The organism is Funiculus sociatus GB2-C1, assembly GCF_039962115.1.
Lineage (GTDB): Bacteria > Cyanobacteriota > Cyanobacteriia > Cyanobacteriales > FACHB-T130 > Funiculus > Funiculus sociatus.
Map to the genome: position 1 here is coordinate 1 of NZ_JAMPKJ010000037.1, position 57,671 is coordinate 57,671.

Consider the following 57,671-nt stretch of genomic DNA (forward strand, 5'->3'; position numbering starts at 1 on the left):
CAAACCGTCCAGCACGCCGCTTTTCTTGCTCAATTACGCTCTTATCTTGTTCGAGGCTAGCTCGAACAAGATAGGTAATCTTCCCACTTGCCCCTGGTATGGATTCTTTTTTGCTCAAGTCCACAGGGAATTCTACAGCTTGGATATCAGTTAACCTGTGATATTTTAGTTTCTTCCCAAATCGTTGGGCTACCTCAATCGCCGCCAGTGGACAAGTAAATTCATCTTCACATAATCCTTGTAACTTCTTTTGTGCTTCTTTTTGGAACTTAGAGACAAGTTGTTCTAGCTTAAGTAGGTCGGCTTGCCGCCGCGCTTCGCTTTCTACCACTAACCACCTTTGTTCTATTCCGCCATAATTGCTTTTGTGTTGGGCATAGCGGTAGCCTTGTCTTGTGCTGTTGCTCAACTGCTGATCTGGGAGTTGAGATACGAGTTCTTTGGCTTCTTTTATTGTTAAAGGTACCCGACAAAGCCATTTCAAATTTTTCATCACCACTAAATTCGGAGCGCTGTATAAAGCGCTATCAGCCACCATGAGACTATCTATAGTCAACTGTTTCTTAAACTCACATAAGATTTGAGCAAACACTGCATTATCGGCTTCGTTGCCATCCGCTACTCTCAAGAATAAGGGGACATCCCCATCTCCACTACAAATCAAGTCTAAAATGAACTGTTTGAGGTCAGGTCTATGGTCACGCGAGTAACCGTAAGTAATCTCTATGGGATTAGGGACTATTGTCTCCCCAGCCTCTGACCCCTTTATATCATCTGGATTAAACTCCCCACTCATCAAAGCAACTTTTGGGAGCTTATTCTCATACTTCCCATGCACATGAAATGAGGATGAGTCTAGATGACTACTCTTGGTTGATACTCTATATTTTTTCGCCGCTGCCAAGGCAACTAATGTGAACACTTGCGACAGTCCCTTTGTGTAGAGTTTGTCCATGACTCTTCCCAAACGGTCGTCATTAAGATGCTCTGCTTTGACTCCTTCTCCAATTAAATGTTCTGTCGCTTTCCCTTTAAAAAAACTACAAAACAGATACAACGGAGCTGACACAAAACCCAACCCGTTAAGAATTATCGCTTTGACTACTTGCCCAGGACTGACTATTTCACCGGGTTGCTCACCTACCAGTTGATTAACCTGCTCTACCAATCCAATTTGATCGATGATTCCTGCCACTAGACCCAAGTGGTCTAGGTTTTGCACTTGAATTTCTTGAGGTTGGTTCATTGCACTTGCCTCTGATGGAGACTTCGCTCAGGGCGAAGTCTCCATCATTTTGCCATGTGACAGTTTAGGGTGCGGAATGTGGGTTCTACCTAAGCGCAATCGCACTACTCTTCGTGATTATGACAAGGACTTGTACAAAGCACGGCATCTCATTGAAAACTTCTTTGCCACACTCAAGCAATACCGGGCGATTGCGACACGCTACGATAAGCGGGCTAAGAATTTTCTGGGTGCAATTTATCTTGCTGCTTCCGTTATCTGGCTTAATTGATGACACGCCCTAGGACTTTCTGCTTTTGCTGCGATTCTGGCACGAAAAAGCCAAAAAATTGCGATGTGGCAAAAAATCCGGATTGTCGAGGCTTATTCAACGGAAATTTATATTTCTTTCCAGCTGATTTAATCTCCTATGGGTTTGCCGCAAGTGATCGCTGATGACGAGTCCGGATTTGGCGGTCGTGCGACTTGTGTTGTCATCGTGTCTGTCGCTAGATGTGGCTTTTGGCGTTACTCTCAGCTACAGGGGAGCGATCGCCTGCGTGACGATCTGCATTCGCGAATGCAAATGTGCAACAGAACGTCAACCAGGTTCGTCATCTCTGCAATAATCAACAAATTACTCACTTTCTCCAAAATCATCTAGCTTTGTGCAAATATATTTAACGTAGCGCAGGCTTCTACCCTGCTAAAAAAAAGGTGATTGTGCAATTATACCAATTCGCTTTTTTACCATTACACCCTTCTCCTTAGCCCCCCAATTTACCCTTGGGGTTAGGGGTATCTGAGGTGTATTATCACGAAAAAAATTGGTATTTGATGCACTAAAGAGTTTTTAGATAACATTGAAATCCGCAAACATCTTCTCAAAGCTGGAGATTAAATTTGACACCGCAAAATCTAAATTTTTATGATCCTGATGAGCGTCCCTGGCCCAATCCTCGTCTCAATTGTGCCACCATAATTGGACATACTACCACTACCAGCGTCCGTCTGTGGTTCCGAGCTTCTGAGCCTGGAAATTACTGGCTAGTTGTTTCTCCCCGTCCCATACCAACCAACGGCACCCTGCAAATAATCACCGATAAAAATTCACTCCGGTTGCAATTAACTACCCCACATCTTAGCCAAGACATTCCCACTGCTAACATTGTCTCACTTCAACTAGAACAAGAGCATGACTTAACGGGTGTAGTAGACCTAGAAAATCTCCAACCCGACACCCGCTATTACTACGCCTTAATTCACCCCAACCGAGACAAACCTTGGGAACTGGGAACTGAAGAAAAACTATCATTTCAAACCTTCCCAGAACATCCCACAGAAGTCAACTTTGGGATGTACAGTTGCCATATGCCCTACGACGAACATAAGCTGATAAATATGGAAATGTGGGAAACTTTTTCTAAAGAGTTATCTGATGCTAATGCTCGTTTTATTATCGGTACTGGCGACCAAGTATATGTAGATGGAGAAGGTGCTAAACAATTAAATGTATGGGATTGGCTGAAGAAAGTAAAACAGCACAAACCCTCTCGCAATGACATGATTTCCTGGTATCGAGACATTTACCGGGGTTACTGGGGAATACCCGAAGTCCAACAACTTTTTCAAAGTTTCCCCATGTACATGATTTGGGATGACCATGAAATCATGGATGGCTGGGGTTCTTATACACGCAACGAATTAGCAGCGCAGTTAGACACTTCATGGCAATTGCGAAATCCCAACGAACATCTGCGACTGGTGAATGAAATGTTTCAAGCTGCAAAGCAAGTTTATTACGAATACGAACATTCTCACAACCCGCCTACCGACACCAACATTGACCAATTCGATTATCAGTTTAACTGCGGTTTTTCTGCTTCTTATGTATTAGATATGAGGGCGCATCACGATTACAATCGTCAAGAATTTCGTCTTTTAGGTGTTGAACAATGGAATCGCTTTGAAACATGGGTAAATTCACAATATAGTTCTGAAGCACGCATCTTATTTATTGTGTCACCAGTGCCAGTAGTTCACTTTAATAGTTTTATAGTCAACAGCTTAGATATCCCTTATTGGAAATATACCGATGATTTTAGAGATCATTGGGAGCATGACTCTAACTGGACGGAACGAAATCTCCTTTTAGGGAAAGTGTTTGAATGGTCGCAAAAAACAAAGCAAATGGCGGTATTTTTAAGCGGTGATGTTCACATGGGCGCAGCTTTTAAGCTATCTCATGAACAATTTCCGGCTGCCAGAGTGTTTCAGCTTACCTCCAGTGGCATCGCCTATGCAGGTTTAGGCAAATTTGGTTTAAAAGTTTTAGAAAACCTGGTTAAAGATCAAGGTTGCCTTGGGGATAATAAAGACAATGTTCCCTATAAATTTCAGAATTTATATTTATGCCTAAGGAATAATTTCAGCATTATTCGCGTCAAACAAATGGCCGACGGTGAACTATCTGTTATCTACGATTTGTTTAGTAGTGATAAAGATAATGCAAAGATCGAAAACAAACGGATTGAGTTAATCTAAGTAGAATACATCAATCCTAAACAGGTAAAAATAGTCATCAATCTAAATCGATAATTCTTCAATGAAGCCGTATATCTGCTTAAATCTCCCTGCGCATCTGGTACCGGGGGAGGAGAATAAATTTTTTAGAAACCGTTTTTTAACTCTTTAAAAAGTCGGGAACACGTCTTTTATTTTTTACACTTTAGCGAAAATATCTTTATCTGCTACTTTCAAATCGCTAAGGCAAAGGTTAAACACCTATCAAGGCTAAGCTTGTATAGCTTTGGTGTGAGAGAGTTTAACCAGAATTGAGCAGTATCGCCAATCTGAAACGGCCTTTATAAACCAACTTGAAGACATTATGCAAAGCACAATTGCAAAACTGTTCGTGTGGTAAAAGCAGTCTCGCGGGGAATGTAGATACAGTCTATTGCAATTAAAAAGGCGCAAAGAAAATTAAATCAAGCGCATCAAAATAGCAATGCTATGAGTGCGTATAAATAAAATATTCCATAAGACAGATGAAGATTTGTTGGTTACAGCTTATATACGAGCGCAATCAAATCAGGTAGACACATACTTGCTTTTTAAGGTTAGCTGTGACATACTCCAATTTAAGTTAAATACAGTATCTTGACCGGATTACCGTAGATTATGCTAAAAGACTCTCAAGGGCTTGAAGTGACTACCAACTCCCCGGATGCGATCGCAGCCATCAATCACTTTGTGGATCAGTCACTCAGCTACGGCAATGATGCGGAAGCAATTCTACAAGGAATTGCCGCAGATCCAACCTGCGTTGTCGCCAATGCTCATGCAGCAGCGCATTACCTCTCGCTGGAAAGTGCAGAAGCTAAAAATCAAGCAGCACCCTATCTGCAAGCAGCTAAAAAGTACCTCTTGCAGGCGAATGAGCGTGAGAAGCTTTATGTTTATGGGATTTCGGCTTGGGCTAGCGGGGATATAGATCGAGCGATCGCTTACCATGAGGAAATTGCTGAAAAGTTTCCCCGCGACATTGCTTCTGTTCAGCGAGGACAGTATCACTACTTCTATTTGGGAGACAAAGAAGGGCTGCTAAATATCGCTGAAAAAGTTTTTTTTAGCAATCGCGAAAATCATTATTTATACGGGATGATTGCCTTCGGTTTAGAACAGTGCCATCGCCTGAAAGAAGCTGAAGAATGGGGGCGAAAGGCAACAGAAATGAACCGTCACGATCCTTGGGCGCATCATGCAGTAGCTCATGTGATGGAAACGCAGGGGCGACTGGATGAAGGAATTGCTTGGATGGAAAGCCTCTCTGATACCTGGGAGAACTGCAACTCACTTTTGTACACGCATAATTGGTGGCACATTGCCCTTTACTATCTAGAAAAAGAAGAAATAAAGAAAGTATTGAAACTCTACGATACTCACATTTGGGGCCGTGCCTGGAAAGAATCTTCAAAAGACCAAGTGGGTGCTATTTCGCTGCTGTTGCGGTTGGAATTAAGAGGAGTAGATGTGGGCGATCGCTGGCAAAATATTGCTCCTTACCTCGCCCCCAGAATTCACGAACACGCCTTACCTTTTCAAGATTTGCATTATGTTTACGCTTTAGCACGAGCAGGTCAAAATGACCAAGTGACCAAAATGCTCTTAAGTATGCAAGCTTACGCCAAAGCTGCTAAACCCTTTATAAAACGGACGTGGAATGAAGTAGTATTGCCAGCAGCGCGAGGCATGGTTGCTCATGCTAGAACAGATTGCCACAGAGCGATCGCGCAACTAGGATCAACTTTACCGCGCTTGTATGAAATTGGCGGCTCCCATGCTCAACGTGAACTATTTGAGCAAGTTTTTCTTGATGCGTGGCTGCGTACTGAGCAGAATCATGAGGCACTTCAGTTGGTGGAACAGCCTCTTGCAGCCTGTAATAATCTTCACTCAGATAAGCGTAAACTGACATTAAATGTTAACAATCTGGAGCTAACAATTAAGGTAGATCGCGCAGTACATCGCCCTGAAAAAGCATCACACTCCTATTAATCTCTATTGGTTAGCGCTGACACTAAGCTAATAGAAATGTTAATAAATCTGAGTTGCTTAATCACGTAATCAGAGTCTTGGCAATTACAAAATCTTTTCACTCTCTTGAGCCGATTATTTCGTAACCTGCGCGTACAGCAGCATCATAAATACTGCCAATTGGAGCATAATCTTCCGACTGCACAGCAACGTAGGACTGTATTTGCGCCCGATTCATGGCAGATTGCAATTCTGTATTTGGCTGTAGTAGCGCAGATTCTAGCTCATTTATCAAAGCTGTACTCAGCCGCTGCGATACAAGTACGGGAGGCATCGGACATGGCCCAATTGACTCGATTATCCGCAAATGATCGGACAATTCCGGCGAATCGCGCAGTTCTTGTTCTAACACAGTGCTGTCGATCGACGAACAATCAGCCAGTCCGTCAACAACTAATCGAATAGAACGTTGATGCGAACCAGATTGGATTACCTTGCCGAAAAAGCTACTATATCCACCCTGTAAAAGTCGATAGCGCAACAAGTTGTAACCGCTGTTTGAACCCGGCTCGTTGTAGCACAATATTTTTCCTGCCAGATCCTCAAAACTTTTCAGGTTACTCTCAGCATTGACGATGATATCCGAGAAGTAAACTGCCTGATTTTGATAGCGCCTACCCCCCATCACTGGCGCAACTAAAGCCTTGAGTTGACCGGGAACGATGCTGTCAAGCTGCACAAAAGGCAAACCACAAATAAAAGCAATGTCCAGTTTATCTTGCAGCATCACCGGATCTGCAAGCGGATCGTACTCGCTTTGCACAATCTGCGGTTCTACACCCAATACTCCCCCCAAATATGCCCCAACTGCTTCGTAGAACCAGAACATATTGGGAGCTAGGTAAGACACTAAGCTGAGTTTGTCTGGTTGGCTGGTTGATTTTGTGTCCAATTGAGGGATACTCCGGTTTTGGCTATTAAATCTACAGTTTGTCTATCGGAATATAGTATATTAGTAAAAATCTCTGAAATCCACCCCCACAACTCTCGGTTGGCTGTAATTTCAACATTGGATTACTCTAATGACCGCCTCTTTGCGTTTATTTTCTAGTCCTGCTCAACTCAAGCAACGAAAATTTGCTCGCCGCTCTCTACTGCCCTTAGAGCCGGATTATCTTTGGAAAATCGAGTCTGGGGTGGTTCGCACCTTAACCTGGCTCGAAGACGATACGCCCATCACTCTCGGTGTATGGGGGACAGGGGATATTGCTGGTAAGGTTTTATCAAAAGCTGAGGCTTATCAAATTGAATGTCTCACACTTGTAGAAGCAACCCTCTTGCCCGTTAAAGATTGGCAACAAACTGCCCAGTTGACAATCCAACACATCCAACAATTTCAAGAATTTATGGAAATTCTCCACAGTAAATCGGTGGATGCCGCACTTTTACGCCTTTTGAGTTGGCTGGCAAAAAAGTTTGGTCGTGAAATTGAGCAAGGACAACTGATCGATTTACGATTAACTCATCAGGAAATTGCTGAAATCATCGGTGCTACCAGAGTCACCGTGACGCGACTGCTGAATGAGTTTGAGAAGCGAGGTATTATTCAACGTTTGCCTCAGCACTTCATTCTTCTGCACGAGCAACAACCGTTCTGGCATTACGAAATCTAATCAGGAGCGTAGAAAAGGATTAAGCCATCTACCATGTTTACCTTTACAGCGGCTTGCAGTCGAATGAAGTACAGGCTATGTGGAGAGATACCCGACTTCTTGGAGAAGTCGGGTATCTGTGTAACTCAATCGTACTATCTCGCTTCTAGAATTTTAGATTTTGAAGCAATTTTTGGGGAGATTGATTATTTCCAGAAATTGTATGATTTTGAATGATAAATTTCAGTTAGATAAAAAGTTAGGGTGAGCAGTGACTAATACAACTGCAAATACACACAGCAAAGGGCGACAGAATTCCTCGCGGGTGCGGGATCATTTGGCAAATGAGCGCACATACCTAGCATGGATGCGGACAGCGATCGCGCTGATGGGTTTTGGTGTTGTTATCGTGCGGCTACGCTACTTCCAACCTCCCCAAATACCTCATCTCGGCACTGGTTGGAAGTTGGGTTTAATCTTCTCCCTCGTGGGTCTGATGACAGTGTTACTCTCAACTTGGCACTATTTCACTATCCGCGATGCCATTGATGATGACACCTACGAACCGACAGGCCGTTGGGTAGTTGTGTTCAGCCTGGCGATTACACTTTTGGGTGCTGGGGTTATATATTTCGTCTTCACAGTTCCCTTTAACCCAACGAATTCTTTTACGCTTGAGTAATGGCAACAATTAGCTTTTCGCTTTTTATATAGCAATTCTATTTGATTTGTGAAAACTACCTTTTTTTAACGAACTGCTGAGGACGCTCCAGAACACAGAAAAAAGAGAATTGCATAAATGGATTAAGATTGCTATAGTATTAAGCCTAGTTAATTTGGGAAAAATAATTTGTGGAGAATGGGTAATTGTTTGCAATTACCCATTTGCCGCGATCCAACCTAATTCACAACTCAAATCGGATTGCTATATTTCGAGTGGGCGCGATCGCTGTCAATTCATGATTCCGCTTTAACGAACAGAGGCAGCCTCCAAGTGTTCTAGTTCTTGGAATAATGGCGTACTTAGGTAACGTTCGCCATAACTCGGTTGCACCATTACAATCAAACGGCCTTCATTCTCTACACGTCTTCCAATCTGAATTGCCGCACTTAAAGCTGCTCCTGTAGAGATACCTGAGAGCAACCCCTCTTCTCTAGCCAGCCGCCGACTATAATACATCGCCTCCTCATCCGAGACGGTGACAATTTCATCAATCAGCTCTTTTCGCAGAACTTCCGGGATAAACCCAGCCCCAATTCCTTGAATCTTGTGACCTCCCGGCTTACCTCCAGAGAGAACGCGGCTGGTGATTGGTTCCACAGCAACGGCCTGAAAACTCGGTTTTCGCTGTTTAATTACCTCAGCAACACCAGTAATTGTGCCACCAGTACCAACCCCAGATACCAGAATATCCACTTCACCATCAGTATCAGCCCAAATTTCCTCGGCTGTTGTTTCGGCGTGGATTTGGGGATTGGCTGGGTTGCGAAACTGTTGCGGCATATAAGAATTAGGTGTTGTCGCTACAATTTCTTCAGCACGAGCGATCGCGCCCCTCATCCCTTCAGCTCCAGGTGTCAGTTCCAGTTTGGCACCATATGCTTTTAGCATTCTCTGCCGTTCCAGGCTCATCGTATCTGGCATTGCCAAAATCAAAGGGTAGCCTTTAGCCGCCGCCACCATCGCTAAGGCAATGCCAGTATTTCCTGAAGTTGGTTCAATTAAAACCGTTTTACCAGGCTGAATTAGCCCAGCTTCCTCAGCTTTTTGAATCATGCTCACACCGATGCGGTCTTTAACAGAACCTGCTGGGTTCATACTCTCCAGCTTCACGACGATTCTCGCTAGACACCCTTGTTCTTGGGGTAGTCGATTCAGCTGAACCAGAGGCGTATTCCCAACCAATTCCGTGACATTATTAGCAATTCGCATTTTCCACTCCTTAAAGCTTCATGTCCGATATCTGCTCTGAGTGCGATCGCAACCCCCGTAGTTTTCTGCACTACGATCTGCCAAAACTCGTGAGCCTATAAATAGCTTTTTTCCTTTACTACGGTTATCCGCTGTGCTTTATGTATTTTAACCTCAAAAATATCCGGTTTCTCGATAGATTTTTAGGTCTTTACATATTTTTTTGCTCTTTAACCCTTATCCTGCTGGAGCTATAGGCAAAAAGGAATAAACCCAAGTAATCCTACTAATTAACCGTAGATTGTAAATATTTGAGAAGGTAATAGTGCCAATACGGTTCGGTTAAGTATATTCATCCCTCGAAGATCCCCCCAACCGCCCCCTGTGTCTCGCCCGAAGATTTGGGAAATTCGCTACACCCATTCTTTCGGGGGTTGCACAATTAAGCAAAAAGGAAGCCAGTTCGCTCAATTGTGACAGTCTGCCAGATATAGAAGTTTAAGTTATTCGGGTTTTATTTGAGCGGGTTCAATCTCTAGAGCAAGAAATTGAGAATCTGAAAACGCCAAGAAGTGTATTCAGTAGCATACCCTTTAAAAAGAGAGGGTATGTCTTATCAAAAGCCTCTAATCGACTGATTGCGGATGTGTTATATCACAAGGTTGCCTGGTTATCTCAATAGCGATCGCTCTTGTTTCTTAAATGCTGCAAAAAGTTCCGCATTCTGGAGAATAACTCCAGCTTGATTATTAAATATTTGCATATATTTTTGATCGCTCTCGTCAAAACTAGCCTGGAAATAATCGGGCGCTTCCCCTCCATCCGCCGGGTCATATTCGGGAAAATCGCCCAGTTTCCTTTTATTAACTAATTGAGTCACACCAATCAAATCACCATCGGGACTGAAGACTGGCATACATAATAAGCTACAAGTGCGATAACCCGTCTGATGATCGGTCTTTTTTGCTGTATCCGAATCCGGGCGAGAATATAAATCGAAAGGAATATTCAAAGCCTCTCCGGATTCGGCAACTTTGCCAGCATAACCTTGTCCTACTTTTACTCGGAATTCCTTTACAGAACCATCGTCAAAAGGAATCTGCGTCCACAATTCACCAGCCTTTTGATCTAAAATCCACAAAGTACTACGGTCGGCATTCATCAGTTTCTTGGCTGCTTCCATCACCCGTTTGAGAATTTCTTCCAGCTCCAAACTACTTTGATTCACAGAACGAGCTGCGGCCATTAGTGCGGCTGCCACTCGTTGTCCTCTAGCTGTTTTATGATAAGAGCGGAAGCTTTCTAAAATCATTTGAATCATCGGGGCATTTTCCGCAAATCGTTCTTCATCTACTTCCGTAAAGCCCTGTTGATCGATTCTTTCTGCTAAGGATGCAGTCCGGTCGCCAAACCGCTTTAATTTGTTGAGTAACTGAATAACTGCGACTAAATTACCCTGCTCATTTAAGAGCGGCAACGCTAACATTGTATAAGTACGATAGCCATTTTTTTTGTCTTGCTCTTTTGCTGCATCAGAGCGAGGATCGTCATAGAAATCAAAGGGAATATTGATAACTTCTTTACGGGCTGCTACCTCGCCCACAATTCCTTTATTGGCAGGTATCCGAATTTCTAAAGAGCCATCTCCATCTGCTTCAGCGATAATTGACCAGAATTCATTTTTATCTTCATCTAATAAAAAGATACTCGTGCGATCGGCACTCAAAGATTTGCCTGTTTTTAGAGTAATCGAACGCAAGGTGCTATCCAAAATATCATCAAAACCCTGGTTATCCATGACACTATTGAGCATCGCCAGAGTCTGACTTACCACATTTTTTTGCTGAGATTCTGCCTCTTTTTTGACGCTGGCAAATTTCTGGGCGTTTTGCAGAGCAACCCCCGCTTGAGAGTTAAAAATCTGCATATATTTTTCACTATTTCCGTCAAAACTAGCTTTGAAGCATTCGGGGGCTTCAGGCCAATTATCTGGGTTATATTCTGGAAACACACCTAGTTTCTTTTTATTCACTAATTGGGTGACACCTAGTAATTCCCCATCAGGACTGAAAACGGGCATACAGAGTAAACTACAAGTGCGATAACCCGTCTTTTGATCCGTTTTTTTGGCTGTCTCCGAATCAGGGTGATCGTACAGATCGAAGGGAAGATTTAAAGTTTCTCCGGATGCGGCAACTTTGCCAGCAAAACCTTGTCCTACTTTGACTCGCAATTCTTGAAAAGAACCGTCCTCAAAAAGAATTTTTGTCCATAGTTCATTTGCCTCTCGATCTATTAGCCAAAGTGTGCTGCGGTCGGCATTCATCAGTTTTTTTGCCGCATCCATAACTCGACCCAGGACTTCTTCAGAATCGAGGCTGCTTTGAGATAGCGATCGCGTTGCTTCTGTGAGTGCTTCTGAGGCTTGTAGCCTTTGGGCTAATTTGTAACAATACTGGCATCTTTCCAAAATTCGTCGAATTGCCGGAGCATAGTCAGCAAACTGTTTTTGATCGGCTTGTGTGAAGCCGTATTTATCAATTCTTTCTGCTAAGCGAGCTTGCGGATTATTCGGCTGCTTTAACTTATTCAATAATTGGACTACTGCAACTAAATCTCCCTGCTCATTTAATAATGGTAAAATTAACTCGTTGTAGGTGCGATATCCCTTATTGTTGTCTGGATCGTCCGCTTCCAAATCAGCCGGCTCGTCGCAAAAGCTAAAGGGAGTGCTGACAAATTTTTTGAAATAAGTTAACCGTCCTTTCGTTTCTTTATTTGACAAAATTTGAAGCTCGGGATGATTTCCGTCTTCATGTCTAGCGATAATTGACCAAAGTTCACTTTTTTCTTCATCTATAAAGAAAATTGTCGTGCGATCTACGCTCAGTAGTTCGCCCATTTTAAAGGTAATAGAACCTAATATTTCTGAAAGAATATCATTAAATGTCTTGCCTTCCATCACGCTAAGCATAGATAGAAGTTTTTGTTCTTGCGTGGCAACAATTTGCATAAAGTCGGCGTGCATATCCGCTAACGCCTTGTTCACCCATCTCTCGTTAAATACAGAGGCATAAATGCGATTACAAACCTTTAGTTTCCCTTGCCGCTTGACAATTGCTCCTGAGAGTAGCAATTCGATTTGTTCTGGACTTTGGTCAAATGCTAATTCATCTCGTTGTAAAATTAACTGATAGATATCCAGTAGCGCACGGCTTCGCTGTCCAATTCGGAGAATGCGATCGCGTATCGTCTTTAGATGCGGTGGTTCATCCATCGCTTCCCAACTCTCGATGATCCGCGATCGCACTAATTTCTCAACCCAGTCTGGAATTTCGTTAATGGGTAATAAACTTTGCTCTGCTTGTTGAAGGACTAATTTGCAAAGTTTTTGGGTAAGAAACGGCTGTCCTCCCGTCCAATCTAATACAGCTTTTAGCATTTCTTGAGGATTGCTAATTTTCCCTGCTAAACCCTCCGCTAAAAGCTGCGCTTCGTGTAATTGAAAACCATATAATTCAATCCCACGACCAATATTGAAAGGAGTACGATTTTTGTCTTGCATCAAATCAGAGGGACTTGCCACCCCCAGCAAGGCAAAAGTTAGACGTTCGTATTCATTGCAGGCGCGGATAAACGCAAAAAAGTCATCAGTCTTAAAATTTAAGCTGAGGACGTTATCAATTTCGTCGATAAAAATAACAATTTTCTGGCTGACTGATGTTAGCAGCACTTGTTCAATAAATTCACTCAAGCGCTGCACGGGAGGTAGAAAAGCGCGATCGCGCAACCAACTCTGTAAGTTAATCTTGTCTGAAAGCTGGAAACTCGTCACCAAACGCCGCATTACCCCTGCATACCACTGATCCGGCGTAATATCTTGGCTACCAATTTTCGTCAAGTCTATCGCTGCACAGGCAAATCCTTCTGCTTGCAGCTTGTGCATCGTTCGCACCCGCAAGCTAGTTTTTCCCATCTGCCGACAATTCAGCACATAACAAAACTCCCCCGTCTTCAACCCTTCATAAAGGTCAAAATCTGCCTGTCGCACTACATAAGTAGGAGCATCAAGCGGTAAATGTCCACCTACTTTATAGTTATAAGTTGAGTTTTGTTGTTGAAGCATGAATAGCTATAGCTGTGTAGAAACACCGTATAATTGATAAGTTTCGAGTTTAACAAAATAGATTATGAAGATAATTTCTTTATTTTCGTAGACATTTGTTCAATAATATCTTCATAACTCCACGCTGGATTTATTATAGGTATACTTTCGATTTCTTTAAATTTGCCTTCCTGAATAGTAGTTTTGCATCTCTGGTTAAATTTTTCTAAGTCTTGGGCTAGTATTGCAACAATATCAGTATATTCAAATTCTAAATCTCCGTTAACGCGCCATTCTCTTTCCCAGGTAAAATCATAGTTATCCCCTATTTTATTAATTAAGGAGAAGTAGTAAATCTTTTTCTTATAATATTTTTTTTCAAGGTCTGTAAATTCCTTTCCTTTTTTTTCTTGATTGATTTTATCAACATCTTTAAAAAAGTTATCAAACTCTTCTATTAAAAAAATATCTAAACCATGAAAATTGCTACTTATATAAATTGCCGGATTAGCAGCTTTTTGCAAAAGTCTATCTTTTAGAAAAACTAATCCATAGGGTTGCAACTTCACTTCTCGTTTAATGTCTGATGTCAATATTCGGATTTGATGTAATGGAGTTTCTGTTAAACATACGGTATGAAAATATTTCTTAAAGTCATCATCATAGTCAAGCTTTTCAATTTGATGCTTAAAAAGACAATGTATATTACGAGCCTCAATTTTTTTATGCTTAAGTATATTTACTAGATTATCTAGGGCTTCAATTTTTTCATATTCTCTAGTTAAGTGTGTTAAAAATCTTGAAATATCTTCTCTATTTTTAGTATGCTCAATCATTATTAATGCCCCAAATACTATGCTAAAACAATATCGAGTAAGAACTTTATCTCAAGCGATCGCTCACCATCTCCTCCTCACCGCAATCCTTTTTCTCGCAACAAATCATCAGCCCAAGCAGCATCCTCTCCCTTCAAAGGTGGTATCGCAGGCTGAGTATAATCCACTGTTAAATCAAATCCCGCTTGGTCATACACCTCACTTAACAAAGCTTGTAATTCCACTTGCACTTCTGCATCCCCTGGTTGTAAAGGTAAAGGGAAGGAGGGAATTTCTTCTCGTACAGTAAAAGCATACAAATGAGCTGCTGGACGGCGAACGCTTCGACTTACTAAAATTCGATAATCCGCCTGAATCTCCCTCTCGACTGGCATTGGTTTTCCGCCTCTGAGTAAGTCAATTTCTACTAGGTGGGTGGCGCTTGTTAGAACTTGTTGTCGCTTAGTTTCATACAAGTTTCGTCCAACTCCGGCGCGTTTATTTTTAGGAGAAAGGATTTCTATAACAGTAATCACCTCACCCGTTCCTACTTCTCTAATTTCTAAGTAACCTTCCCTGGTTTCTTCAGGGATTGGTAGTTTTACTGTTATCGGTTCGCGGGGGGAGGTAAGCGTTGCGGTTGATTGAGATTGATTGTTGGATGAAGGCTTGGAGAATACCGTTACATCGGGAATCATTACCAAGTCGCTATCTTTTACATCACTTAAATAAATCCGCTTTTCAATTGCTACGCGATATTTAGGACGAAGAGAGGGTGCTATGGCAATGGCGATCGCGGTAATTAACCGATGATGTACCTCAGCCCACAATTCAGGATTTTCTAAGTATGGATCTACCCCTGGAAATGGAGAAGGCATTTTCTGACCTCTAGCAACAATTGTGTCAAATTTTCTCTACTATCTAAAATTTTCCCAAGCGCTCGCTAAAATATTGCCGATATAAATCGAAGCGTGGCGTGACATAGTTACCCTGCAACTGTACTAGCCCCATACTGTGCAACTTAAATGCTGTCACTGACTCCAATTCTACGGGTACATCAGCTGTCACTACCTTAGCGAAAGCAGCAGCTAACTCTCGATGTTGTTGTAAATTCCACAAATGTCTTCGCAAATGGTCATCATAAAGTCCCGCCTCTGTGGGAGCAGTTTCTAACAATTGCTCCATCGTAATCGTCTGCTGTGCGATATGATAAAGAGCCAGCCGCACCAGATAGGGATGTCCGCCCACCAGCGCCATCAATTGTTTAATCTGGCTTGCATTCCCATTCAGTCCATGACGCTGAGTTAAATCTTGCACCTGTTCCGGGCTAAAATCTGGCAACTCAATTGGCAATCCTACATTAAACGGCGATTGATTGACATTCAGAGGGATATAAACTTCCGTTGAGTGTACTACAACTAGGCGCAATTGTTGCCAGCGATCGCTATCGCCACCACCATATCCAGCTTCCTCATACCAAGCACGTAGCAACCCAAAAAAATCATCGGCAATTTTCGGATATTGAAAAACCCGATCCACCTCATCCAAACCTAACACCAGGGGACTCTCGGTTCCTGACAACAAACAATCTTCAAAATAAGCAGTACAATTATCCTTACTGCCATAAGTATCAGACCAATAATCATCAACTTGGTGCGGTAGCCGCAGCTTTCGAGAAATTCGCGCGCAAAACCACTTTAATAGTTGATTCAAGTTTGTAAAAACTGCTGTATCTGCGTGTTGAAAACTCAACGGAACTGTGCGATATCCCTGCTCTTTTGCCTGATACAAAATCCTCGCCATCAGGGAAGTTTTCCCCATCTGTCTCGGTGCTTTAATCCTAATCAGCGCCCCTGGTTGAAAAATTTCCTTGTAACATTGAGCTTCATAGGGAACTCGTTCCACATAAAAAGCCGAAGCCAAACGTACTTGACCGCTTGGTAACTCTGGTTCTGCTACTGGTAAAGGGGAGGGGATTTTGGATTTTAAAGCGATTTTTGGGGAGATTGATTCTTCCCAAAACATCGCGTGATTTTGGATTGTAGAGACGTTGTATGCAATGTCTTTATACTTTGCCTTCCCATCCCCCCAATCTTTCATTCCCCATTCCCCCTTACTTGCTAACAGGTTCAGGACTTCTTGCACAATTGCAGTATCAGCCGGGGATTCCCACTCAAGTTGCCCAATTCCCTGCAAATAGCCGCGTAAATCGTGGTTTAAAGACAAATTTAAGGGACAATTAACGCGAATAGGTAGCACAATTGGCTTATGGTGAATAAAACGCAACTCTTTAGCCCGTCGTAACTCTTCGAGTGCCATTTCACTAACCGCAGCTTGGGGAGAAAGTAGCAACAAAAAATAGTCGCAGTGCTGCAATTCCGTATCAATGCGATCTAGCGAATTTTCTGGTAAATCAGAGGGCTTAGACAAATCATTTGCGTCTACAGTAGCCATAAATGCTGTGTGTCCAGCAGCATTTATAGCTTCATAAAACTGAGCCGCCAGACTCCGATCAGGCTCAACAGCCGAATAGGAAATAAAGACTCTTAAATTAGGCGGTGCTTCTTGTAGGGGTGATTTTTGGTTAATAATTACTGGCGCTTCTGTAGATTGTCGCTGCTGCTTAATGGCGCGTTCTATTGCTCCTTTAAAGTTTTTTTTTGTAACCTTTTCATTTAAGGCATTTGATAGCTTTTTCCATAACTTATAGCCAACATCTTTTTCTATATACTGAGGGTGAATAGGGTAAATATCTTCATAAGTTTTACCTTCCCAAGACCCTGTAAATACTTGCCGTTCGAGGTCATTTAGATATTTTCCCGTAGTAGCACAAATTAAGCTATCTGTAAACTCTAATGCCTCTTTAACGTCCATAGGTCGTGTAAATTTTTGTTTGAAAAAATCAAGTATTTTTTCAAAGTTTAACTAAGTAGTAGCCTATATTATACAAAATGCAACTGTTCCAGTCCGCAGATGTTCCGTCTGGGAAGACAGGCAAAATGCTTGCCATGATTAAGATAGCAGGCAAGAGTATCGCTCCCCAGCCAGGAAGAAAAATATCTTTTCTTCCTCTCTCCCTGTCTTTCTGTTTCCCCTGTATCCTATGTATCATACATTTCCGATAGAAGAGAGTTTTTACGGAGTTTTTCTGAGCTTTCCTGAGGTGTTCGGCAGCTGGAAGGGCATATTAGAGAGCGATCGCGTACTTTGCACACAAGAATAAGCGATCGCGCATGGTTACTTGTGGTCAGCTCAACCTAGAAAAAATACTCAAAATTTATGAGCTTTCCTGGTTGCTATCTAATGAAACATAAGTGAAACTACTGATATAAGTTTCTTATTCACCCGGTTTTACTTTTAGAAATAATACATAATTAATATAATGTATTTATCCAAATAATTATGATTGTCAAATTAGAATTGTCACAACTGACTTGATTAATTTAATTTATTACTTCGCAGAATTTTTGTCAGGGGAATAGAGATGTTTAATCCCACCACAGTGATGATTGATACCTTCGTTGAATGCCTGCGGGCTGGCTACCGCCGTACTTACGGCGGGCTCAAACCAGACTACGCCGACATCATCGCTTGGGCTGGAAACATGGCGCTGGAAAACATTGCCAACAGCGATGCCCTTTATCACAACGTCGAACACACAATTTACGTCACATTAGTGGGACAGGAAGTTTTGCGGGGGAAGCAAATTCGCGAAGGTAGAGTCTACTGCGAAGATTGGTTGCACGCCATCATTTCTTTGTTGTGCCACGATATCGGGTACGTTAAAGGCGTTTGTCTGGCTGACCGAAACAGTGAAAGACTGTATGCCACAGGTGTAAACGGCACAATGGTTTCCCTACCTCCAGGTTTAACCGATGCCAGCCTGACACCTTACCATGTGGATCGGGGAAAACAGTTTATTGAAGAGCGCTTTGGCGGTCACAAACTAATTGATGCCGAAGTGATTAAGCGCAATATCGAATTAACCCGTTTTCCTGTGCCAGCAGACGAAGATCATCAAGACACAACAAACTTTCCCGGATTAATTCGCGCCGCCGATTTAATTGGGCAAATGAGCGATCCGCGCTACTTGCAAAAAATTAGTGCCTTGTTCTACGAATTTGAAGAAACAGGAGTCAACAAAGACTTAGGCTACCGCAACCCAGGCGACTTGCGGAGAAACTACCCAAAGTTTTATTGGAATGTTGTTTTTCCCTACATTCAAACAGGGTTGGATTTCTTGGACGTGACGCAAGAGGGAAAGCAGATTTTGGCGAACCTCTACGCGAACGTGTTTCGGGTCGAGTACGAATCCCCCGTAGCTCACAAGCGTTAAGCGATCGCTCATCCTACCATTTCTCGTTCCCAGGTCAGAGAAGGGAATGCTATATAAGTGAGGTGGTCGTCTTCACTTCTATAAAAAATCAGTTTGATGCACTACTCCCTGACTCCTCCACGCCAGTCACCACAAGGGTTAGGAAAATACGCAAGGCGCTGGCTTTCTAACCCACCAAGTGCAAACGAAGCGGCTGGCGGTTAAGTTCTGTGGGGAAACAGAAAAGAAAAGATGTCAACAGATGTCTCTATAAGGCAGAATCATCATTGAGATGACAGCACCTGCGACTTAATATTCGGCTACCGCAATTAGTAAACATCCTTTAAAGAATAAAGCTATGCCAACTGCACAGGCACCCAACGATACAGATAATCTCGACGAAAGACAACTCCTCAAAACCCTAGCAGCTGTAAAAAAAGGTGACTTTTCTGTTCGGATGCCTATCGACCAGACTGGCATAGCCGGGAAAATAGCCGATACCCTCAACGATGTGATTGAGCTGAACCAGAGGATGGCAGCCGAATTAGAGCGAATTAGCACCATTGTTGGGAAAGAAGGCAAAATCTCCGAACGTGCCTCCTTGGGAAACGCAGGCGGTTCCTGGGAGAAGAGTGTTGAATCGGTCAATACACTGATTACAGATTTAGTTCAACCTACAGCTGAAACTGCTCGTGTGATCCGGGCAGTTGCCAATGGCGACCTATCTCAGAGAATAGCGACGGAAATTGAAAATAGACCCCTCAAGGGTGAATTTCTCCAAACCGCCGAAGTCGTCAACACGATGGTAGATCAGCTTTCGTCCTTCGCCTCGGAAGTAACGCGGGTGGCGCGTGAGGTGGGGACAGAAGGTAAGCTGGGCGTTCAAGCAGAAGTTAAGGGCGTTGCCGGAACTTGGAAGGATTTAACCGACAACGTAAACTTAATGGCGGGTAACTTGACAGCGCAGGTGCGGAATATTGCCGAAGTTACCACAGCTGTTGCTAACGGCGACCTTTCCAAGAAAATCACCGTAGATGTGAAAGGGGAAATTTTAGAACTGAAAAACACCGTCAACGTCATGGTGGATCAGCTAAACTCCTTTGCTAGTGAAGTGACACGGGTGGCGCGAGAAGTAGGAACGGAAGGTAAATTAGGCGGTCAGGCACAAGTTAGAGGTGTAGCCGGAACCTGGAAGGATCTGACGGACTCGGTGAACTTAATGGCGGGTAACTTGACAGCGCAGGTGCGGAACATTGCCGAAGTTACCACGGCTGTTGCTAATGGAGACTTGTCGAAGAAAATTACCGTAGATGTCAAAGGCGAGATTTTAGATTTGAAAGATACCATCAACGTGATGGTGGATCAGTTGAATTCCTTTGCTAGTGAAGTAACACGGGTGGCGCGTGAGGTAGGTGCAGACGGGAAACTAGGCGGTCAGGCAGAAGTGCGCGGGGTGGCGGGAACTTGGAAGGACTTGACCGACAGCGTGAACTTCATGGCGGGAAGTTTGACAGCGCAGGTGCGGAACATTGCCGAAGTTACTACAGCTGTTGCTAATGGCGACTTGTCGAAGAAAATCACCGTAGATGTCAAAGGCGAAATTTTGGAGTTGAAAAACACCGTTAATACGATGGTGGATCAACTCAATTCCTTTGCTTCGGAAGTAACGCGGGTGGCGCGAGAGGTGGGAACTGAAGGTAAGTTAGGCGTACAAGCCGAAGTCGGTGGAGTCGCTGGCACCTGGAAGGATCTTACCGACTCTGTAAACTTGATGGCGGGTAACTTGACAGCGCAGGTGCGGAATATTGCCGAAGTTACCACAGCTGTTGCTAATGGCGACCTTTCTAAGAAAATTACTGTAGATGTCAAAGGTGAAATTTTAGAGCTGAAAAACACCGTTAACATCATGGTGGATCAGCTTTCGTCCTTTGCCTCGGAAGTAACGCGGGTGGCGCGAGAGGTAGGCGCAGACGGGAAGCTGGGAGGTCAAGCTGAAGTCAAGGGCGTAGCAGGAACTTGGAAGGACTTGACCGACAGCGTGAACTTCATGGCGGGAAGTTTGACAGCGCAGGTGCGAAATATTGCCGAAGTTACTACAGCTGTTGCTAATGGCGACTTGTCTAAGAAAATTACCGTCGATGTGCGCGGGGAAATTCTGGAGTTGAAAAATACCGTCAATACGATGGTGGATCAACTCAATTCCTTTGCTTCGGAAGTGACGCGGGTGGCGCGAGAGGTGGGAACTGAAGGTAAGTTAGGCGTACAAGCCGAAGTGCGCGGTGTGGCGGGAACTTGGAAGGACTTGACCGACAGTGTTAACTCGATGGCGGGGAACTTGACGGCGCAGGTGCGGAATATTGCGGAAGTTACCACAGCTGTTGCGAATGGGGACTTGTCCAAAAAAATTACTGTAGATGTCAAAGGCGAAATTTTAGAGCTGAAAAACACCATTAATATCATGGTGGATCAGCTTTCGTCATTTGCCTCGGAAGTAACCAGAGTGGCGCGAGAGGTGGGTTCGGAAGGTAAGCTGGGCGTACAAGCAGAAGTGCGCGGGGTGGCGGGAACTTGGAAAGACTTGACCGACAGCGTGAACTCGATGGCGGGGAACCTGACGGAACAAGTGCGAAATATTGCGGAAGTGGCGACGGCGATCGCTAACGGCGACCTCTCTAAAAAAATCACTGTTCAAGTTAAAGGCGAAATTCTAGAACTGAAAAACACCATTAATATCATGGTGGATCAGCTTTCGTCTTTTGCCTCGGAAGTCACTAGGGTGGCGCGAGAGGTGGGTTCGGAAGGTAAACTGGGTGTCCAAGCTGATGTCCGAGGTGTAGCGGGAACCTGGAAAGATTTAACCGACAGCGTGAACTTCATGGCGGGAAGTTTGACAGCGCAAGTGCGGAACATCGCCGCCGTCACGACGGCGGTAGCTAACGGCGACCTGTCGAAGAAAATCACCGTAGATGTCAAAGGTGAAATTTTAGAACTGAAAAACACCGTCAACACGATGGTGGATCAACTCAATTCCTTCGCCTCGGAAGTAACCAGAGTGGCGCGAGAGGTGGGAACTGAAGGTAAGTTAGGCGTACAAGCCGAAGTGCGCGGGGTGGCGGGAACTTGGAAGGATCTCACCGACAGTGTGAACTTCATGGCGGGAAGTTTGACAGCGCAGGTGCGAAATATTGCCGAAGTTACTACAGCTGTTGCTAATGGCGACCTTTCCAAAAAAATTACCGTAGATGTCAAAGGCGAAATTTTAGAGTTGAAAAACACTATTAATACAATGGTGGATCAACTCAACTCTTTTGCTAGTGAAGTGACGCGGGTTGCCCGCGAAGTTGGTTCGGAAGGTAAATTAGGAGTACAAGCTTACGTCCGAGGTGTTGCTGGAACTTGGAAAGATTTAACCGACAACGTAAACTCAATGGCGGGTAACTTAACTGCACAAGTACGAAATATTGCCGAAGTTACCAAAGCTGTTGCTAACGGCGACCTTTCCAAGAAAATCACTGTTGATGTCAAAGGCGAGATTTTGGATCTCAAAGACACGATCAACGTGATGGTGGATCAGCTTTCGTCCTTCGCCTCAGAAGTGACCAGAGTGGCGCGTGAGGTGGGAACGGAAGGGAAATTAGGCGGTCAAGCAGAGGTGCGCGGCGTTGCTGGAACCTGGAAAGACTTAACCGACAACGTAAACTCAATGGCGGGTAACTTAACTGCACAGGTGCGCGGTATTGCCAAAGTCGTGACGGCGGTAGCCAATGGCGACTTGAAGCGAAAACTGATGCTGGAGGCGAAGGGAGAAATTGAAACCTTAGCTGATACGATCAACGAGATGATCGACACCCTAGCAACCTTTGCTGAGCAAGTTACCACCGTGGCGCGTGAGGTGGGAATCGAAGGTAAACTGGGAGGTCAGGCGAAGGTTCCAGGGGCTGCTGGCACTTGGCGGGCGCTGACAGACAACGTGAACGAACTAGCGGCGAATCTGACAACCCAGATCCGGACAATTGCTGAAATTGCTACCGCCGTGACTAAGGGAGATTTGACCCGCACGATTAACGTCCAAGCGGAAGGCGAGGTAGCAGTCCTCAAAGATAATATCAACCAGATGATCGCTAACCTGCGGGAGACTACGCAGAAAAATACTGAGCAAGATTGGTTGAAGACCAACTTAGCCAAGTTTACCCGCATGTTACAAGGTCAGCGAGATTTGGAGACAGTCTCCAAACTGATTTTGTCGGAACTCGCACCTCTGGTTTCCGCGCAACACGGCGTATTTTACTTGATGGAAGGATCTATCGACCATCAGATATATCTAAAACTCCTGAGTACCTACGCCTACCGGGAACGCAAGCATCTAGCAAATCGTTTCCATCTGGGTGAAGGTTTGGTGGGACAATGCGCCATAGAAAAAGAACGGATTCTGCTCACCGAAGTACCAGACAATTACATCAAGATTAGCTCTGGCTTAGGGGAATCTACTCCGATTAATGTCGTCGTTTTACCAGTTTTGTTTGAAGGACAAGTTACAGCAGTTATTGAACTTGCCTCTTTCCGAAGATTTAGCGAAATTCACCTGACTTTCTTCGATCAACTCACCGAAAGTATTGCCATTGTGTTGAACACGATCGCTGCTTCGATGAGAACAGAAGAATTGCTCAAACAATCGCAATCTCTGGCAGAAGAACTGCAAACTCAGCAAAAAGAACTAACTGATACTAATAAGCGACTGGAACAACAAGCGAAATCGCTGCAAGCATCGGAAGAACTGCTGAAAAGACAGCAGGAACAGTTGCAACAAACTAATGAGGAGTTGGAAGAGCGATCGCGCTTGTTGGCACGCCAAAACCGAGAAGTTGAGCGCAAAAATCAGGAAATTGAACAAGCAAGGCAGTCTGTGGAGGAGAAAGCTGAACAACTGGCCCTTACTTCCAAATATAAATCAGAGTTTCTGGCAAATATGTCCCACGAACTGCGGACACCGCTCAATAGTTTGTTGATATTAGCCAGACTGCTTTCTGATAACAGTGACGGCAACTTGACAGGCAAGCAAGTCGAATACAGCCGGACAATTCATTCAGCAGGTACTGATTTATTAGGTCTGATTAATGACATTCTGGATCTGGCAAAAATTGAATCTGGAACTATGTCAGTTGATGTTGACCAGATGTTATTTGCCGAATTGCGAAGCCAGATGGAACGCACATTCGGGCAAGTAGCCCACGACAAAGGACTCAATTTTGTCTTAGACTTTGAGTCAGCTCTGCCAAGGGCGATGTATACCGACGCGAAACGGTTACAACAAGTCCTGAAAAATCTGCTTTCCAATGCGTTTAAATTTACCGACAGAGGGGAAGTACGATTGCAAGTCCATCTGGCGACAGGTGGATGGAGTAAAGACCAAGTAGAATTAAACCGCGCTCAAGCTGTGATCGCTTTTGCAGTCAGGGATACGGGCATTGGCATTGAGCCGGGTAAGCAGAAAATAATTTTTGAGGCGTTTCAGCAAGCTGATGGCACGACCAGCCGCAAATACGGCGGTACGGGACTAGGCTTATCTATCAGCCGAGAAATCGCCCGACTGCTGGGCGGAGAAATTCGCCTGGTAAGCAGTCCTGGTCAGGGAAGCACGTTTACTCTATATTTACCCCAAACTTACCACGGCAACGCAGAAGACAGCAGCAGTACGAGTGGGCAGACGACAGCTATTATGCCTCCAGCGCCAAGTCGGGTTTCTGTGCCTGCCATACCAGCCAGCCTGGTTCCCCCAGCCTCGTCTCAACAAGACGGTTCTAGAATTGTCTCTAACCCGATGCCTATTGACGAAGGCAGGACTTATGTGCCATCGCCGTCAGCGATCGCTGATGACCGAGAGAATATTGAACAAGGCGATCGCATCCTGCTAATCATCGAAGATGACGTCAACTTTGCGCGGATCATGTTAGATATGGCACGAGAGCAAGGTTTCAAAGGTCTGGTGGCCTTGCGAAGCGATACAGGTCTGGCAATGGTGCGACACTATCAGCCAGACGCGATTATGCTGGATATCCGGTTGCCAATCATGGATGGCTGGACGGTGCTAGACCGTTTGAAGCACGATCCGGCAACTCGGCACATCCCGGTACATATCCTCTCCGTTGAGGAAGGACAACAGCGCAGTTTGCAACAGGGAGCGATCGCTTATCTGAAAAAACCTGTGTCCAGCGAAGCCATAACGAAGGCACTGACTGAAATTAAAGGTTTTGTTGAGCGTCCAGTTAAGAACTTGCTCGTCGTAGAAGACGACGAAAATCAACGCCACAGCATTGTAGAGCTAATCGGCAACAGCGATGTTGTTACAACTGCTGTGGGTACGGGTGAGGAAGCGTTGGAAACCTTGAGAAACGGACACTTTGACTGTCTGGTTCTGGATTTGGGATTGCCCGACATGACTGGCTTTGAACTGATTGAACGGATTAAGCAGGAGCCAAACATGAATCGGCTGCCAATCATTGTTTATACAGGGAGAGAGCTTACCAGGGCGCAAGAAACCGAACTCAAGCGCATCGCAGATACAATTATCATCAAAGACGTGCGATCGCCGGAACGTCTCCTTAATGAAACTGCTTTGTTCTTGCACCGAGTCCAGGCAAACTTGCCTCAAACCAAGCGCCAAATGCTCGAACAGTTGCATCAGAACGATCCCGTACTTGCTGGCAAAAAAGTCCTGATTGTAGACGACGATGTGCGTAACATCTTCGCTTTGACAAGTATGCTAGAGCAGCAGCAAATGCAGGTTTTGTATGCTGAAAACGGCAGAGATGGTATTGCTAAGTTGCAAGAAACCCCCGACATTGATATCGTTCTCATGGACGTGATGATGCCGGAAATGGACGGTTACGAGACGATGAAAGCCATTCGCGAGATCGCCCAATTCGCATCGCTACCCATGATCGCCCTCACCGCCAAAGCCATGAAAGGCGATCGCGAGAAGTGTATCGAAGCAGGGGCCTCTGACTACATCACCAAACCTGTCGATACGGAGCAATTGCTTTCCCTGCTGCGAGTTTGGCTCTATCGCTAAGGGACTAGCAATTAGATTATGTTTGCCCACTCATATCCACCAATTCCCGAACGGTGGATATAAGTGGGCAAACTACTATTGCTAAGGGATTAGGGATTAGGGAAGATCCCTATTTTCTAGGAGTCTGCCATACTTACTTTAATAATTTCGAGAAAGTTGTCTTAACAACAACTTTCTCGAATTCCTGGCATTTATAAAAATAAAGGAGGTGGAATACTAGCCTTATGCAACTTGCTGATCGCCTTGTTTCCATGAAAAAAACTGAACTCGAAGACATAGAAATTCAGTTGCTATTAGAAGGTGTATATCTGTATTACGGTTTTGATTTTAGAAATTATGCTCCAGCCTCACTCAAACGCCGTATTTGGAACACCATTCAAGAGGAGGAGTTAACTAGCGTATCCGCACTTCAGGAAAAGGTACTCCACGATCCAGAATGTATGGAGAGATTTCTGCTCAATCTCTCCGTCAATGTTACAGCTATGTTTCGCGACCCCACCTTTTATCTAGCATTTAGACACAAAGTTGTACCGCTATTGCGAACCTATCCATTTATTCGGATTTGGTGTGCAGGATGTTCCACTGGCGAAGAAGTCTATTCTATGGCAATTCTGCTGCAAGAAGAAGGTCTTTATCATCGGTGTCGAATCTACGCTACCGACATGAACGAAATGGTATTAAGAAAAGCTAAAGTTGGGATTTTCCCGCTGCAAATGATGCAAGAATATACTCAGCAATATATTAATGCTGGCGGTAAGAAGTCTTTTTCTGAGTATTACACTGCCGCTTATGAGAGCGCTATTTTTAGCTCCTCTCTGAAGGAAAATGTCATCTTTTCCCAACATAATCTGGCTATTGATAGTTCTTTCAATGAATTTAATGTTATATTGTGCCGAAATGTTCTAATTTATTTTAATCAATTGCTTCAAGAGCGGGTTCACAATCTTTTGTATGAAAGCCTCGGTAGATTTGGAATCTTGGGATTAGGACGGCAAGAATCACTCAAAGCAACTCCTCACGAAAAACACTATGAAGAGTTGGAAGGCAATGAGAAACTTTACAGACGGATACGGTAAAAAGGCAAAAGTAATTTCTCGTTCCCAGTCTCTGGCTGGGAATGAAACTATAGGAGGTTCTGCCTCCCTCTGCGGACAGAAATTATAGTATAAAGAAAAGTTGCGGCAACTGCCGCAACTTTAACATTCCCAGTTAGAAAACTGGAACTCAGAGACGAGAAAAGAGTTATGGCAGTTGAAATTGTCGTCATCGGTACGTCGTTGGGTGGCTTAGATGCCCTCAGCTGCCTTCTAGCAGGTCTGCCAAAAAATTTCCCCTGTGCTGTAGTTGTGGCACAACACCGCCACAAAGACCCCAACAACGCCTTGTGCAGCATTTTACAGCAATATAGTCCTCTGCCGCTTACAGAGGCGGAAGATAAACAAGAAATTCAGCCAAGAAGGGTATATTTGGCTCCCGCCGATTATCATTTGCTGGTGGAAGCAGGTCACTTTGCTCTCTCCACTGAGGCTCCTGTCACCCATGCAAGACCGTCTATTGATGTATTGTTCGAGTCAGCAGCTGATGCTTATAGCGATCGCGTTATCGGGGTGATTTTGACGGGGGCGAGTCGGGATGGTGTTTGGGGACTGCTGAAAATCAAAGCACACGGCGGATTAGCTATAGTTCAAGATCCGGAAACAGCAGAAAGTCGTATTATGCCAGAAGCAGCGATCGCATCTGTAGAGGTAGACTGGATTTTGCAGATACACGACATTGCCCCGTGTTTAATCAAACTTTGTCAACCAGCAGTCCAGTGAATAGCAGGCTTGCTACACCTAAAGTATTAGGGCGTTGCATTTAAAAATGTAGAACTATAAAACTCTTATTTCTACATTCTGGATTCCTGTGCCTGAAGTTTGTAACCTTGGATAGTGGTATCCAATGCTAAATACTGCCAGTCTCAGAAGAACCACGATTTGCTCAATTCCGCCTTTGTTTAAAGCACCGCTATAAAATGCAGCCCAAAGATAAAGTTAATGTCCTTTTAGTGGACGATCATCCAGAAAATCTGTTGGCTTTAGAGGCAATACTGGGCAGCCTCGGTCAAAATTTGGTAAGAGCCACATCGGGCGAACAAGCCTTGAGGTGTCTGCTAAATCAAGATTTTGCTGTGATTTTGCTTGATGTCCAGATGCCAGGAATGGATGGATTTGAGACAGCGACGTTGATTAGACAACGCCCATCGTCGCGCTACACCCCCATTATTTTCCTGACAGCATTCAGCACCAGCGACAATTTTGTGTTTAAAGGTTATTCACTGGGTGCGGTGGACTACCTGCTGAAGCCTCTAGAGCCGGAAATATTATTATCCAAGGTGGCGGTGTTTGTTGACCTGTTCAAAAAGACAGAGGAGGTAAAACGACAAGCTACACAACTTGCAGCCGTCAATGCAAACCTGAGACAAAGTGAAGAGCAATTTCGTTCTTTGAGTGCTTGCTCACCTGTTGGTATTTTCTTAACAGATATCGAAGGTAACTGTACCTACACCAACCCACGCTACCAAGCTATTTATGGCATCACCCTTGAAGAGAGTTTAGGAGAAGGTTGGGCTACCGCAATTCATCCCGATGACCGCGAGGTGGTCTTTAGCAGTTGGTATGCCTGCGCCAATGAAGGCAGGGAATACTCGAACGAGTTTCGCGTACAAACGCCTCATGACGGCATAGTGCGTTGGGTTAATGCCCGCTCATCCCCAATGCTCTCCGCTCAAGGCGAACTTATCGGTTATGTTGGCACAGTAGAAGACATCACCGAGCGCAAAGCCGCAGAAGAAGCACGCGCTCAAATTATTCGCGAACAGGTGGCACGACAGGAAGCAGAGGCGGCAAACCGGGTAAAAGACGAGTTCTTAGCAACCCTTTCCCACGAACTCCGCACCCCCCTGAACTCAATGCTGGGCTGGACGCAACTGCTCCGGAGTCGGAAATTTGATGAAAAGACTACGGCTCGTGCTTTGGAAACGATTGAGCGCAACGCGAAGTTGCAGGCGCAACTCATCGAGGATATTTTGGATGTCTCGCGGATTATTCGAGGCAAACTGAATCTCAATATTTGCCAAATCAACCTGATACCAATTATTGAGGCGGCGATAGATACGTTGCGTCTGGCAGCTGTTGATAAGGAGATTCAACTAGATTTTGAAATGGATTGCTCTTTAAAGGAGGGGGACAATTTATCGAGAACACCCCTGATTGTCTCCGGCGATCCCAGCCGCTTGCAGCAAGTTGTCTGGAATCTTCTCTCAAATGCGATTAAGTTCACACCTGCGGGAGGACGTGTCGAAGTTCAACTGTCAGTCGTCAGGAAATTGTCAAGTTGGAATGTGGAAACGCCAACAGACAGCTATGCCCAAATCAAAGTAAGCGACACCGGCGTTGGCATTAGCGCAGACTTTCTGCCGTATATTTTCGATCGCTTCCGTCAGGCTGATAGCACAACAACAAGGCGATATGGCGGTCTGGGGCTTGGGTTGGCGATTGTCCGTCACTTGGTGGAACTGCAAGGCGGTACTGTCTTTGCCCAGAGTGAAGGAGAGGATCAGGGGGCGACGTTTATTGTAAATCTGCCACTCCCTGGAAGCAGGGAAGTTGTTTCGGAAGATAAGGGAGACTTGGGACAGGAAGTTACCTTGTCCCCTACCCCTCATTCCGAGCATCCGATAACCCCATCGTCCCATCACTCCCTCACAGGGTTGCAGGTACTGGTGGTGGATGACGATACTGATACTCGCGATTTTCTGACTACAGTGCTAGAAGAATATCAGGTGCAAGTGACGGCTGTGGCATCGGTGCAGGAGGCACTCCAGGCACTTGAACATTTGAAACCAGATGTACTGGTGAGCGATATTGGGATGCCGATGGAGGACGGTTATGGGTTGATCCGCAAAGTCAGATCCTTGGAGGCAGAGCATGGGGAGACGATTCCAGCGATCGCTCTGTCTGGGTATGCTAAGGGTGAAGAGCGATCGCGATCGCTAGAAGCTGGCTTTCAGACGCATCTACCTAAACCAGTGCAGCCAGCTGAATTAATCGCAATGGTTGCCCAACTTGCCCAAAGAGAAAATATCTCGGATTTGGAGCGTTCGGAGACTAATACTTAATTAGGTTTTTTGCTAATAGCTAATGGCTTTTAATAATTAGCCATTAGCTTTTAACAATTAGCCATTAGCCATTAGCCATTAGCCATTAGCCATTAGCTATTAGCTATTAGCTAATTGCCTTTTTAAAACCTTCCGCTTCTGTTGAAATAAACCCGCTCTAGTTCATTCAAGTCTCGGCGCAACATTGCCCAGTCGCTTTCCGCCTGACCGCCCAAACGTCGGCGCTGCATGAAAGTATTTATTTGATATGCGCTAGTTAGCACTTGCTGGACATCAGAGGTAGCAGCTTGACGATCGTTGTAGCGATCGCGCAGCCGATTTGTCGCACTTTCAAAATTTTTGGCATACTGGTTAATTTGGTCTTCGCGGTTGGAACCATCCAGACGAGTGCGGTCTAGTGCTTGGTCGAGGCTACTGCGAAACCGATTGGCGTTTCTTTCTATGTTGTTTACCAGTTGCTGCACTTGCCCATTGTAGGATCGACGATCGCCTCCTGGTGTGGTCGTTCCTGGGGCGATGCGATCTAGTTGCGCCAAGTCTCGACGCAGGCTCGCCCACTCGCGTTCAGCTTCACCTCCCAAACGTCTGCGCTGCATAAATTCATCTATTCTAGCTGCCCTATTTAGCACTTCCCGAACATCACTGGAAGCAACTTGTCGTCTGTTGTAGCGATCGCGCAGCCGATTTGTCGCTTCTTCAAAATTTCTGATGTACTCGTTGATGTTATCTTCTCTGCTGGAACCATCCATACGGCTGCGATCTAGCGCTTGGTCGATGAGATTGCGAAAACTATCTGTTCTCGTTTCTATCCGCTCTAAAAGTTGCTCAATTTGCCCGTAGTAGCGGCGATCCAGGCTTTGCGCCTGTACCTGTTGGGGAATTATAGTAGGGCTGGCAACGGCAACGAGGAGCGCTGTTAAAAGAACTGGTTTGAATCTGTTGAGCATTTCTCTTTACCTCGAAGTTTAAAATTTGCTGCTTTACTTTTCAAAGAGCCTAATAAAAGCAAAACTTTCCCCTAAGGGGATACCTACGAAAGGAGATTTACTCACATCAGTTCGCCATGCCTTCTCTCCTGTTGGAGGTACTGTACCCGTTAGCGCTTTAATTTTTGCTTCCGATTGGCGCTGCTGTTGGAGAATTCCTTTTGCTTGCAGTTCTGCCAAATTCTGAGACGCTTTTGTAGAGCAGTATGTTCCTTCAGATAGATAGAGGATCGCCCAATTCCTTTAATCTAATACTCGCCATTCCCCAGGCAAATCCGGCAAAAAATCACGACAAATTTGTGCTGGTGTAAAACTTGGGCGCTTTCGGTTCAAGCGATGCCTTCAGGAAGGTACTCGGCTGGAATTGGGCGATCGCTGCGCTCCTCGTCCCATAATAGGGAGATAACCAACCAGCGATCGCCATTTTTGAGCAGTTGAATACTATTGATGCCACGCGCCAGGGGTGTCGGATCGTCTGCCTTGTAGCGGGCATCAAATGTGCTAAAAACATGGGCAATATTTCCAAACAATTCCAGACGACGGGAAATTTCTACTTCGTAAAATCCCCGCAACTTTCCTGTTTGAATTTGTTCAGCCATTCGGGAAATAAAAGTTTCAACCGACATTGCCTCGACGCTATTTATCTTCACATGAATCATTTGTCCAGCTGGAGCAAATAGCGATCGCAGGAGGTTCCAGTTTGGTTCTCCCTCAACAAAAGAAATTGCCGCATACAACTCTTTGACAGTTGCATCAATTGCCGCTACATCAGTGAGAGTAGCTAGGGGAATAGGCGGCTGTGCTTCATTCATATCTTTTACCTTGTGCATATTTGTCTTAATTTTACTCAGGGTGCAGTATCTCTCAATACAAATTTCTGATTGCAACTTTGATTTACTAAAATTCAAAGTTATTTGATTCGTTTATGTAGGGGTGTACAGCCGTGCGCCCCTATATCTGTATGCAGAACAATGCTAAATGTAATTTATGCAATTTCAAACATCAGGACGGGAATACTGATAATACCCAGGTGACAACCTGAGAATTAGAACAATATATCAACTGCTAAAATTTGAAAATGAAATCTAAACCGCCACTTATTGGAATCACGACCGCCGGACAGTTGGGAACGAGTCTGTTCTGCGTGCGGGGCGAATATGTAGACGCAGTGAGACTAGCAGGTGGCTTACCCATCTTATTACCGCCGGGAGAACCTGATCCAGGTGCCATTTTAGAACGAGTGGATGGTTTAATTTTATCTGGCGGGGGTGATATTGAGCCGACCCTTTACAATGGTTCATCGCATCCGACAGTTTATAACGTAGATCAGCAACGCGATCGCTTTGAGTTAGCTTTAGCAAAATTGGTGCTGGCTACAGATATCCCAGTTTTGGGTATTTGTCGCGGTTTAGAAGTGCTGGTGGTAGCAACTGGCGGTAATTTGGTGCCACATTTGCCAGATGAATTTGGAGAAGCGATCGCGCACCGTTCTCATCAGTCTCGCCATTCTGAGCATACTGTAAAAATTTGCCCAAAAAGTCGCCTCGCATCTACAATTGGCATCACAGAGGCACATATAGTATCTTGGCATCATCAAGCTGTGCGAACAGTTCCGGCGGGGTGGCGCGTCACGGCAAAAGCTGGTGATGGTGTTATTGAAGCATTAGAGCATGAAACGCATCCTTGGGCGATCGCTCTCCAATGGCATCCAGAAATGGCACCCCACGATCCGCATCAGCAACGCATCTTCCAGTCGCTAGTCGAAGCGGCACGCGATCGCATGATCTAATTTTAAAGAAGTAGAAGATGCGATCGCCTGAAGGATATCTAGTTGCAGTTCGCTACAGATAAAAGTTTTGATTGGAGCTTCTTCAGACAGCAGTCAAATGGACAAGATTTGACAGTAAGGTGGCGAGCGTTTTGCCCGATTTAGACTGATGATACTAATTCGACGACCATCGCCACTACGACCTCTGGCTCAATGGGTTTTGCAACGTGACGTTGAAAGCCTGCCGCCTCCGCTTGCTGTCGATCGACTTCTCCGGCATAGGCAGTCAGAGCGATCGCAGGAATTTGTTTCCCCTCCGGAAGTGTGCGAATTTGACGCATCAGCATATAGCCATCCATCACTGGCATTCCAATATCGCTGACGATGATGTTAGGAACGGATTGGGAGAAAGCCCTTAGTGCGTCAATTCCAGAAGCAACGGTGGTAACGATCGCACCAGCTTGTTCTAAAACAAAAGCCACAAACTCTCGTGAGTCCGTTTCGTCATCGACGACTAAGATGTGAATACCGCTCAAATCACTATCTCTAACGGGTGATGGATCTAAGGTTGGTGATTCAATTAACTGAGGTGCCAAGGGAATTTGAACTGTGAATGTCGCACCTAGCCCAATACCTGGACTGTCTACTGTAACCGTACCGCCGTGCATCTCGACAACTTGCCGTGCGATCGCCAGTCCCAATCCCAAACCCCCAAATTTACGAGTTGTGGCTCCATCCTCTTGCCGAAAATGCTCAAACACATAAGGCAGAAAGTCAGGATTGATGCCTTTTCCAGTATCGGTGACTTGAATCTGGGCATGAGTTTCAGTTTGGGTTAACTTAACGGTAATTTGCCCGCCTTGAGGGGTGAATTTTACCGCATTGGATAAAAGATTCCAGATTACTTGCTGCAAACGCCCGGCATCGCCAATTACCATTCCCTGAGAGGGTGAAAAGGTGGTTTGAATTTGCAGTAACTTGGCTTCGGCGGCTAGTCGAACGGTTTCTAACGCGGCCGAGATCACCATATTCAAGTCAACAGACATCGCATTCAAACTCAGTTTGCCGCTCAGAATGCGGGAGATGTCGAGCAGGTCATCAATCAGTTGTGCCTGGAGTCGGGCGTTGCGTTCGATCGTGGCAAGGGCGGTAGCCGTTTTTGTAGCGTCCAGATTCCCTCGCTGTAACAAGCTCGACCAGCCGAGAATCGGATTGAGCGGCGATCGCAACTCATGAGACAGCACTGCCAGAAACTCGTCTTTAATGCGGTTGGCACGTTCGGCGGCTTCTCGTGCAGTTTGTTCGCGTTGCAGGAGTTGTTCGCGTTCAGCTTCGATGCGCTTGCGATCGCTAATATCTTTGAACACGATGGCAACTTTTCGGGCTTCTGGCTGCCCGGTGCGGCAAGCATAAACGTCAAACCAACGGTTCATTACTTCGGAGCCATTTTCAAAGCGAACGGATTTACCCGTCAGAGCGACTTGTCCGTAAATCTTAATCCAGTGGTCTTCAATATCTGGAACTAACTGACGCATCGTTTTACCAACGGCTTGTTGAAGTGCTGTTTGTTGCTCGAAGACAGGATTGATTTCTAAGAAGCGGTAGTCAATCGGCGTGTCATTGGCATCAAACAGCACTTCAATGATGCAAAAGCCTTCATCGATCGACTCAAACAGCGTTCGATAGCGTTCCTCCGATTGCCGCAGGGCTGCTTCCGCTTGAATTTGATCGGTGACATTCTTAAAATAAACGGTGATTCCCTGTGCGGCAGGGTAGCTGCGGACTTCGTACCAACGATCGTGGTCGGGATAAAACGCCGTCAGTGAGGCAGGCACGCGATCGCGCATTGCGCTCCAATAGATCGGCTCAAACTCGTTGCCAATCAGCCCTGGGTATTCTTCCCATAAATTCTTGCCAATCAAATCACCCGGAATGCGATCGACCAGTTTTTCGGCAAATTGATTGACGTAGGTGAACCGCCAGTTCTCATCCAGGGCAAAGAATGCTTCACCAATGCTCTCTAGAATATTCCGGCTTTGCTCCTCGGTTTCACGCAAGGCTGCTTCCGCCCGTTTGCGATCGGTGATATCCATCACTATTCCTAACAACCGAGTCGGCGTACCACTGGAGTCACAATAAACGCTGCTGCGTACCCAAATCCAATACACGCTTTGATCGGCGTGGATGATTCGACATTCAAAGTTCCAGTTGGTATTGGCTGAAAGGGTTTCTTGAAACTTCTCATTCACAGAGGCGCGATCGTCGGGATGAACGTGGGTTAAGAAAATGTCGTAGCTCCATTCCGGCAGCAGCGACTCATAGCCAAAGATTTGATCGTGTCTGAGCGATCGATGAGCAGTGTAAGGCTGCGTCGTGAGATCGAGATCCCAATCGCCAATTTGGGAGGCATCTAACATAAATCGCAGCCGCGCCTCACTCTCGCGCAGTGTCGCCTCAGCCTGCTTACGATCGGTGATGTCAACGGCAGCGCCGTAAACCACTTGTTCTTCTGGGTACGACTGGGCGTTCCAGAGCAACCAGCGATAGGAGCCGTCTTTGTGTCGATAACGGTTTTCAAACGTAAAGGTTTCGTTGCCGGAGAACAGACTGTCGGCTTCTGAAACCGAGGCGCTGAGGTCTTCTGGGTGGACAAACTCAGCCCAGGGGCGGGATGTCATTTCGTCCGATGTCCAGCCGAGGATTCGTTCAAAGGTTGGGCTGACCCAGTGGAAATAGCCGTTTATGCCCGTAATCACTTGCAAATCTGAACCGAGGGCAAGAAAACGTTCTCGTTCCTGCTCAACTTTTTTGCGATCGTTGATATCCCGAAAGAAGACAGACAATCCAGTCGGTGAAGGATAAGCGTGAACCTCTACCCACAAATCAAACGGAGGATAATATTCCTCAAATTCCACCGCCACCTGCTCGCTCAACGCTCTGCGATACTGGAATTCAAACTGATTGCCGATCGTGGCTGGGAAGGCTTCCCACATCGTTTTGCCCAGCAGTGCTTCTAAGGGAGTTCGTGACACTCGTTGTGCGGCAACGTTTGCGTAGGTAAAGCGAAAGTCGAGATCCAATGCCATAAACGCATCAGTCACGCGCTCCAGAAGGGTTCGCTCTCGCACAGTTGCTTCCTGTCGTAGGCGTGCCAGCTTCAAACTTGCTTCTACCTTTACCAGCAGTTCACGCGCCGAGAACGGTTTAATCAGATAGTCGTTGGCTCCAGCTTCGAGTCCTTCAACGCGGGATTCTTCGCCGGCGCGGGCTGATAAGAGAATGATCGGAATGTCTTGGGTTGCGGGATTAGAACGCAGCGATCGCAACAACTCAAACCCATCCATCCCCGGCATCATCACATCGCTTAACACTAAATCAGGTGGATTGTTCTCAATGGCGGTCAAAGCAGCAACGCCATCGGCGACGGTTTGAACGGTATAAGAACCGCTTAGGAGTCGCCGAATATAGTCGCGCATATCAGCGTTGTCATCTGCCAATAAGATTTTCGATTGAGCTGCCCGATTGGCTGGTGCCAGATTTAAGTTAGTAGGATTATTGTCTAATTCAAAATCCAAAATCGGCAATCTAAAATCGCCATTCTCAGGCAACCACCGTTGAGCTTCTTCGACATAGGGTATTGCCCCTAACGCCGTTGATGCTAACGTGCGATCGGCTCCAATGCGCTCTGGCGGCAGATGAGCAGTTCCGGCGGGAATCGTCACCGTAAAGCAACTTCCCTGCCCGAAGGTGCTGGAAACCGCGATCGCTCCCCCATGTAGTTTGACGAGTTCTTGCACCAGCGATAGCCCGATGCCAGAGCCTTCAAAACTCCGTCCTTGAGAATTTTTGACCCGATGAAATCGCTCAAATAAATGCGGTAATTCTTCAGGCGGAATGCCGACTCCTGTATCCGCAACCGATAATTTAACGTGAGAGTCTACCCACTGCAATCGAACAGTAATTGAGCCAGATAACGTAAACTTAAAAGCATTTGATAATAGATTGAGAACGATTTTTTCCCACATTTCGCGATCGATATAAATCGCTTCGGGCAAGGGTGGACAGTCAACAATCAGCGACATTCCGGCTCGTTCAATCAGCGAGCGAAACGTACTGGCAAGTTCCGCCGTATAAGTTGGCAAATCTACAGGTTCAAAAGCTGCTTGGACTCGACCTGCTTCGATGCGTGAAAAATCGAGCAAGCTATTGACGAGTTTGAGCAGCCGCATTCCGTTCCGCTGCACCAGTAGTAATTGTTCGCGTTCTTGAGGTGGAATTGTTCCATTCAAATTCGCGATCGTTTCTTCCAACGGCGACAGCATTAAGGTCAGCGGCGTGCGGAATTCGTGGGAAACATTGCTAAAAAAGGTGGTTTTGGCGCGATCGAGTTCTGCCAGTGCTTCGGCGCGTTTGCGTTCTGCTTCATAGGCTTGGGCGTTCGCGATTTCTGTGGCAATATTGCTGGCTACCAGGTCAAAGAAGCTCCGGTATTCATCATCAAACGCACGTCTAGGGCTAATTCCAAGAACTAGAAATCCTGCTAATAGCTGCTTTTGACCCGCCATCGCGATCGGCAAGACGATCGCCTGCTTCGACGGTTCATCCCAGGCTCCACCAGAGAGCATCCCAAACCGGGTGATTAATTCATCAATAATCTCAGCATCCCCAGTCTTTTTAACCTGTGCAAACTTCCAGCAATCACCTTCAGTAGCCAAGTTAACAAGCTTGGGCCCCGCGGGTGTCCCAGCGTTTATCCTGACCGTTCCCACCAGCCGAGCTTGTTGCCCCTCCTGTTCGACCAGGTACAGCAAACCAAAGGAAATGTCGTAAGGATTGTTCGCAAGGGTGGCGCAGGCCATGCGACAGGTTTCCTCAACGGACTTGGCTTCTCCGGTACTAGCAGCGAGTTCCCGTAACGTTCTGAGCCGCCGTTCACCAATCACCCGTCGGGTCGTTTCAGTCACAGCCGTAAACGCCCCTCCCACCTCGCCTGTTTCTAGAAAAATTGGGCTGTAGGAGTAGGTGAAAAAAGCTTCCTCGGTGTATCCGTAGCGATCAACTAGCAGCAGCATATCGTCAGACCAAGTTGCCTGTGCTGTTTCCAGTACGCTCTCTAGCTGCACCCCAATAATGTCCCAAATTTCTAACCAAACTTCTTGTCCGGGTCGTCCTAGTGCCTTTGGGTGTTTAGTCCCCAGGATGGGTTGCCAAGCATCGTTGTAGAGCAATACTAATTCTTTCCCCCACCAAATGACCATCGGGAAGCGGGAGTTCAAGACTAAAGGCACAATGGTGCGTAAGCTTTGAGGCCAGGTTTCGACAGCCCCCAAGGGCGTTTGCGACCAATCGCGCGATCGCATCAGCGCACCCATCTCGCTACCACCCACAAACAAATTCTCAGATAATGTGCTAACTTCACCCATGACACGCCTATCCTTCGTGTGAGAAGTGCTGCGTTAGCAGCCGTTGGATTCCGGATCGAAGCGTTTCTGAAGAAAACTGGCTAAGTTGATCAATTAGTGCTAATGCGCGAAACTGTTTTATTGCCAGAGGTGAAGGCTGAATATGCCCGTTTTCCCACCGATTGATAGTCGCGTAAGCAACACCCAGTGTCTCTACAAGCTGCGCCTGAGTCAGGTTGGTCAATTGCCCCAGTTCATCAATTAATTTGCCAACTTCAGGCTGATCCAGCACAGATGTGGTGTTAACTGCTGCATTTTTAGGAAAGCCCATAAAAGTGGTATGCGTAACAAATATTATAGTTCTTATCCATCATAGGGTAGAAAAAAGCAATGTTCTGCCCTTATAGATAAATGTGGAGTTATATGGCAAAGACTAAGCTTAAAAGTCTTACTCCTGAACAAGAAGCACTGATTCCGGTAATCCGTGAAAAATGGATAGCAATTGTTTTCTCCAAAGGACTAATTAATCGCTCAAAAGCTAAAGAAGCGGTTCAATTTGCTTACTCCGCAATTGGCAAAAAAGACCCTGAAATTATTTTTTTTGATAGCCCTTATGCAGCTTTAAACAGCCCGATTCTAAATAGAAAAGGGAGATTTTTAGGGAATTTATTTGACTTTGAGCTGAAATGGAAATTAGAGCAGCAACTGATGAGTCACAAGGCAAGACAATTTCAGTATCTAGCGTACCAACTATATAGCAGTCCTAAATGATTCGTGAAGGAGAGATCCCGCACTTCTGTAAGAAGTGCGGGATCTGAAGGGCTGGTATCTCACAACTCTGGCGAGGATTGCTATAGAAAAGCAATTCGCTGGGTGAATTGGGGAATCGATCCTGAAGAATTTTCCGTGCAAACATGAAAATACTCCCTCAAAACCAATTTTCCTCCTTCCCAGTCCGCAGCCTGGGAAGGAGAAATTTAGCTAAACAGCGCGATCGCGTGGTGGCGGATGTGATCTTCAATGAAAGTGGCGATAAAATAGTAACTGTGGTTGTACCCTTCTTGGTAGCGCAAAGTTAGCGGTTGTCCCGCTTCTGCACACGCTTTTTCAAACGCCTCTGGAAGCAGTTGTTCGGCGAGAAACTGATCCGCTGTGCCTTGGTCGATGAGAATGGGACGGTTAAATTTGGCACTCAGTACCAATTCGCTTGCATCGTAGTTGCGCCAGCTTTCCTTATCTGCGCCAAGGTAATTACTGAAAGCTTTCTGACCCCAAGGACAGCGCATCGGCGCGGCAATGGGTGCAAAAGCTGAAACCGATTTATAAAGCTCAGGGTTTCTTAAAGCACATACTAAAGCTCCGTGTCCGCCCATCGAATGCCCGAAAATTCCCATTTTTTCAGGTTGTACCGGGAAATTATCGGCAATTAGAGCAGGTAATTCGCGGACAACATAGCTGTACATTTGATAATGCGATCGCCACTTTTGCTGAGTAGCATCAACGTAAAATCCCGCACCAGTACCAAAATCCCAATCTTTATCTTCACCTTCAATTCCCCTATTACGAGGGCTGGTATCTGGTACAACGAGCATTATCCCGTACTTAGCAGCAAATTGTTGTGCGCCAGACTTACCCATAAAGTTCTCTTCAGTGCAAGTCAAACCTGAGAGGAAATAAAGAACTGGTACTGGTGCTGATTTTGCTTGCGGTGGCTGATAGACAGAAAATCGCATTTCGCCGTTACAAGTATCAGAAACATGGCTGTAAAAACCAATTTTACCGCCAAAACAAAGATGCTCAGAAACCAGTTTGGGAAACGCTGACATAAGGGTTCATCCAATAGTATGCCCACACTCCTGTTGCGGTCGATGCTCCGCAAACGAAGCCGTAGCGTTGGCAGGCTTAATTATACAGGCTTTGTTTCTGTAACGCCAGACTAAAGTCTTGAGCGGCTCGCTCGATAACCAAGCTGAGCTAATCCAATTTTGGATTAGAAACTATTGCATATGTAGCACAATACGGTTCAGTTAAGAATAATTGTAGTACCCCGTCTATCATAAAATGTTTGGTTAATTGTAGGAAATGGTTGAGGTGCGCGTTACCCAACTTTATCAGGATTTTGTTGGGTTGCATCGCTTAACTATTCCCTACTATTAATAACTAGAGTGATCGCTGTGTCTCCCCCACACATGAGGCACCTCAGTAATAGCATTCCCAGGCTGAGCCTTTTAACGAGGAAAATTAAGTACCAGCAGCCCGCTTCGTGCGAAAACTCACATTTACCCCATCGCTTAATTGCTCTAGCACCAACAGAGGTGTTGGCTTTGCCTTCTGATCCCAATTTAGTTTTACAATGCGCCCCTGAATTGTTGGTTGCCAAGTATCGTGATCGTCTGCTGGAGAGAGGAATGTTTCGATACAGTCTATAATTTGGCTAATCGTAGCAGAAGTAGCCTGAGTAGGTAATTTCATTAACTTAATTTGGATGCGGAAAAGCACCCGCTTAGAGCGCCTTGTGCCTTCTCCCGTCTCATAAATAACATCAAAGATTTCATCCACTTGACGAGCTTGCGTACTAGCAATTCCAACCGCTGCTTGCGATGCTTGAGTCGGACGGAGAGCTAAGGTGATTAGTTCTTTAACTCTAACTTTAATTTGATTGACGACCGCAAAGTGAAACACCTCCTCATCCATTCGCATTCTCAGGTAGTCTAAGTTAAACTCCCGCGAGTTAACCAAGTCAGGATTGCTTTCCATTCTATGAATAGAATCAAGCGCCAACTTTAACTTTTTCTGGAGGTCTTTGATTTTAAAATCTTGTAACTTGGCTCTCTTTGCTATCTCATTAGATTTGATCTTGACAAATACTCCCCCAGCAATCAGCAGTAAAGCCAATCCTCCGGTGGTGAACATCCAGATTGACGGTGGTTGAGGGTTAGCAGCTGCGGCTGCTTGTTGTGCGGTTTGAGTTTTTTTGGCTGGGAGTTGAGTCTTCTTAGCAGGGGTTTGAGCTAAAAGAGAGTCTACAAAAATCATGGGAGTGGACATATAGGCTACGGCTAGAAATTGATGTCTATTATCAGGATTCCCAAAGTAAAAGTTAAAAATGAAAAATAATTTAATTTTCCATTTTTATTGATTTAGTTTTGCCACCGTGTGCGGTGACATCGCGCATCAATATGGCATAGGTTTGGAAATCGGGTGTAGCGGCCCAAGCCACCAGACCACCAAGGGTCGAGGAACCAATAAAGTTGAGTGCCAGAAAGCCCTTCGCAGGTGAAGTCTATTGCATCCCCAACAATATGACGGCTGTATAATGCGCCACCAAGCGCTCGATTAATGGCTGGTGGTCGATACCAGCTGGCGACTAAAATTGGCCGTCCAATGCGATCGCGTGCTTTCTGTGCCATTTTAGCAATCCGGACGATCGCATCTAAAGTCTCTTGATTGGGTGGCATCCAGATACCTCCAGAGGTAGCTTCTGCCCAGGTAAAGTTGCCATCCGGCACGATTGCAGCCGACAGCTGAATATTTTCTAGCGTCCAGTGTTCGGGACGCTCTTTAAAGATAACTGGCATTGGCTTGGGTGGAGAATCCGGGGAATCTTTCCGCGCCTTATATATGCGTTTGAGATCGTCGAACAGGGAACGGATGGCTTGATCTCTAGTCACATTGCGCCAAAGTTGAACCAGACGAATTAAAGCTTCCCGTTGGTAATCCAGTTCTTTATATTCAATAGGCAAACGGCGGATAAACTCTAGTAATTCATTGTCCAACTGGACGGCAAGATGAGAGAAGGTAGTGCGATCTGCGGTACTGCTACCCAACATTTGGGGATCGATGCCCAAAGCCGCCAGCGCCGCCGCACGCGAGTCTAATTTCCGCCAGAGTCGCAACAACTCGGTGAGGGCATGGCGTTGGGTTCCGGTTCCTTGATAATACTGGGGGATAAACTGCACAAAGGCAATCAGTGCGGGATCGATTATTTTAATTCCAGTTTCGGCGGAGGTGTTGTTTTTCAAAGATGCGATCGCATCTTCCCGCGACTGGAGTTGTCGCCACAGCTGAGTTAGGCGCAGCAGTGCTTCCCGTTGATACGGATAACCAGAGTAATTTTGGGCAACTTGCTGGATAAATTGCTTCAGGGGAATATCTAGCGCAGATTCATCGAAGTTGTCTTCAGCTAAGGCTTGATCCCCCCTAGCCCCCCTTGGAAAGGGGGGAGAAAAGTCCCCATTTTCAAGGGGGGTTGGGGGGATCTTCTGCAAAGAGGCTACGAAAAGCTTTGCGATCGCATCTTCCCTGGTATCCAAGTGATGCCATATCCGCACCGCTTCCAGCACCGCATCCCGTTGCTGAGGCAAGCCTATATAGTAATCAGCAACACGTTCCACCAAACTTACTAACGCCTGATCCAGATAAGCAAGATTTTCTGGCAAGCCTGCCACCGAAAAATCTATAGCCATGTCTTTCAGGTAAGCTTGCAGTAGCGCATCAGCGTTACTTGCTTCCAAAAGCGCCGCCGTGGGTTCGCTGGCAGATGGTACATAACCAGCAGCGACAGATTGAAGGAAGCGATCGCTATAACGACCTTTTTCCACATCCCACATTTCGGCACCTTTCCACCCCTGAACAACTAAACTGTTGCACAGACTTCCAATAGTATTAGCCGCATATTGCACCTGTTTCGGAAAAGAATCTACCTCTTCCAAAGGAATCCGGTTAGCCGGAGAGATGCCCAGCCCCTTTTCTGTGTCCGATAGCGACGGTGAAGAGTGTACTTGATAAAGCGCCGCCAAAATCGGCTTGTGGATGCCCGTCCGTTCCGCTTCTAAAAGATAGTAGTAATTGCGCTGGTTTGGTGTCAGTGTTGGCATAGCCATTTTTTTTTCCCACTAAAACCACTTTATGATCACTTTCCTACCGCTTCATCAAGCTAATATGAAGAATTACTTGAAAAATGTTCGTCTAGTTGCAACCGACATGGATGGCACCTTGACGAGCCAAGGCAAGTTTACCGCAAGTTTACTCCAAGCTTTAGAAAATTTAGCAGATGCCAGCATTCCCGTGCTGATTGTCACCGGGCGTTCCGCTGGCTGGATGAGTGGTTTAAGCGCGATATTGCCAATTGCGGGTGCATTAGCAGAAAACGGCGGCTTATTCTACCCATCTGGCACCGAAACCCCAGTAACTTTAACCCCCATTCCCGATATTGTTGCCCACAGACAACAGCTTTATCATATTTTTGACCAACTCAAATCTAAATTTCCTTATCTTCAAGAATCTGGTGACAATCGTTTTCGCATTACCGATTGGACATTTGATAATCGCCAACTGACACCCGATGATCTGCAAACTATAAACGCATTTTGTCAAGAATTGGGCTGGAGTTTTACCTACAGTTCCATACAGTGTCACATCAAACCAAAGCAACAAGATAAAGCAACTGGTTTGCTGAAAGTATTAACCCATCACTTCCCTCAATACACACCAGAACAAGTTGTCACAGTTGGCGATAGTCCCAACGATGAAAGTTTATTTAATCCTCAATATTTTCCCCTTTCCGTTGGTGTGGCAAATGTTTTAGAGTATGCCAATCAGTTAACTCATAAACCCGCTTACATTACCAAGTTTGCCGAAGGCGAGGGATTTTGTGAATTAGCGAAATTACTTTTAAAGTAGAGTGGGATAGAATTTTTATAGTCTTCATTTCTATTAGTTTCGGACTTTTGCGTACAAAAACTGCCCTTTCTGCCTTAAAATCCAGCCGACCCAGGCTTCATTTGTTCACCTTTAACTTTGGTAGTTAGCTGTTTGTGCTTATAATTTTGGTGTCCCTAATGGGAACAGTTTGATGATAACTTTCCCAATTCGATTGCCCCAGAAGAATACGATATATTTAAAGATAAGTACACTTTGGGTTTTTACAAATGGCTTGGCTACACCAGTATTTTAAAATAGGACGCTACAGAAGAATATTACCTTATTAAATGTACTGGTTTAGGATTGCCATAAATTTAAGCTGAAGTAAAATTATAAATTATTACTGTCCTACCATCCGCATTAAGAAAAACGAGTGGTCAAGAATGGTAGAATTTGGAAAAGCTTATGAAATCCTGATAGTTAGTCATCAAGGTAAAACTGTTGAAGAGATAATTCAAATTAGTGATGTTTGGAATACATTAAGTTATGCTGAATCTCAAGTAGGGAAGGAAGCGCATAATATACTAATTTAATTTGATTGTAATTTAGAGGAACAGCATAACGATTTAATACTTTACTGGCACAAATTAGTGGAAAGCGTACATTATGAAAATATAAAAAAATATCGCCCAATTCCCTTTGAGTTGTGATGGAATTAATCAGCGATCGCATTCGTCATCAAGTAGCAGCGCGATCGCGCTATCTAAAGTTCATCGAGATTAATTCCCCGTTCTTGTAACTTAGCCATTAACTCTGCAAGCTGCTGTTGAGCGCCCTCAGCGCGTTGGCGTTCAGTTTCAGCACGTTGGCGTTCCTGTTCAATGACATTCTCAGGAGTCGGGAAGCGGTTTCCGTTCTGGTCATACCAGTAGAGCCAATCACGAGTCCAACCATGATGCGTCCCCGACTCGTACCCAATGCCTAAATTAATTTCTGGTATCCATACTGGGTTGCCAAACTGTCGTATGTAAACCCCATTTTCTAACCGATAAACTTCAAAAGGATCGTGCTTGTCCCGCCGCCAGTAATCAGGGTTGTAGATAACGTAATACAGCGCCCCGATGCTGGCATATTTGGCCATTTTGTCGTCATATTCTCCGCCTTTTGTTTGGGAAACATATTCTAAGACAAACTGGGGGACAACCTGTTCTTGCCAAATTAAATAGCTGAGTCTTCCTCGGTTACTCTTGTGTCGCGGTACTCCTAAACTTAAGAAACCATCCGGTACAATTGCTGGCTGTTGGGGGTCATAATAAACTCCCATATTGATCCCAAAAAACCAGTCAGTGCGGTTTGCCCATGATAGACATAGGATGACCCGCAGCAGATGAGGAATCAAAAGTTGAAATTCGTTATCCACAGGGGTGTTGTCAGAGTTGGGCAGATCCTCCTCTGTGGGAAGGTACTGCAACGGATTGTACTGTACCATATAAGACTTCTCTTTTATCCTGATTGCTTGCATTTTAGCAAAGGAATCGGGGTTTTCTTCCTAGCAATAAAGCGTTTCCTTACTGGAGCGATCGCGTCTGATTTCACCTAGTAGAAGTATTAGTAAAATTTGGTTTCAATTTCCCCAAACGGTCGAAAGGCCAGAAGCGAACAAATGCTTTACCGATGATGCGATCGCGTGGTACAAAACCCCAGTAGCGACCATCATAACTATCTTGGCGGTTATCACCCAATACTAAATAAGAATTAGGCGGTACAATAACAGGCCCCCAATCTTCCCCCTTAGTATCTCCAATATAGTTTTCCCGCAAAAGTTTGTCATTTATATAAACTCTTCCGGCTTTAATTTCTACCTTTTCTCCCGGCAACCCGATCGCACGTTTAATAAATGTATCGTGGAAATTTTGTTCCTGTAGCTTTTTTGTAGGTGAAAACAATACAATGTCGCCACGCTGAGGATTTTCAAAGTGATAACTTACCTTATCCGCCATCACACGATCGTTAACTTCCAGGGTAGGCAACATAGATCCGGAAGCAACATAGCGGCTTTCGGCAACAAAGGTGCGAAACCCAAAGGCAAAAATTACGCTTAGTCCAACTGTTTTAAAACCCTCAAGCCAAACATTGTTAACTTTCATCTGCTGATGTTTATCTGTCACTTTTGCCTCCCTTAAAATAGTGTTGCTTTAGTTTACTTCGCTAAGCCTTGAAGACGCTAAGCTGAGGTGATTGTGCCATTTTGTGGGATGTAAAGAGCTGTAAAGCAGATTGCCGATGTCTATAGCGCCTCTAGACAAGTGGGTTGGGAATGCGATCGCTATTTTCACATTTACCGGAAGATACTGGTACGGTAGCGCGGTAGGCTGGTATCAGGGAATTGCCCGCTGGAGGGATCGACCGATATGGAATTCAAACTAAGGAACGCCTTTAAGTTTTATCAAAATTTAGATCATCAAAATCAAGCCATTGATGAGCTAGAACAATGGTTGCACGATAAGCACCCAGAGGAGTTAGAGAAATTTCACCAAGCCTTGCTAAGTGGGCCCAGCCCGGAAATTCACGCGGAAGCGATCACCTTACCCAAAAAACAAACCAGTGAAATGCTTGATCTAGCAAGCTACTCGGATAAAATTAGTTTAAACGATCCGATTATTCCCGGAGGCGATATTACTTGGGCAGAAGCGATTCCTAATGGCGATCGCCACCTCCCCGAAAACAAAGAAATCGTCCAAAATATTATCACCCTAGCCGAGCAGCTACAAGTTATTAGAGATCAAATTGGCAAGCCTTTCCGCATCACCAGCTGGTATCATCATCAACCCTTCGGTTTTAAGCTCAATGGAGCGTCGAAGAAAGAGTATGTGATGGGAGGAGCTGTTGATTTCTGGGTGGAGGGCTACACCGGCCCTCAACTGGCTCAGATGTTGGATTGGTGGGAGGGCGGTTTAGGTACGTACCTTTATGTACCCTACATGGTTCATCTAAATATTGGCTCCCGTCGCCGCTGGCAAGCACCATATCCGCGTTAGGGAGAGTTATGAGTTATGAGTTTAAACAGCCTTCAATTCAAACTTAACACTCAAAACTCTTTTATTACGAGATAGTAGGAAAGTTATAGCAGTCCTATTTCATTTGTAAACTGTAGGACAGGCGGGAGAGCAAGTTTCCGGCGAAAACGCTACAGAGGAAAAAATATTTCATAACTCATTTAGGACTGCTATATCAACAAATGCGCTCTTTAGATCGGGAATAAATTCGACAATCTACATCTTAACATTGGGAAAGCTAATCATTAATGGGAGAGTGAAAAGTTAGGAGGTGAGGAGCCAGTAATTAATAACTTATAACTAACTTTAATTCCCAATCCCCAATCCCCAATTCCCAATTCCCAATTTTAGTAATTAATTCCCAATACACCTTGCAGTATAGTTCCCCTTAGCTGGGCCAGGTATAAATTAGCATTTTGCAGATTAACACCAAGCAAGTTTGCATCTATCATCTTGGCGTATGCTAAGTTAGCAAATCTCATATCTGCCTGTTGCAAGTCAGCACCTTCTAAATTGGCACCGCGCAAGTTAGTAAATCTCAGAAAGGAATTTTGCAAGTTAGCTTGCTTGAGTTGGGCGCGATCTAAATTAGCTACGTACAAATTAGCACCAGCAAGATTTGCTTTTGTCAAGTTAGCTTTTGTCAAGTTTGCCCGTTGCAGGTTAGCATCTCTCAAGTCAGCGCCGCTTAAATCAGCACCGGTGAGATCACAACCTAAACATTCTTTGGTTTTTAGCAAACGATCTACGTGTCCCGGATTTGCAGCTTGTACGGGTGTTGTTAAACACAGCACTGATAGCGCGGCAACTAGCGTTTTGAGTTTCATAGTATTTATAGCATTCTAATTTTATTATGGCGCTATTTAGAGGGAACGAACCGCAGAGGGAATAGGGTGAGTAGCCTCACTTTGCTAATAGCTGCCTACAATGAGCTTATATCAAAGTTAACAATGCTGCTATGACTTCCGTTACTACACAATCAGAGCTAGGTTTACTCTTACCTGACCATACACAATTACCAGAGTCAGATGGCACATTTGTAAGCCAGTCGCTTGCGGGGGTTCCCCCCGTTGTGCGAACTGGCGCGAAAAATTGGCAAGAGCATCCCCAAAGCATCTTACTGACTGGCGCGATTCTACCTATCCTAGAGCAACGTCATCCCGATGAAAACTATTGTATTGGACAGGATTTAGGCATCTACTGGCGCATTACTCAACCACCAGAACGAGGCGCAGAAGCACCAGACTGGTTTTATGTGCCAAATGTCCCGCCTACATTCAATGGTCAAATTCGCCGTTCTTATGTCATGTGGCAAGAACATATTGCACCATTGATTGTGTTGGAATTTGTATCTGGGGATGGAGAAGAAGAACGCGACACCACACCCATGACTGGCAAATTTTGGGTTTATGAACAGGTGATTCGTCCGGCATTCTACGGAATTTATGAAGTAAATAAAGCCAGTGTTGAGGTCTATCACATGATAGAAAATCGCTATGAACTCATAGCTGCAAATGAGCGGGGACACTATCCAATTTCACCGCTTGGAGTGGAGTTGGGAATTTGGCAAGGAAAGTATCAAAATACAGAATTACCTTGGTTGCGTTGGTGGGATGCACAAGGTAATTTGTTGTTGACTGGTGATGAACGCGCTGAACAGGAAAGCCAACGCGCTGAAACTGAGCGCCAGCGGGCGGAAGCTGAGCGCCAACGCGCTGAGCGATTAGCAGCACAATTAAGAGCTATGGGAATTGAACCGGAAGCGTGACATACTCCCGAACAAAACCTCTACGGGGATAGGGTTGAGAGTATGTCACCAGCACTAGAATTAACGTGCTGTCCCTGAGTGAAATTCCCTATTTTGATAATTCACTCCGGTTTGTGGAATTCTGGAGCGTTTTACCTGCTTGATACATAGCATTGTGTAATAAACAAACCAACTGACTATTCCTAATAGCTTTGATCCATCTTCAAGCAGGAATTCTCCTTCTCCTCCCCGTATGGATGAGGGTAGAGGAATTTTCCCAGAATCAACTAACACTGAAAATCCAAACCATCCAATCGCCAATATCAGGGGAATAAATTCGGTTTTCAGTATTACTTTTCTGAAGCATATTAGGTAGAGGGATAGCATTATTCCATATCCCAGATACACAATCTTTTCAGGGATAAATAAATAATTAGGAAAAAAATCTTCATGCAAAAGGAAAAAATCATCGAACAAAAGAACCGAGGTGACGAGTCCAGAAAACAGCAAAAATGACTTCGGGATTCTTTGCTCAGAATCTTTGCGGAGAACTGCAAAAGTAAAAAAGCAGATAGCTGCCGCAGAACACCACAACAACATACCCAGGTTAGAGATGATTCCTAAGTAAAATGGTTGCTGCATAATTGCTAATGGATCTCTAGTCAGATGCGTAACAGGTATTACCTTTTGTAAGTTAATTATAATTAAAATGACAGCAGTGGGTATATATGCTAACAGCAGGATTGGTAGTAAATTTTTAAAGCGAGTTAAATTAATTGAGGTTGGTTCAATCTTTAATTGCTGTTGTTTCATCTTGCTGACACTTTTAACGATAAATTGCTGGAAAAATAAATTTTTATTTGTTTTTCCCTGAAAAATTACAGCACTGCGGTTGCTGGTGCCGAATCAAGCTAAGCTTTTAACTGATGATTTAGCTAATCAGAAGTATTTGATTAACTTCAGGTTAACAAATGATTAAAAGTATTATATAAAGGATTGATGAAGGAGAGCGCAGTTTGTTAAGGATTTGTTAAAGACGGGACGCTTTTGGGACGGTAATACCCAGCCGGGGATACGTAAATACCGATCCTGGCAATGCACAAGGCTACTTACAATGACCATAGAGGCAGCCATAAGCCAGATGTAATGCTGATTTTTCTGTGTTATGGGTGTCTGGAGTGGTTTGTTAATCAGTAGTTATCATGCAACCAACTAATCCGAACCAATTTACAGAAAAAGCTTGGGAAGCCATCACCCGCACCCCAGATATTGTTAAATCTGCCCAGCAGCAACAACTGGAAAGCGAACACTTGATGAAAGCGCTGCTGGATCAAGAAGGACTCGCCACCAGCATTCTCAACAAAGCTGGGGCGAACGTGCAGCGATTTAGAGAACGCACGGAAGACTTTATTAAGCGTCAGCCCAAGGTTTCTGGTAGCGGCACCTCTGTTTATGTAGGGCGCAGTCTTGATACTTTGCTAGATAGGGCTGAAGCTTTTCGCAAAGAGTTTGGAGACGACTTCATATCTATCGAACACTTGATGCTGGCTTATCCCAAAGACGATCGCTTTGGTAAGGCTTTGTTTCAAGAATTTAAACTGGATGAAAACAAGCTAAGAACTATCATCGCCCAAGTTCGCGGGAGCCAAAAAGTGACTGACCAAAATCCAGAAGGCAAGTATGAATCTTTGGAAAAATATGGGCGCGATTTGACAGCATTCGCCCGTGAAGGGAAGTTAGATCCGGTGATTGGGCGTGATGATGAGATTCGCCGCACGATCCAAATTCTGTCTCGTCGCACTAAGAATAACCCGGTGCTGATTGGTGAACCTGGGGTAGGTAAAACTGCGATCGCTGAAGGTTTGGCGCAGCGAATTGTCAGCGGTGATGTTCCTGAGTCGTTGCGCGATCGCAAACTCATCGCCCTCGATATGGGTGCTTTGATTGCTGGTGCCAAATACAGGGGTGAATTTGAAGAACGCTTGAAAGCTGTTCTCAAGGAAGTTACCGATTCCAAAGGACAACTCATCCTATTTATAGATGAAATTCACACCGTTGTTGGTGCTGGTGCAACTCAAGGCGCGATGGATGCTGGCAACTTGCTCAAACCAATGTTAGCAAGAGGTGAGTTGCGTTGTATCGGTGCGACAACTCTGGATGAATACCGCAAGTACATCGAGAAAGATGCAGCTTTAGAACGGCGTTTCCAGCAAGTTTATATCGATCAGCCCAGCGTGGAAGATACTGTTTCCATTCTGCGGGGTTTGAAAGATCGCTACGAAACGCACCATAACGTGAAAATCTCTGATAGTGCGTTAGTGGCTGCGGCTACTTTGTCTACTAGATATATTAGCGATCGCTTCCTCCCAGACAAAGCGATTGACTTAGTAGATGAAGCCGCCGCCCGCTTGAAGATGGAAAGTACCTCTAAACCAGAGGAACTTGACGAAATCGATCGCAAAATTATCCAGCTAAAAATGGAGCGTTTGTCGCTACAAAAAGAAAGCGATGCACCTTCTAGAGAACGGCTGGAAAGGTTGGATAAAGAACTTGCCGATCTTGAGGAAAAACAACGGACGCTGAATGCTCAATGGCAAGCTGAGAAAGATGTTCTCGAACGTCGTAAAACCCTGAAAGAAGAAATCGATCGGGTGAATATTGAGATTCAACAAGCTGAGAGAGAGTACGATCTTAACAAAGCTGCTGAATTGAAATATGGCAAGTTGACCGACTTGCAACGTCAGTTAGAAGAGACGGAAACACAACTAGCGCAAACTCAAAATAGTGGGCGATCGCTACTTCGGGAAGAAGTCACTGAATCTGATATTGCTGAAATCATTTCTAAGTGGACTGGGATTCCGATTAGCAAGTTAGTGGAATCAGAGAAAGAAAAACTTTTGCAGTTGGAAGACGAACTGCACAAGCGCGTTATCGGTCAGGATGAAGCGGTGACAGCTGTAGCTGATGCGATTCAGCGATCGCGTGCTGGTCTTGCCGATCCAAATCGTCCGACTGCTAGCTTTATTTTCCTTGGCCCCACTGGTGTTGGCAAGACGGAACTTGGAAAAGCCCTCGCCGCTTATCTATTCGACACCGAAGAAGCTTTGGTGCGAATTGATATGTCCGAATACATGGAGAAGCACAGCGTTTCCAGGCTTATTGGTGCGCCTCCCGGATACGTCGGTTATGACGAAGGCGGACAATTAACTGAATCTATCCGTCGTCGTCCTTACGCAGTGGTGCTGTTCGACGAAATCGAAAAAGCTCACCCGGATGTCTTCAACATCATGTTGCAAATTCTCGATGATGGTCGCGTTACCGATTCTCAAGGTCACACGGTAGACTTCAAGAATAGTATCATCATCATGACCAGCAACATCGGTTCGCAGTTCATCTTAGATTTGGCTGGTGACGATAGCCAGTACGATGAGATGCGTAGCCGGGTAATGGAAGCGATGCGTACTAGCTTCCGTCCAGAGTTCCTGAACCGAATTGACGAGATTATCATCTTCCACGGCTTGCAGAAGTCGGAACTGCGGCAGATTGTCCAAATCCAAGTCAAGCGATTGGAAAAACGGTTAAGCGATCGCAAGATGTCTCTCAAACTTTCCGAAGCTTCTCTTGACTTTTTGGCAGAAGTTGGATATGACCCAGTTTTCGGCGCACGTCCCTTAAAGCGTGCCATTCAACGGGAACTGGAAACCCAAATCGCCAAAGGTATTCTGCGCGGCGAATTCAACGATGGCGACACCATCTTTGTCGATGTGGAAAATGAGCGTCTTGCCTTCAAGCGCTTACCCGCTGAGTTGGTAACTGCACATTAAGTATTAGGTAGGGTGGGTTTCTTCCCACCCTATTTTTTTATCAATTAAATAACCGCGCCACAGGACAAGTAAAACCGGGAAGCAAGGGTGAGGTGAGTTCATCGCTGGCAAATAATGTCGCTGTTAAGCACCAATGTCGCCGCCTCTCGTCTATAAATCTGAAAAGGACTGAGAACTAAAAATTTAGTCCTCAGTCCGCGAAGAGAGTACCGCTACGCGAACACTCCTTAGTGCTATTTTCAAATGCAGGCTTTAGCCGCGCAGATGGGCGGCGTTTTCCATCAGTTGCTGTTGCAGATTGACGGGTACCGGCTTGTTGGAGGTAAACTCCATTGAGAAGTTAGCTTGACCGGACGAAAGCGATCGCAACTGTGCAGAATAACCGAACATTTCCACGAACGGCACTTCAGCACGGATGACAGCGTAATTTTCCATCGTCTCAGAACCCAGCAAGATGCCGCGACGAGACGAGAGATCGCCCTGCACTCTCCCCACAAACTCGTTAGGTGTTTCCACTTCCACCAGCATAATCGGTTCGAGGATGACTGGTGTTGCTTTGGCAAAGGCTTGCTTGAGTGCAAGACTAGCCGCAGTTCTGAATGCCATTTCCGAAGAGTCAATCGCGTGGTAAGAACCCGCTTCTAAGATCGCTTTGACACCAACAATCGGATAACCGATGAGATGTCCGCTAGCGATCGCTTCGCGGAAACCTTTCTCGCAAGCCGGGATGAATTCTTTGGGAATTGCACCACCAACCACCCGATTCTCGAACGCAAACGATTCTTCGCAGGGTTCAATCCGACCGATAACATGAGCATATTGACCGGGACCACCGCCTTGCTTCTTGAGCCTGTAGTCGAAGGTTGCCGACTGGGTAACGGTTTCGCGGTAAGCTACGGCGGGCGCACCGACGTTCACTTCGGCGTTGTATTCCCGCTTCATGCGTTCAATGTAGATTTCTAGATGCAGTTCGCCCATCCCGGAAATTAGGGTTTCCTTGGACTCCGGATCGATGCTGACGCGGAAGGTGGGATCTTCCCGTGTAAAGCGATTGAGCGCTTTTGACATTTGAGCGGCATCTTCCCGTTTCTTAGGCGCGATCGCTAGCGTCATCACGGGTTCTGGCACAAACATCCCCTCCAAAGAGAGGTTGGTTCCTTCCGAGCAGAACGTATCGCCAGAAGCGCAGTCTACACCCAGCAGAGCTACAATATCCCCAGCGGCGGCACTTTCGACCTCCTCACGTTTGTTTGCGTGCATCCGTACAATTTGGCTCACTAGCACCCGTTGGTTAGTGCGAGTGTTGTAGATGCGTTGTCCCTCGCGTAGCGTCCCGGAATAGATTCGGGTATAAGTCAGTTGTCCGTACTCATCTTTGGCAATTTTGAAAGCCAAGGCAACCAGTGCGGCTTCGGTGTCTGGATAGACATGAATCGGCTCATTGGTCGCAATTGCGATCGCTTTCACCACTTCTCTATCCACTGGAGACGGCAAGTAAAGAGCAACAGCATCTAATAAGTTCTGAACCCCCTTATTTTTGAAGGCAGAACCTATCAAAACTGGTGTTAATTGCAAGCTTAAAGTTGCCCGACGAAGAGATTCCCAAATCATTTCTTTGGGAATCTCTTCGCTCTCAAGTAGCATCTCCATCATCGGTTCGGAGAACATAGAGAGTTGATCGAGCATCTTTTCTCGTGCTTCTTTTGCCTCATCCCATAAGTGTTCGGGAATCGACTGAATCACGCGAATTTCGCCTTTTTCTCCAGCAAAATAGTTTGCCGTCATTTCAATCAAATCAATGACGCCTTCAAACTTATCCTCGCTGCCAATAGGATACTGAAGCAGTACCGGGTTCAAACCTAGTTTTTCTCGCAGCGATCGCACTACTCGGAATGGATTTGCACCAGTCCGATCCATCTTATTAATGAAGGCAATACGCGGCACTCGGTAGCGCTTCATCTGCCTATCTACGGTGATAGATTGCGACTGCACACCAGCAACCGCGCACAGCACCATAATCGCACCATCGAGAACCCGCAATGCACGTTCAACTTCAATCGTGAAATCTACGTGTCCCGGAGTATCGATCAGGTTAATCTGCGTATCATTCCATACGCAAGTTGTCGCTGCTGAAGTGATGGTAATGCCTTTTTGTTGCTCCAACTCCATGTAGTCCAACGTAGCGCGATCGCTACCTCCCCGAACTTCGCCAATCTTGTAAATTTTGCCCGTGTAGTACAGAATCCGCTCGCTGAGGGTTGTTTTACCAGAGTCGATGTGAGCAGAAATGCCAATATTACGGATGCGCGTTCGGGGAATCATAGGACAAATACTCTGCCTTACCAGAGCCATGAAAAGACGTTTGCTACTTGTGCAGCAATTTTATACTACATAAATACTACAAAAGTGTCAAGGGTACGGGAAGGCAGAGCGATCGCGCTCTATCATTGATAAAGGCGCATTGATAGCTCTAAAGCCGATTGGGAAATGCTGGAGCAGTCCTTACTACGTAGGTGAGATTGTACTGGAACTACATTTAAAATTTTATGGATACAAAACGAAGACTTTTGAACCACAACAAACGCTGGGATATAGAGATTGACCAAGCAGCACAACTTACACAACTCAAAAACAGGGTTATTGGAGTTACAAATCAGCTCTTAGGGCCGTTTTTAGCGAACGAAGAAATAGACCAAGAGTTTAGTTTTCTTATTGGTGAAGAAATTGAGATAGCTGTCTATCGCGAGGTTCAGTATCCTTCTTTAGGGTACCGGAGAACTGCTATAGAGCTATCTGAACCCCGTACTGTAATTGAAAGGGCTTTTGGAAGCACTTGTGCATACAAAGCAATCCAGAAAGCTGATAGTTTAGAACGGCTAGTTACCGTACTACAACATCTATTTTGGCTTCTTGAGAAGCACAAGCACGGCTACTTAATGAAGTTTGCAGAAAGAATACAGGAAGCAGTCAAACTGACTCCTGGATCTGGTTTTCAGGTGGTGATATCGGGAAAATCCATAACTCTCTATCCACTTGGGGCAAAATTATTAGACAAAGGTACAGTCAACGATGTACTGGCTTGGCTTGAGAATTACCCAAAAGTAGCTAAGCATTTTGAACAGGCTCTAAAGATTTACATGGATGGAGATAGTGGTAAGTATCGAAACCTGTTGGATAACCTTCGATTCGCCATAGAACAACTTCTAAAGGAAGTGCTAGGCAATAAAAAGTCGCTAGAGAATCAGCAAAAAGAGCTTTTAAATTGGCTAAATAAACGAGGAATACACCAGGAAGTTGTAAATTTATACAATCAACTTCTTTTTGGACAATATTGTATGTACCAAAACGATGCGGTGAAACATAGCGAAGCGTTTTCCAAAGATGAAATTGAATTTATGATTTACCTGTCTGGTACTTTTATGCGTCTTTTACTACAGCTTGTATAAATATCAATTGCTGCGATCGCTTCCTTTCCTTTGTCTCAGATAAAGGAAAGGAAGCGATCGGGTAGTGTTGGGGAACGCGATCGCATCCATCAAAAAGTTGTTCGCAGTTCCTAGAAGCAGGAAATTGCTATTTTTGTTAGCTCAAAACTTGGTAAAAAAGGGTCTGACTGGAAAGAGCGGATCGTTATGATCCACCCTAAACTAAACCTTCTCAGTGCAAGCTTTTATCAGCTTGACTCAAGTCGTTACACTCTGTTGGTTTTATCGATGATAGTACGACCTTGAGCATCAACGTCTAACTTTTCGCGACGAATTTTATCTTGAAGTTCAACCGTATCGCGCTCTACTTCTTTGCGAATGTTAACTTCTTGATGTACAAAAGCTTGCTTATCAAGGTAAGCTCTTTCTTCATGAACTTCCATCCGAGCAACTTCCTGATTCTGGAAATCCACTTGACTTGGAGATACTGGCGTTCCAGCGTCTACAGGATTAGTGCGCTCAACAACAACTCGTTCTTTTTCTACTGGAATTGAAACGTTAGCGGTCTTGGTTTCAACACGCTTGCCGATACCGATTTCACCAGTCTTAACTTGAGTCTTTTCTGCAATCAGCTGCTCTTCGTATAGCTTAACGTTCTGATTATCAGATGGTGTGATGTTCTGATTATTAGATGGCTTGGCATCTTCAGCAGCACTCTTAACGTTATTGGCTGCACCTTTTACAGATGATTTGACATCCTGAGTCGCACCCTTGACGGAGTTAGCTGCATCTTTTACCACTGGCTTCACATCCTCAGATGCACCTTTAACGGAGTCGGCGACATTGCGAGTTGCACCCTTGACGGAGTTAGCTACATCTTTTACCGTTGGCTTCACATCCTCAGATGCACCTTTAACGGAGTCGGCGACATTGTGAGTTGCATCCTTAAAGGAGTTGGCTGCATCTTTTACTGCTGGTTTGACATCCTCAGATGCACTTTTAACGGAGTCTCCGACATTGCGAGTTGCATCCTTGAAGGAGTTGGCTGCATCTTTTACCGCTGGCTTCACATCATTAACGGTCTCTTTCACAGAGTTTGCTACGCTTCTGACTGCTGGCTTGGCTTCCTCAGAAGCACTCTTTACAGCGTCTACTACAGAAGGCTTGGCTTCTTGAACTGTCTCCTTAACTGCGTCTACTGTGCTGACTACAGAAGGCTTAGACTCCTGAACTGTTTCCTTCACTGCGTCTATTGTGCTGACTACAGAAGGCTTTGATTCCTGAACTGTCTCTTTAACCGCTTCTACTGCACCAATTACAGAAGGCTTGACTTCCTGAGCTGTCTGTTTTACGCTGCCGCCTATATCTTCTACAGTGTGGTTCACATTGTCAGCAACACCTTTTACTGCGTCCACTATACCTTCTGCGGTATTGTGAACCGTCTCGGCTGTACCTCTACCAGCTAAAGCGCCAGCTACTGCACCCGCTACTGCACCAAAGATTCCTCCGACTCGACCACCAAGTACAGTACCAGCTGCTGCGCCAGCTATTCCAGCACCGATACCTGAACCTGATGAATTAGTTTCAGGTTGCTGGTTTTGGATATCTGTTTGGATATCTGTATTTTCGTCTTGCTTATTGATGTTATTCTGTTGCTTATTGTCAGTCATAATCAGTGACTCCTTTGTATTAATCTTTTGTATTTAAACGACTTCACGTTATTTTATTGCAAGTCATTCGCATCTAGTACCTATTTAACAAGCCCAGGCAAGGACTTTCACCGGGCTAAAGGGGTACATCTGGCACTCGGTAGTCAATCTGTGGTTGTACCTCTCAAGGCTGAGTAAGGGTTCTAGAGCAAACTGAATTTCCTGCTAGCTAAAAAAGCTGAAACCTAGGCACCGCAAGGTTTGCACCCTAAATAAATCCTGGTCAATCGGGCTTGAAAATGATAAATAAAACTGATGAATTGGTTCAGTTTTGGAAACCGAAGAAATGGTGATTCCGACGGCTGTCGGTTCAGATATTAACT

The 57,671-nt window shown here is 45.2% G+C and carries 41 protein-coding genes; 20 read left to right on the top strand and 21 right to left on the bottom strand.

The window, feature by feature from the left end; genetic code table 11:
- The coding region (locus tag NDI42_RS17345; RefSeq protein ID WP_190452951.1) for an IS1634 family transposase at window positions 1-1,246 on the bottom strand (1,246 nt) is incomplete at its 3' end.
- Between the two features lie 46 nt (window positions 1,247-1,292).
- Here NDI42_RS17345 and NDI42_RS17350 point away from each other — a divergent pair.
- The 4 genes from NDI42_RS17350 to NDI42_RS17365 all read left to right on the top strand — a co-directional run bounded on the left by NDI42_RS17350 (window position 1,293) and on the right by NDI42_RS17365 (window position 5,782).
- Window positions 1,293-1,517 (top strand): transposase, encoded by a 225-nt coding sequence (locus NDI42_RS17350; protein ID WP_431191435.1) that lies wholly within the window; start codon window positions 1,293-1,295, stop codon window positions 1,515-1,517.
- A 163-nt stretch (window positions 1,518-1,680) separates the two neighbouring features.
- The gene (locus NDI42_RS17355) at window positions 1,681-1,854 is read left to right on the top strand and encodes a hypothetical protein (protein ID WP_190452952.1); all 174 of its coding nucleotides are present in this window, start codon (window positions 1,681-1,683) and stop codon (window positions 1,852-1,854) included.
- Window positions 1,855-2,128: 274 nt separating this feature from the next.
- Window positions 2,129-3,769 (top strand): alkaline phosphatase D family protein, encoded by a 1,641-nt coding sequence (locus NDI42_RS17360; protein ID WP_190452954.1) that lies wholly within the window; start codon window positions 2,129-2,131, stop codon window positions 3,767-3,769.
- Between the two features lie 636 nt (window positions 3,770-4,405).
- Window positions 4,406-5,782 (top strand): tetratricopeptide repeat protein, encoded by a 1,377-nt coding sequence (locus NDI42_RS17365; protein ID WP_242017558.1) that lies wholly within the window; start codon window positions 4,406-4,408, stop codon window positions 5,780-5,782.
- 97 nt (window positions 5,783-5,879) lie between these two features.
- Here NDI42_RS17365 and NDI42_RS17370 read toward each other — a convergent pair whose 3' ends face one another.
- A complete protein-coding gene (locus NDI42_RS17370; RefSeq protein ID WP_242017559.1) occupies window positions 5,880-6,713 on the bottom strand; it encodes a PhnD/SsuA/transferrin family substrate-binding protein in 834 nt (277 codons plus the stop codon).
- A gap of 130 nt (window positions 6,714-6,843) precedes the next feature.
- Here NDI42_RS17370 and NDI42_RS17375 point away from each other — a divergent pair, with 130 nt between their 5' ends.
- Both NDI42_RS17375 and NDI42_RS17380 read left to right on the top strand, forming a co-directional pair.
- On the top strand, window positions 6,844-7,434 hold the full coding sequence (locus NDI42_RS17375) for a Crp/Fnr family transcriptional regulator (RefSeq protein ID WP_190452956.1): 591 nt from the start codon (window positions 6,844-6,846) through the stop codon (window positions 7,432-7,434).
- 250 nt (window positions 7,435-7,684) lie between these two features.
- Complete coding sequence (locus NDI42_RS17380; RefSeq protein ID WP_313930868.1) at window positions 7,685-8,095, top strand: YidH family protein; 411 nt, start codon at window positions 7,685-7,687, stop codon at window positions 8,093-8,095.
- A 288-nt stretch (window positions 8,096-8,383) separates the two neighbouring features.
- On the opposite strand, the gene cysK is transcribed toward NDI42_RS17380, so the two are convergent.
- The 5 genes from cysK to NDI42_RS17405 form a co-directional block, all read right to left on the bottom strand.
- A complete protein-coding gene (cysK, locus tag NDI42_RS17385; protein WP_190452957.1) occupies window positions 8,384-9,346 on the bottom strand; it encodes a cysteine synthase A in 963 nt (320 codons plus the stop codon).
- A gap of 649 nt (window positions 9,347-9,995) precedes the next feature.
- Entirely contained in the window at window positions 9,996-13,451 is a 3,456-nt protein-coding gene (locus NDI42_RS17390) for a GAF domain-containing protein (RefSeq protein WP_190452964.1), read from the bottom strand.
- Window positions 13,452-13,513: 62 nt separating this feature from the next.
- A complete protein-coding gene (locus NDI42_RS17395; protein WP_190452966.1) occupies window positions 13,514-14,266 on the bottom strand; it encodes an abortive infection system antitoxin AbiGi family protein in 753 nt (250 codons plus the stop codon).
- Window positions 14,267-14,343: 77 nt separating this feature from the next.
- A complete protein-coding gene (locus NDI42_RS17400; RefSeq protein WP_190452968.1) occupies window positions 14,344-15,123 on the bottom strand; it encodes a DUF4058 family protein in 780 nt (259 codons plus the stop codon).
- Between the two features lie 43 nt (window positions 15,124-15,166).
- Window positions 15,167-17,119 carry an AAA-like domain-containing protein gene (locus NDI42_RS17405; protein WP_190452970.1) on the bottom strand — a complete coding sequence of 651 codons (1,953 nt, stop codon included), beginning with the start codon at window positions 17,117-17,119 and terminating at the stop codon, window positions 15,167-15,169.
- A gap of 610 nt (window positions 17,120-17,729) precedes the next feature.
- Between NDI42_RS17405 and NDI42_RS17410 the strand changes: the two genes are divergently transcribed.
- The 5 genes from NDI42_RS17410 (at window position 17,730) to NDI42_RS17430 (ending at window position 29,788) form a co-directional block, all read left to right on the top strand.
- Window positions 17,730-18,581: an Npun_R2479 family HD domain-containing metalloprotein gene (locus NDI42_RS17410; protein ID WP_190452972.1), complete on the top strand. Its 852-nt coding sequence runs from the start codon at window positions 17,730-17,732 to the stop codon at window positions 18,579-18,581.
- 337 nt (window positions 18,582-18,918) lie between these two features.
- A complete protein-coding gene (locus NDI42_RS17415) occupies window positions 18,919-25,629 on the top strand; it encodes a HAMP domain-containing protein (protein WP_190452973.1) in 6,711 nt (2,236 codons plus the stop codon).
- 251 nt (window positions 25,630-25,880) lie between these two features.
- Window positions 25,881-26,705 carry a CheR family methyltransferase gene (locus NDI42_RS17420; protein ID WP_190418491.1) on the top strand — a complete coding sequence of 275 codons (825 nt, stop codon included), beginning with the start codon at window positions 25,881-25,883 and terminating at the stop codon, window positions 26,703-26,705.
- 168 nt (window positions 26,706-26,873) lie between these two features.
- Window positions 26,874-27,446, top strand: a complete 573-nt coding sequence (locus NDI42_RS17425) for a chemotaxis protein CheB (RefSeq protein ID WP_190452975.1) — start codon at window positions 26,874-26,876, stop codon at window positions 27,444-27,446.
- Window positions 27,447-27,643: 197 nt separating this feature from the next.
- Window positions 27,644-29,788, top strand: coding sequence for a hybrid sensor histidine kinase/response regulator (locus tag NDI42_RS17430; RefSeq protein WP_190452978.1), 2,145 nt, complete (start codon window positions 27,644-27,646; stop codon window positions 29,786-29,788).
- 122 nt (window positions 29,789-29,910) lie between these two features.
- On the opposite strand, the gene NDI42_RS17435 is transcribed toward NDI42_RS17430, so the two are convergent.
- The 3 genes from NDI42_RS17435 to NDI42_RS17445 form a co-directional block, all read right to left on the bottom strand.
- Window positions 29,911-30,735: a hypothetical protein gene (locus NDI42_RS17435; protein WP_190452980.1), complete on the bottom strand. Its 825-nt coding sequence runs from the start codon at window positions 30,733-30,735 to the stop codon at window positions 29,911-29,913.
- A gap of 33 nt (window positions 30,736-30,768) precedes the next feature.
- On the bottom strand, window positions 30,769-30,954 hold the full coding sequence (locus NDI42_RS17440) for a hypothetical protein (RefSeq protein WP_190438404.1): 186 nt from the start codon (window positions 30,952-30,954) through the stop codon (window positions 30,769-30,771).
- Window positions 30,955-31,103: 149 nt separating this feature from the next.
- Window positions 31,104-31,586: a hypothetical protein gene (locus tag NDI42_RS17445; protein WP_190452981.1), complete on the bottom strand. Its 483-nt coding sequence runs from the start codon at window positions 31,584-31,586 to the stop codon at window positions 31,104-31,106.
- A 266-nt stretch (window positions 31,587-31,852) separates the two neighbouring features.
- Here NDI42_RS17445 and NDI42_RS17450 point away from each other — a divergent pair, with 266 nt between their 5' ends.
- On the top strand, window positions 31,853-32,563 hold the full coding sequence (locus tag NDI42_RS17450) for a gamma-glutamyl-gamma-aminobutyrate hydrolase family protein (protein ID WP_190452983.1): 711 nt from the start codon (window positions 31,853-31,855) through the stop codon (window positions 32,561-32,563).
- Window positions 32,564-32,703: 140 nt separating this feature from the next.
- On the opposite strand, the gene NDI42_RS17455 is transcribed toward NDI42_RS17450, so the two are convergent.
- Entirely contained in the window at window positions 32,704-37,965 is a 5,262-nt protein-coding gene (locus NDI42_RS17455; protein ID WP_190452985.1) for an ATP-binding protein, read from the bottom strand.
- Window positions 37,966-37,972: 7 nt separating this feature from the next.
- Window positions 37,973-38,275, bottom strand: a complete 303-nt coding sequence (locus tag NDI42_RS17460) for a helix-turn-helix domain-containing protein (RefSeq protein WP_190452987.1) — start codon at window positions 38,273-38,275, stop codon at window positions 37,973-37,975.
- Window positions 38,276-38,367: 92 nt separating this feature from the next.
- Here NDI42_RS17460 and NDI42_RS17465 point away from each other — a divergent pair, with 92 nt between their 5' ends.
- Window positions 38,368-38,715 (top strand): hypothetical protein, encoded by a 348-nt coding sequence (locus tag NDI42_RS17465; protein WP_190452989.1) that lies wholly within the window; start codon window positions 38,368-38,370, stop codon window positions 38,713-38,715.
- Between the two features lie 206 nt (window positions 38,716-38,921).
- Here the strand turns inward: NDI42_RS17465 and fghA are convergent, their stop codons facing one another.
- From fghA to NDI42_RS17480, 3 genes are all read right to left on the bottom strand, one after another.
- Window positions 38,922-39,770, bottom strand: coding sequence for an S-formylglutathione hydrolase (fghA, locus tag NDI42_RS17470; protein WP_190452991.1), 849 nt, complete (start codon window positions 39,768-39,770; stop codon window positions 38,922-38,924).
- A 415-nt stretch (window positions 39,771-40,185) separates the two neighbouring features.
- A complete protein-coding gene (locus NDI42_RS17475; RefSeq protein WP_190452992.1) occupies window positions 40,186-40,992 on the bottom strand; it encodes a hypothetical protein in 807 nt (268 codons plus the stop codon).
- 92 nt (window positions 40,993-41,084) lie between these two features.
- Window positions 41,085-42,827, bottom strand: a complete 1,743-nt coding sequence (locus tag NDI42_RS17480) for a D-Ala-D-Ala carboxypeptidase family metallohydrolase (protein ID WP_242017561.1) — start codon at window positions 42,825-42,827, stop codon at window positions 41,085-41,087.
- Window positions 42,828-42,885: 58 nt separating this feature from the next.
- Here NDI42_RS17480 and NDI42_RS17485 point away from each other — a divergent pair, with 58 nt between their 5' ends.
- Window positions 42,886-43,626, top strand: a complete 741-nt coding sequence (locus NDI42_RS17485) for an HAD family hydrolase (RefSeq protein WP_242017562.1) — start codon at window positions 42,886-42,888, stop codon at window positions 43,624-43,626.
- Window positions 43,627-44,030: 404 nt separating this feature from the next.
- Window positions 44,031-44,180 carry a hypothetical protein gene (locus NDI42_RS17490; protein WP_190452996.1) on the top strand — a complete coding sequence of 50 codons (150 nt, stop codon included), beginning with the start codon at window positions 44,031-44,033 and terminating at the stop codon, window positions 44,178-44,180.
- A 170-nt stretch (window positions 44,181-44,350) separates the two neighbouring features.
- Here NDI42_RS17490 and NDI42_RS17495 read toward each other — a convergent pair whose 3' ends face one another.
- On the bottom strand, window positions 44,351-45,076 hold the full coding sequence (locus tag NDI42_RS17495; protein ID WP_190452998.1) for a Uma2 family endonuclease: 726 nt from the start codon (window positions 45,074-45,076) through the stop codon (window positions 44,351-44,353).
- Between the two features lie 103 nt (window positions 45,077-45,179).
- Entirely contained in the window at window positions 45,180-45,734 is a 555-nt protein-coding gene (gene lepB, locus NDI42_RS17500) for a signal peptidase I (RefSeq protein ID WP_190453045.1), read from the bottom strand.
- A gap of 136 nt (window positions 45,735-45,870) precedes the next feature.
- Between lepB and NDI42_RS17505 the strand changes: the two genes are divergently transcribed.
- Entirely contained in the window at window positions 45,871-46,014 is a 144-nt protein-coding gene (locus NDI42_RS17505) for a hypothetical protein (protein ID WP_190453000.1), read from the top strand.
- Window positions 45,999-46,625 (top strand): D-Ala-D-Ala carboxypeptidase family metallohydrolase, encoded by a 627-nt coding sequence (locus NDI42_RS17510; protein ID WP_190453002.1) that lies wholly within the window; start codon window positions 45,999-46,001, stop codon window positions 46,623-46,625. Before NDI42_RS17505 ends, NDI42_RS17510 begins: the two co-directional genes overlap by 16 nt.
- A 365-nt stretch (window positions 46,626-46,990) precedes the next feature.
- On the opposite strand, the gene NDI42_RS17515 is transcribed toward NDI42_RS17510, so the two are convergent.
- Entirely contained in the window at window positions 46,991-47,470 is a 480-nt protein-coding gene (locus NDI42_RS17515; RefSeq protein ID WP_190453004.1) for a pentapeptide repeat-containing protein, read from the bottom strand.
- A 131-nt stretch (window positions 47,471-47,601) separates the two neighbouring features.
- On the opposite strand from NDI42_RS17515, the gene NDI42_RS17520 reads away from it, so the two are divergent.
- A complete protein-coding gene (locus tag NDI42_RS17520) occupies window positions 47,602-48,411 on the top strand; it encodes a Uma2 family endonuclease (protein ID WP_190453006.1) in 810 nt (269 codons plus the stop codon).
- 60 nt (window positions 48,412-48,471) lie between these two features.
- Here NDI42_RS17520 and NDI42_RS17525 read toward each other — a convergent pair whose 3' ends face one another.
- Entirely contained in the window at window positions 48,472-49,203 is a 732-nt protein-coding gene (locus NDI42_RS17525) for a DUF8692 domain-containing protein (RefSeq protein ID WP_190453008.1), read from the bottom strand.
- A gap of 389 nt (window positions 49,204-49,592) precedes the next feature.
- Here NDI42_RS17525 and clpB point away from each other — a divergent pair, with 389 nt between their 5' ends.
- Window positions 49,593-52,214, top strand: a complete 2,622-nt coding sequence (gene clpB / locus NDI42_RS17530) for an ATP-dependent chaperone ClpB (protein WP_190453011.1) — start codon at window positions 49,593-49,595, stop codon at window positions 52,212-52,214.
- Window positions 52,215-52,466: 252 nt separating this feature from the next.
- Here the strand turns inward: clpB and fusA are convergent, their stop codons facing one another.
- The gene (gene fusA / locus NDI42_RS17535; RefSeq protein WP_190453013.1) at window positions 52,467-54,536 is read right to left on the bottom strand and encodes an elongation factor G; all 2,070 of its coding nucleotides are present in this window, start codon (window positions 54,534-54,536) and stop codon (window positions 52,467-52,469) included.
- 224 nt (window positions 54,537-54,760) lie between these two features.
- On the opposite strand from fusA, the gene NDI42_RS17540 reads away from it, so the two are divergent.
- Window positions 54,761-55,660, top strand: a complete 900-nt coding sequence (locus tag NDI42_RS17540; RefSeq protein ID WP_190453015.1) for a phenylalanine--tRNA ligase subunit alpha — start codon at window positions 54,761-54,763, stop codon at window positions 55,658-55,660.
- Window positions 55,661-55,905: 245 nt separating this feature from the next.
- On the opposite strand, the gene NDI42_RS17545 is transcribed toward NDI42_RS17540, so the two are convergent.
- On the bottom strand, window positions 55,906-57,309 hold the full coding sequence (locus NDI42_RS17545) for a DUF2382 domain-containing protein (RefSeq protein ID WP_190453018.1): 1,404 nt from the start codon (window positions 57,307-57,309) through the stop codon (window positions 55,906-55,908).
- Window positions 57,310-57,671 lie beyond the last annotated feature (362 nt).

Excerpts from the sequence above, each read along its gene's own strand:
- NDI42_RS17355 (WP_190452952.1), top strand. The coding sequence starts at position 1,681 with ATGACGAGTCCGGATTTGGCGGTCGTGCGACTTGTGTTGTCATCGTGT.
- NDI42_RS17365 (WP_242017558.1), top strand. The coding sequence starts at position 4,406 with ATGCTAAAAGACTCTCAAGGGCTTGAAGTGACTACCAACTCCCCGGAT.
- NDI42_RS17375 (WP_190452956.1), top strand. The coding sequence starts at position 6,844 with ATGACCGCCTCTTTGCGTTTATTTTCTAGTCCTGCTCAACTCAAGCAA.
- cysK (WP_190452957.1), bottom strand. The coding sequence starts at position 9,346 with ATGCGAATTGCTAATAATGTCACGGAATTGGTTGGGAATACGCCTCTG.
- NDI42_RS17390 (WP_190452964.1), bottom strand. The coding sequence starts at position 13,451 with ATGCTTCAACAACAAAACTCAACTTATAACTATAAAGTAGGTGGACAT.
- NDI42_RS17395 (WP_190452966.1), bottom strand. The coding sequence starts at position 14,266 with ATGATTGAGCATACTAAAAATAGAGAAGATATTTCAAGATTTTTAACA.
- NDI42_RS17400 (WP_190452968.1), bottom strand. The coding sequence starts at position 15,123 with ATGCCTTCTCCATTTCCAGGGGTAGATCCATACTTAGAAAATCCTGAA.
- NDI42_RS17405 (WP_190452970.1), bottom strand. The coding sequence starts at position 17,119 with ATGGACGTTAAAGAGGCATTAGAGTTTACAGATAGCTTAATTTGTGCT.
- NDI42_RS17410 (WP_190452972.1), top strand. The coding sequence starts at position 17,730 with ATGTTTAATCCCACCACAGTGATGATTGATACCTTCGTTGAATGCCTG.
- NDI42_RS17415 (WP_190452973.1), top strand. The coding sequence starts at position 18,919 with ATGCCAACTGCACAGGCACCCAACGATACAGATAATCTCGACGAAAGA.
- NDI42_RS17420 (WP_190418491.1), top strand. The coding sequence starts at position 25,881 with ATGAAAAAAACTGAACTCGAAGACATAGAAATTCAGTTGCTATTAGAA.
- NDI42_RS17425 (WP_190452975.1), top strand. The coding sequence starts at position 26,874 with ATGGCAGTTGAAATTGTCGTCATCGGTACGTCGTTGGGTGGCTTAGAT.
- NDI42_RS17430 (WP_190452978.1), top strand. The coding sequence starts at position 27,644 with ATGCAGCCCAAAGATAAAGTTAATGTCCTTTTAGTGGACGATCATCCA.
- NDI42_RS17435 (WP_190452980.1), bottom strand. The coding sequence starts at position 30,735 with ATGCTCAACAGATTCAAACCAGTTCTTTTAACAGCGCTCCTCGTTGCC.
- NDI42_RS17445 (WP_190452981.1), bottom strand. The coding sequence starts at position 31,586 with ATGAATGAAGCACAGCCGCCTATTCCCCTAGCTACTCTCACTGATGTA.
- NDI42_RS17450 (WP_190452983.1), top strand. The coding sequence starts at position 31,853 with ATGAAATCTAAACCGCCACTTATTGGAATCACGACCGCCGGACAGTTG.
- NDI42_RS17455 (WP_190452985.1), bottom strand. The coding sequence starts at position 37,965 with ATGGGTGAAGTTAGCACATTATCTGAGAATTTGTTTGTGGGTGGTAGC.
- NDI42_RS17460 (WP_190452987.1), bottom strand. The coding sequence starts at position 38,275 with ATGGGCTTTCCTAAAAATGCAGCAGTTAACACCACATCTGTGCTGGAT.
- NDI42_RS17465 (WP_190452989.1), top strand. The coding sequence starts at position 38,368 with ATGGCAAAGACTAAGCTTAAAAGTCTTACTCCTGAACAAGAAGCACTG.
- fghA (WP_190452991.1), bottom strand. The coding sequence starts at position 39,770 with ATGTCAGCGTTTCCCAAACTGGTTTCTGAGCATCTTTGTTTTGGCGGT.
- NDI42_RS17475 (WP_190452992.1), bottom strand. The coding sequence starts at position 40,992 with ATGTCCACTCCCATGATTTTTGTAGACTCTCTTTTAGCTCAAACCCCT.
- NDI42_RS17480 (WP_242017561.1), bottom strand. The coding sequence starts at position 42,827 with ATGGCTATGCCAACACTGACACCAAACCAGCGCAATTACTACTATCTT.
- NDI42_RS17485 (WP_242017562.1), top strand. The coding sequence starts at position 42,886 with ATGAAGAATTACTTGAAAAATGTTCGTCTAGTTGCAACCGACATGGAT.
- NDI42_RS17490 (WP_190452996.1), top strand. The coding sequence starts at position 44,031 with ATGGTAGAATTTGGAAAAGCTTATGAAATCCTGATAGTTAGTCATCAA.
- NDI42_RS17495 (WP_190452998.1), bottom strand. The coding sequence starts at position 45,076 with ATGGTACAGTACAATCCGTTGCAGTACCTTCCCACAGAGGAGGATCTG.
- lepB (WP_190453045.1), bottom strand. The coding sequence starts at position 45,734 with ATGAAAGTTAACAATGTTTGGCTTGAGGGTTTTAAAACAGTTGGACTA.
- NDI42_RS17505 (WP_190453000.1), top strand. The coding sequence starts at position 45,871 with ATGTCTATAGCGCCTCTAGACAAGTGGGTTGGGAATGCGATCGCTATT.
- NDI42_RS17510 (WP_190453002.1), top strand. The coding sequence starts at position 45,999 with ATGGAATTCAAACTAAGGAACGCCTTTAAGTTTTATCAAAATTTAGAT.
- NDI42_RS17515 (WP_190453004.1), bottom strand. The coding sequence starts at position 47,470 with ATGAAACTCAAAACGCTAGTTGCCGCGCTATCAGTGCTGTGTTTAACA.
- NDI42_RS17520 (WP_190453006.1), top strand. The coding sequence starts at position 47,602 with ATGACTTCCGTTACTACACAATCAGAGCTAGGTTTACTCTTACCTGAC.
- NDI42_RS17525 (WP_190453008.1), bottom strand. The coding sequence starts at position 49,203 with ATGAAACAACAGCAATTAAAGATTGAACCAACCTCAATTAATTTAACT.
- clpB (WP_190453011.1), top strand. The coding sequence starts at position 49,593 with ATGCAACCAACTAATCCGAACCAATTTACAGAAAAAGCTTGGGAAGCC.
- fusA (WP_190453013.1), bottom strand. The coding sequence starts at position 54,536 with ATGATTCCCCGAACGCGCATCCGTAATATTGGCATTTCTGCTCACATC.
- NDI42_RS17540 (WP_190453015.1), top strand. The coding sequence starts at position 54,761 with ATGGATACAAAACGAAGACTTTTGAACCACAACAAACGCTGGGATATA.
- NDI42_RS17545 (WP_190453018.1), bottom strand. The coding sequence starts at position 57,309 with ATGACTGACAATAAGCAACAGAATAACATCAATAAGCAAGACGAAAAT.